The organism is Paenibacillus sp. strain BS8-2, from assembly GCF_054483835.1.
The window spans coordinates 2,812,056-2,869,726 of record NZ_CM137010.1 but is presented as its reverse complement, the minus strand read 5'-3'; the positions used below and the strand labels follow the sequence as shown (position 1 = coordinate 2,869,726).

54 protein-coding genes (2 of these 54 cut by a window edge) are annotated in these 57,671 nt (G+C 50.7%); 12 read left to right on the top strand and 42 right to left on the bottom strand.

The window, feature by feature from the left end; all coding sequences use genetic code 11:
* The 20 genes from ACX1C1_RS12420 to ACX1C1_RS12325 form a co-directional block, all read right to left on the bottom strand.
* Nucleotides 1–359 carry the start of an alpha-amylase family protein gene (locus ACX1C1_RS12420; RefSeq protein ID WP_458957382.1) on the bottom strand. Its footprint begins 1,636 nt before the window's first position, so the window shows 359 of its 1,995 coding nt (coding positions 1–359); its start codon is at nucleotides 357–359; the stop codon falls past the left edge of the window.
* A gap of 343 nt (nucleotides 360–702) precedes the next feature.
* On the bottom strand, nucleotides 703–2,121 hold the full coding sequence (ltrA, locus tag ACX1C1_RS12415) for a group II intron reverse transcriptase/maturase (RefSeq protein ID WP_458955974.1): 1,419 nt from the start codon (nucleotides 2,119–2,121) through the stop codon (nucleotides 703–705).
* 460 nt (nucleotides 2,122–2,581) lie between these two features.
* A complete protein-coding gene (locus tag ACX1C1_RS12410; RefSeq protein ID WP_458957381.1) occupies nucleotides 2,582–2,905 on the bottom strand; it encodes a DUF1048 domain-containing protein in 324 nt (107 codons plus the stop codon).
* A 14-nt stretch (nucleotides 2,906–2,919) separates the two neighbouring features.
* Complete coding sequence (locus ACX1C1_RS12405) at nucleotides 2,920–3,267, bottom strand: DUF1048 domain-containing protein (RefSeq protein ID WP_458957380.1); 348 nt, start codon at nucleotides 3,265–3,267, stop codon at nucleotides 2,920–2,922.
* A complete protein-coding gene (locus ACX1C1_RS12400) occupies nucleotides 3,264–3,572 on the bottom strand; it encodes a PadR family transcriptional regulator (RefSeq protein ID WP_458957670.1) in 309 nt (102 codons plus the stop codon). Before ACX1C1_RS12400 ends, ACX1C1_RS12405 begins: the two co-directional genes overlap by 4 nt.
* Nucleotides 3,573–3,638: 66 nt before the next feature.
* Nucleotides 3,639–4,406, bottom strand: coding sequence for an ABC transporter permease (locus ACX1C1_RS12395; protein WP_458957379.1), 768 nt, complete (start codon nucleotides 4,404–4,406; stop codon nucleotides 3,639–3,641).
* Nucleotide 4,407: 1 nt separating this feature from the next.
* Nucleotides 4,408–5,169 (bottom strand): ABC transporter ATP-binding protein, encoded by a 762-nt coding sequence (locus ACX1C1_RS12390; protein WP_458957378.1) that lies wholly within the window; start codon nucleotides 5,167–5,169, stop codon nucleotides 4,408–4,410.
* 416 nt (nucleotides 5,170–5,585) lie between these two features.
* A complete protein-coding gene (locus ACX1C1_RS12385) occupies nucleotides 5,586–6,569 on the bottom strand; it encodes an ABC transporter ATP-binding protein (protein WP_458957377.1) in 984 nt (327 codons plus the stop codon).
* A gap of 10 nt (nucleotides 6,570–6,579) precedes the next feature.
* Nucleotides 6,580–7,218, bottom strand: a complete 639-nt coding sequence (locus ACX1C1_RS12380) for an ABC transporter permease (protein WP_458957376.1) — start codon at nucleotides 7,216–7,218, stop codon at nucleotides 6,580–6,582.
* The gene (locus ACX1C1_RS12375) at nucleotides 7,200–7,382 is read right to left on the bottom strand and encodes a hypothetical protein (RefSeq protein ID WP_458957375.1); all 183 of its coding nucleotides are present in this window, start codon (nucleotides 7,380–7,382) and stop codon (nucleotides 7,200–7,202) included. The genes ACX1C1_RS12380 and ACX1C1_RS12375 overlap by 19 nt, the downstream gene beginning before the upstream one ends.
* 1 nt (nucleotide 7,383) lies before the next feature.
* Nucleotides 7,384–8,175 carry an ABC transporter permease gene (locus ACX1C1_RS12370; RefSeq protein ID WP_458957374.1) on the bottom strand — a complete coding sequence of 264 codons (792 nt, stop codon included), beginning with the start codon at nucleotides 8,173–8,175 and terminating at the stop codon, nucleotides 7,384–7,386.
* 485 nt (nucleotides 8,176–8,660) lie between these two features.
* Nucleotides 8,661–10,199 carry a glutamine-hydrolyzing GMP synthase gene (gene guaA, locus ACX1C1_RS12365; RefSeq protein WP_458957373.1) on the bottom strand — a complete coding sequence of 513 codons (1,539 nt, stop codon included), beginning with the start codon at nucleotides 10,197–10,199 and terminating at the stop codon, nucleotides 8,661–8,663.
* Between the two features lie 851 nt (nucleotides 10,200–11,050).
* Nucleotides 11,051–13,951, bottom strand: coding sequence for a transglutaminase family protein (locus tag ACX1C1_RS12360; protein ID WP_458957372.1), 2,901 nt, complete (start codon nucleotides 13,949–13,951; stop codon nucleotides 11,051–11,053).
* The gene (locus ACX1C1_RS12355; RefSeq protein WP_458957371.1) at nucleotides 13,941–15,290 is read right to left on the bottom strand and encodes a DUF58 domain-containing protein; all 1,350 of its coding nucleotides are present in this window, start codon (nucleotides 15,288–15,290) and stop codon (nucleotides 13,941–13,943) included. Before ACX1C1_RS12355 ends, ACX1C1_RS12360 begins: the two co-directional genes overlap by 11 nt.
* Nucleotides 15,287–16,342, bottom strand: coding sequence for an AAA family ATPase (locus tag ACX1C1_RS12350; RefSeq protein ID WP_458957370.1), 1,056 nt, complete (start codon nucleotides 16,340–16,342; stop codon nucleotides 15,287–15,289). The genes ACX1C1_RS12355 and ACX1C1_RS12350 overlap by 4 nt, the downstream gene beginning before the upstream one ends.
* Nucleotides 16,343–16,441: 99 nt before the next feature.
* Complete coding sequence (locus ACX1C1_RS12345) at nucleotides 16,442–17,962, bottom strand: polysaccharide deacetylase family protein (protein WP_458957369.1); 1,521 nt, start codon at nucleotides 17,960–17,962, stop codon at nucleotides 16,442–16,444.
* A 330-nt stretch (nucleotides 17,963–18,292) separates the two neighbouring features.
* Nucleotides 18,293–18,775: a thioredoxin-dependent thiol peroxidase gene (gene bcp, locus ACX1C1_RS12340; protein ID WP_458957669.1), complete on the bottom strand. Its 483-nt coding sequence runs from the start codon at nucleotides 18,773–18,775 to the stop codon at nucleotides 18,293–18,295.
* A 54-nt stretch (nucleotides 18,776–18,829) separates the two neighbouring features.
* On the bottom strand, nucleotides 18,830–19,624 hold the full coding sequence (locus tag ACX1C1_RS12335; protein WP_458957668.1) for an ABC transporter permease: 795 nt from the start codon (nucleotides 19,622–19,624) through the stop codon (nucleotides 18,830–18,832).
* Between the two features lie 8 nt (nucleotides 19,625–19,632).
* Entirely contained in the window at nucleotides 19,633–20,427 is a 795-nt protein-coding gene (locus ACX1C1_RS12330; protein ID WP_458957368.1) for an ABC transporter permease, read from the bottom strand.
* Nucleotides 20,424–21,458: an ABC transporter ATP-binding protein gene (locus ACX1C1_RS12325; RefSeq protein ID WP_458957367.1), complete on the bottom strand. Its 1,035-nt coding sequence runs from the start codon at nucleotides 21,456–21,458 to the stop codon at nucleotides 20,424–20,426. The genes ACX1C1_RS12330 and ACX1C1_RS12325 overlap by 4 nt, the downstream gene beginning before the upstream one ends.
* Nucleotides 21,459–21,705: 247 nt before the next feature.
* On the opposite strand from ACX1C1_RS12325, the gene ACX1C1_RS12320 reads away from it, so the two are divergent.
* From ACX1C1_RS12320 to ACX1C1_RS12310, 3 genes are all read left to right on the top strand, one after another.
* A complete protein-coding gene (locus tag ACX1C1_RS12320; protein ID WP_458957366.1) occupies nucleotides 21,706–22,809 on the top strand; it encodes an LCP family protein in 1,104 nt (367 codons plus the stop codon).
* A 118-nt stretch (nucleotides 22,810–22,927) separates the two neighbouring features.
* On the top strand, nucleotides 22,928–24,241 hold the full coding sequence (locus ACX1C1_RS12315; RefSeq protein WP_458957365.1) for a glutamate-1-semialdehyde 2,1-aminomutase: 1,314 nt from the start codon (nucleotides 22,928–22,930) through the stop codon (nucleotides 24,239–24,241).
* A 63-nt stretch (nucleotides 24,242–24,304) separates the two neighbouring features.
* Nucleotides 24,305–24,883, top strand: a complete 579-nt coding sequence (locus ACX1C1_RS12310; RefSeq protein ID WP_458957364.1) for a hypothetical protein — start codon at nucleotides 24,305–24,307, stop codon at nucleotides 24,881–24,883.
* Between the two features lie 63 nt (nucleotides 24,884–24,946).
* Here the strand turns inward: ACX1C1_RS12310 and ACX1C1_RS12305 are convergent, their stop codons facing one another.
* The 8 genes from ACX1C1_RS12305 to ACX1C1_RS12270 form a co-directional block, all read right to left on the bottom strand.
* On the bottom strand, nucleotides 24,947–25,879 hold the full coding sequence (locus tag ACX1C1_RS12305) for a hypothetical protein (protein WP_458957363.1): 933 nt from the start codon (nucleotides 25,877–25,879) through the stop codon (nucleotides 24,947–24,949).
* Between the two features lie 94 nt (nucleotides 25,880–25,973).
* Nucleotides 25,974–27,164 (bottom strand): PQQ-dependent sugar dehydrogenase, encoded by a 1,191-nt coding sequence (locus tag ACX1C1_RS12300; RefSeq protein WP_458957362.1) that lies wholly within the window; start codon nucleotides 27,162–27,164, stop codon nucleotides 25,974–25,976.
* Nucleotides 27,165–27,272: 108 nt separating this feature from the next.
* Nucleotides 27,273–28,127, bottom strand: coding sequence for an inositol monophosphatase family protein (locus ACX1C1_RS12295; RefSeq protein ID WP_458957361.1), 855 nt, complete (start codon nucleotides 28,125–28,127; stop codon nucleotides 27,273–27,275).
* A gap of 584 nt (nucleotides 28,128–28,711) precedes the next feature.
* Nucleotides 28,712–29,530 (bottom strand): sulfite exporter TauE/SafE family protein, encoded by an 819-nt coding sequence (locus ACX1C1_RS12290; RefSeq protein WP_458957360.1) that lies wholly within the window; start codon nucleotides 29,528–29,530, stop codon nucleotides 28,712–28,714.
* 20 nt (nucleotides 29,531–29,550) lie between these two features.
* Nucleotides 29,551–30,570: a UV DNA damage repair endonuclease UvsE gene (gene uvsE / locus ACX1C1_RS12285; protein WP_458957359.1), complete on the bottom strand. Its 1,020-nt coding sequence runs from the start codon at nucleotides 30,568–30,570 to the stop codon at nucleotides 29,551–29,553.
* Nucleotide 30,571: 1 nt separating this feature from the next.
* Nucleotides 30,572–30,889 (bottom strand): hypothetical protein, encoded by a 318-nt coding sequence (locus ACX1C1_RS12280; protein WP_458957358.1) that lies wholly within the window; start codon nucleotides 30,887–30,889, stop codon nucleotides 30,572–30,574.
* Between the two features lie 118 nt (nucleotides 30,890–31,007).
* Nucleotides 31,008–32,195, bottom strand: coding sequence for a D-alanine--D-alanine ligase (locus ACX1C1_RS12275; protein WP_458957357.1), 1,188 nt, complete (start codon nucleotides 32,193–32,195; stop codon nucleotides 31,008–31,010).
* A 69-nt stretch (nucleotides 32,196–32,264) separates the two neighbouring features.
* Nucleotides 32,265–33,503: an amidase domain-containing protein gene (locus tag ACX1C1_RS12270; RefSeq protein WP_458957356.1), complete on the bottom strand. Its 1,239-nt coding sequence runs from the start codon at nucleotides 33,501–33,503 to the stop codon at nucleotides 32,265–32,267.
* Between the two features lie 305 nt (nucleotides 33,504–33,808).
* Between ACX1C1_RS12270 and acnA the strand changes: the two genes are divergently transcribed.
* Entirely contained in the window at nucleotides 33,809–36,523 is a 2,715-nt protein-coding gene (acnA, locus tag ACX1C1_RS12265) for an aconitate hydratase AcnA (protein WP_458957355.1), read from the top strand.
* Between the two features lie 68 nt (nucleotides 36,524–36,591).
* Here the strand turns inward: acnA and ACX1C1_RS12260 are convergent, their stop codons facing one another.
* The gene (locus ACX1C1_RS12260) at nucleotides 36,592–37,335 is read right to left on the bottom strand and encodes an IclR family transcriptional regulator (protein ID WP_458957354.1); all 744 of its coding nucleotides are present in this window, start codon (nucleotides 37,333–37,335) and stop codon (nucleotides 36,592–36,594) included.
* 294 nt (nucleotides 37,336–37,629) lie between these two features.
* Here ACX1C1_RS12260 and ACX1C1_RS12255 point away from each other — a divergent pair, with 294 nt between their 5' ends.
* Nucleotides 37,630–38,682 carry an alpha/beta hydrolase gene (locus ACX1C1_RS12255; RefSeq protein WP_458957353.1) on the top strand — a complete coding sequence of 351 codons (1,053 nt, stop codon included), beginning with the start codon at nucleotides 37,630–37,632 and terminating at the stop codon, nucleotides 38,680–38,682.
* Between the two features lie 107 nt (nucleotides 38,683–38,789).
* Here ACX1C1_RS12255 and folE read toward each other — a convergent pair whose 3' ends face one another.
* From folE to ACX1C1_RS12220, 7 genes are all read right to left on the bottom strand, one after another.
* The gene (gene folE, locus ACX1C1_RS12250) at nucleotides 38,790–39,383 is read right to left on the bottom strand and encodes a GTP cyclohydrolase I FolE (protein WP_458957352.1); all 594 of its coding nucleotides are present in this window, start codon (nucleotides 39,381–39,383) and stop codon (nucleotides 38,790–38,792) included.
* Between the two features lie 33 nt (nucleotides 39,384–39,416).
* Nucleotides 39,417–39,638 (bottom strand): YneF family protein, encoded by a 222-nt coding sequence (locus ACX1C1_RS12245; RefSeq protein WP_458957351.1) that lies wholly within the window; start codon nucleotides 39,636–39,638, stop codon nucleotides 39,417–39,419.
* 118 nt (nucleotides 39,639–39,756) lie between these two features.
* Complete coding sequence (gene queG / locus ACX1C1_RS12240; protein WP_458957350.1) at nucleotides 39,757–40,923, bottom strand: tRNA epoxyqueuosine(34) reductase QueG; 1,167 nt, start codon at nucleotides 40,921–40,923, stop codon at nucleotides 39,757–39,759.
* Nucleotides 40,924–41,358, bottom strand: a complete 435-nt coding sequence (gene rnhA / locus ACX1C1_RS12235; RefSeq protein ID WP_458957349.1) for a ribonuclease HI — start codon at nucleotides 41,356–41,358, stop codon at nucleotides 40,924–40,926.
* Nucleotides 41,359–41,398: 40 nt separating this feature from the next.
* Nucleotides 41,399–41,926: a signal peptidase I gene (lepB, locus tag ACX1C1_RS12230; RefSeq protein ID WP_458957348.1), complete on the bottom strand. Its 528-nt coding sequence runs from the start codon at nucleotides 41,924–41,926 to the stop codon at nucleotides 41,399–41,401.
* A complete protein-coding gene (locus ACX1C1_RS12225) occupies nucleotides 41,923–42,480 on the bottom strand; it encodes a DUF402 domain-containing protein (RefSeq protein WP_458957347.1) in 558 nt (185 codons plus the stop codon). The genes lepB and ACX1C1_RS12225 overlap by 4 nt, the downstream gene beginning before the upstream one ends.
* 167 nt (nucleotides 42,481–42,647) lie before the next feature.
* Nucleotides 42,648–43,070, bottom strand: coding sequence for a GNAT family N-acetyltransferase (locus ACX1C1_RS12220; protein WP_458957346.1), 423 nt, complete (start codon nucleotides 43,068–43,070; stop codon nucleotides 42,648–42,650).
* A gap of 371 nt (nucleotides 43,071–43,441) precedes the next feature.
* On the opposite strand from ACX1C1_RS12220, the gene ACX1C1_RS12215 reads away from it, so the two are divergent.
* On the top strand, nucleotides 43,442–44,053 hold the full coding sequence (locus tag ACX1C1_RS12215) for a superoxide dismutase (protein ID WP_458957345.1): 612 nt from the start codon (nucleotides 43,442–43,444) through the stop codon (nucleotides 44,051–44,053).
* Between the two features lie 82 nt (nucleotides 44,054–44,135).
* Here the strand turns inward: ACX1C1_RS12215 and ACX1C1_RS12210 are convergent, their stop codons facing one another.
* Nucleotides 44,136–47,138, bottom strand: coding sequence for a beta strand repeat-containing protein (locus ACX1C1_RS12210; RefSeq protein WP_458957344.1), 3,003 nt, complete (start codon nucleotides 47,136–47,138; stop codon nucleotides 44,136–44,138).
* A 462-nt stretch (nucleotides 47,139–47,600) separates the two neighbouring features.
* Here ACX1C1_RS12210 and ACX1C1_RS12205 point away from each other — a divergent pair, with 462 nt between their 5' ends.
* Complete coding sequence (locus tag ACX1C1_RS12205) at nucleotides 47,601–47,762, top strand: hypothetical protein (protein ID WP_458957343.1); 162 nt, start codon at nucleotides 47,601–47,603, stop codon at nucleotides 47,760–47,762.
* Nucleotides 47,763–47,935: 173 nt separating this feature from the next.
* A complete protein-coding gene (locus ACX1C1_RS12200) occupies nucleotides 47,936–49,129 on the top strand; it encodes a hypothetical protein (RefSeq protein ID WP_458957342.1) in 1,194 nt (397 codons plus the stop codon).
* Nucleotides 49,130–49,275: 146 nt separating this feature from the next.
* On the opposite strand, the gene ACX1C1_RS12195 is transcribed toward ACX1C1_RS12200, so the two are convergent.
* From ACX1C1_RS12195 to galU, 3 genes are all read right to left on the bottom strand, one after another.
* Nucleotides 49,276–50,391 (bottom strand): S1C family serine protease, encoded by a 1,116-nt coding sequence (locus ACX1C1_RS12195; RefSeq protein WP_458957341.1) that lies wholly within the window; start codon nucleotides 50,389–50,391, stop codon nucleotides 49,276–49,278.
* Nucleotides 50,392–50,402: 11 nt separating this feature from the next.
* On the bottom strand, nucleotides 50,403–51,695 hold the full coding sequence (locus ACX1C1_RS12190; RefSeq protein WP_458957340.1) for an FxLYD domain-containing protein: 1,293 nt from the start codon (nucleotides 51,693–51,695) through the stop codon (nucleotides 50,403–50,405).
* 153 nt (nucleotides 51,696–51,848) lie between these two features.
* A complete protein-coding gene (galU, locus tag ACX1C1_RS12185; RefSeq protein ID WP_458957339.1) occupies nucleotides 51,849–52,730 on the bottom strand; it encodes a UTP--glucose-1-phosphate uridylyltransferase GalU in 882 nt (293 codons plus the stop codon).
* 257 nt (nucleotides 52,731–52,987) lie between these two features.
* Between galU and trxB the strand changes: the two genes are divergently transcribed.
* From trxB to ACX1C1_RS12165, 4 genes are all read left to right on the top strand, one after another.
* Nucleotides 52,988–53,929: a thioredoxin-disulfide reductase gene (gene trxB / locus ACX1C1_RS12180; RefSeq protein ID WP_458957338.1), complete on the top strand. Its 942-nt coding sequence runs from the start codon at nucleotides 52,988–52,990 to the stop codon at nucleotides 53,927–53,929.
* Between the two features lie 127 nt (nucleotides 53,930–54,056).
* Nucleotides 54,057–54,458, top strand: a complete 402-nt coding sequence (gene tnpA / locus ACX1C1_RS12175; RefSeq protein WP_458955617.1) for an IS200/IS605 family transposase — start codon at nucleotides 54,057–54,059, stop codon at nucleotides 54,456–54,458.
* Nucleotides 54,455–55,579, top strand: coding sequence for an RNA-guided endonuclease TnpB family protein (locus ACX1C1_RS12170; protein WP_458955616.1), 1,125 nt, complete (start codon nucleotides 54,455–54,457; stop codon nucleotides 55,577–55,579). Before tnpA ends, ACX1C1_RS12170 begins: the two co-directional genes overlap by 4 nt.
* Nucleotides 55,580–56,248: 669 nt before the next feature.
* Complete coding sequence (locus tag ACX1C1_RS12165; RefSeq protein ID WP_458957337.1) at nucleotides 56,249–56,701, top strand: Dps family protein; 453 nt, start codon at nucleotides 56,249–56,251, stop codon at nucleotides 56,699–56,701.
* 128 nt (nucleotides 56,702–56,829) lie between these two features.
* Here ACX1C1_RS12165 and ACX1C1_RS12160 read toward each other — a convergent pair whose 3' ends face one another.
* Nucleotides 56,830–57,480, bottom strand: coding sequence for a fumarylacetoacetate hydrolase family protein (locus tag ACX1C1_RS12160; protein WP_458957336.1), 651 nt, complete (start codon nucleotides 57,478–57,480; stop codon nucleotides 56,830–56,832).
* 30 nt (nucleotides 57,481–57,510) lie between these two features.
* Nucleotides 57,511–57,671, bottom strand: partial view of an ABC-F family ATP-binding cassette domain-containing protein gene (locus tag ACX1C1_RS12155; RefSeq protein ID WP_458957335.1) — the final stretch only. 1,816 nt of this gene lie beyond the right edge of the window; only the last 161 of its 1,977 coding nucleotides appear in the window; the start codon falls outside the window, past its right edge; its stop codon occupies nucleotides 57,511–57,513.

The following is a 57,671-nucleotide window of genomic DNA, read 5'->3' as shown; positions in this document are numbered from 1 at the left end:
TGCACAATACCGTTGTAATTGACTTCCCGACCATCCTTCGTCCGATAGAACCATTCGGGATTGCGATGAAACAAACTTTCATGCGCTTTGCTGAAGTCGAACCGGGCGATAAACTTGATCCCCGCCGCATGCGCCTTCTCCACGGCTTCACCAAGCAAATCTCGTTTCAAATACGGTGTCACATACTGATCCGCAAGCTTGGTTGGATAGAATGCGAACATTCCTCCAGCGTTCATCATCCATGCATTCGCATCATATTGTTTTAATTCCGCAATCAGCTTGTCTACATCCATATCCGCGTCCACTTCACGCAGATTATTTTGAATCAGACGAAGTTTGTTGGTTGACCACCAATTCATTTCTGTCTCTCCTTTCTTACGCTTCGTGCTTCTCTGCTGCCTACGACATTAGTGTAGACCTGACGGGAACGGGCGGTGTAGAGACATTTCTTGTTGTACCGCATCGGGAAAAATATGACCGATTTCTTCTGCCCGCATTGCCGCAACCGCCTTTGTGTGTATGATCTCGTAATAGCGATGCGGCACAAAGCGCAAAAAATGTCCGGTTTCGGACAATCGTTGCATCGGCCTAATCCATGTGTAAAAGGATGTCCATGCAAGCGATCGGGTAGGAGGCTACTCATTATTTGAGTAGCCGACCTCCCACACCACCGTACGTACCGTTCGGTATACGGCGGTTCCATTAGGACTGCGCAGTAACTTGTCGATAATAATCAGAAAAGAAGAGGAAACCTAGAGCATTTATAGTGGAGTTGTTAAGGGATTTGGAAAGGATAGGGCTGTTGGAGGTTCTCCAATAGCTCTTTCTTGTGTTTGCGTATTCCCATGCCTTCTGTTCGAGGATGCCGAATGATTTCAGTCGATCGAATTTTGTCCTGATTCGCTTCCATTGTTTCCAGTAGATCATGCGAATCCGTCTTCTCATCCATTCATCCGTCGTTTTGAGTAGCGACTTCATATCCGCTATCTTGAAGTAGTTGATCCACCCCATAATATAGCGTTTAAGCTTCATCGCACGGACCTCATTCCCCATTCCGTTGCTTCTCGACGTCAGCTCTTTAATTTTCACTTTCATCTTGGCAATGGCTTTCGGATGTATTCTGACCCTCGCTTGACCTTTATACCGATAGAACGAGAAGCCAAGGAATTTAACCTTTCCCACCTCATCCACGACCGTTTTCTCCCGATTTACTCTAAGGAATAGCTTCCCTTCGATGAAGGGAAGTATGTTCGTTAGAGAGCGCTCGGCGCTTTTCCTGCTTTTGCAGAAGATCAGCAGATCGTCTGCATAGCGCACGAATCGGTGTCCTCTGTTCTCCAGTTCCTTATCCAGTTCGTTCAGCATGATGTTGCTAAGTATTGGACTCAGGTTGCCACCCTGGGGCACGCCGATTTCTGTTTCCTCGAATTTGTGTTTGACTACGACTCCTGCTTTTAAGTATTTGTGGATGAGCGAGATGACTCGTCCATCTTTGATCGTTCTGGACAATACTTCAATTAACTTACTTTGATTTACCGTGTCGAAGTATTTCTCCAAATCCATATCTACTACATACTTGTAGCCCTCGTCGATGTTGGCTTGACTCTTCCGAATGGCATGGTGTGCACTTCGCTTTGGTCGAAATCCATAACTGTTATCCGAGAATTGCTTTTCGTAGATCGGCGTTAGCACCTGGGCAATCGCTTGCTGGATGACTCGGTCCACTACGGTCGGTATGCCTAGATTTCTCTTCTTTCCGTTCTCCTTCGGTATCTCTACCCTGCGAACGGGATTCGGACGATGCGTTCCGTCCAGAATAGACTGCTTGATTTTCTCTCCATTTTCTTTGAGATATTGTAGAAGTGCATCTACTGTCATCCCATCGATTCCATGAGAGCCTTTGTTTGCCTTTACTCGTTTGAACGCTTCGTTCAGGTTTTCGCGGCTCACGATCTTCTCAAGAAGTCTCTTCTCCGACTCGATTGCGTTGGTGTCATCCGTTTCGGCTATCCTCTCAGGAATGTGCACTCCCGCATATCCTTCGTGTTCCGCACTATTCTTCTGCGGCGAGCCTTCCATTGGAAGTTGGCTGCCCTTGGCTCCTGTATTGGTAGCTTTCATTGACGATCACCTCCTAAGATTCAGCCCTTCCCCCCTGCTGTCGACGGCAGGAGGTACTATGGCGTCTGCTGACTTCTCATGATAAATCTTGTTTCAACCGTGATTCGAAGCTAATATCTCTTCACGTCCATGAGACCTCCCACGGTAAGACGATTCACTTTCCTTCCATGCACCCGCACCATCTACACTGGCATGTCCGTGTAGTTCATTGGATTTCGCTTTGTTTGGCAAGCTCATCCCATATCCTGTGCCTTATGATGTTCGTGTTCCTCGGGTCGGAATTTTGCCTCCAGCTTCCTTCAGATTCCACCTCACGGTGGACACCCTTGCTCTTGGCTAGTGGTTGGTGACTACAAACCCCCACAGCGGACTTTCACCGCCTAGTTAATCGCCATGCGTGGCACACCAAAAAAGCCTCCGTCTATACGGAGGCCACCGAAGAGCTTACGAATTCATTCACTTACGATTTCTTACCCTTTTGCTGGAGGGATTCTTGATACACATCTGCATACGTTTTAGAATCCTTGATTAACTCGTCGCAGAAAGCCGCCACATCGTGGCCCGTCACTTCCAGCACCCCTTTATTCACGGCCGCGCCCTCTTCGAATAAATCGACGATCCCTGCAAGCAAACCCGTTCCTTCCGTCAGCTCCACGGGTCCGACCTTAAAGAGATATTTTTGAATTTCTTTATAGACAATCCGATAATCTTGCGGGAGCGCTTTGACTCGCGCCACATGCGCTCGCCACTCTCTTTTGCCTTCGATGATATCTTGTATTCTCATTATGCCCTGCCCTCCTATTTGCCTAATTTTTTGGCAATCGTATGGTTAAGCTGCTTGCGCCACTTGTCGCGGTAAGACTTTGCCCCCGATTCTCCGGCGAGCGCCGCGCAGAAACCTTTCATATCGTCGCCGAGCACCTCTTGGATATGCTGACCTTCGGCCGCCGATTCTTCGAGTAAGCCAAGCACGCCGTCAAAAATCGGCATAAGGTTGCGACCAGAGAAATTCGAGTGCGGGAATAGATTGGCAGCCACTTCTCCCCATGCCGCTTGATAATCCGCCGGCAGCTTTGTGACGCGCGCCTCAAATGCCTTCCATTCTTTCTTCATGTCATTGCCGGTAATTAATTCCCAGAAATTCATTGCTCCCTCTCCCTCAATTCATTCATTTTGGATGATACAAAGTCCCATTTATCCCAAAACTTATGCAGCTCCTTGCGTCCCGATTCATTGAGCGCGAAAAACTTGCGCGGCGGTCCCATGTCAGAGGGTTTTTTGGTGATATCTACCCACTTATTTTTTTCAAGTCGAATCAGGATGGTATACACCGTTCCCTCTACAACATCTGCGAAGCCGATGGCGTTCAACCGCCGCGTAATTTCGTAGCCGTACGTTTCTTTATGGCTTATGATTTCAAGGACACAGCCCTCGAGCACGCCTTTGAGCATTTCCGTCAGGTTTTCCAGTTCACTCACTCCTTGCTTTTCAGCATCGCTAGCTGTTCCACACTAATTCTACATCCGCTTCTTATAAGCCTTCATTGCAAAGAAATATGCCACCAACATAATACCGATACACCAGGCAAGCGCGACCCATATGTCATTGCCCGCCGGCTGATCCGACAGCAGCGCGCGGATGGCTTCCACGATCGACGTAACTGGCTGGTTCTCGGCAAAAACTCGGACGACCATCGGCATCGATTCTGTCGGCACGAACGCCGAGCTGATAAACGGCAGGAAGATAAGCGGATAAGAAAACGCGCTTGCGCCTTCCACCGAGCCCGCGGACAAGCCGGCAATCGCCGCGACCCAGGTCAAAGCCAGCGTAAACAGTACGAGTATGCCGGTCACCGCGAGCCAAGGCAGCACTCCGGCCGACGAGCGAAAGCCCATCATAAGCGCTACGAGAATGATGACGATAATCGAAATGACGTTGGATACCACCGAGGTCAGCACATGGCCCCAAAGAACGACGGAGCGCGAAATCGGCATGGAGTGGAATCGTTCAATGATACCCCGCTGCTTATCCAAAAACAGGCGGTATGCCGTATATGATATCCCGCTTGCAATCGCAATTAACAAAATGCCAGGCAACAAATAGTTCACGTAGTTATCCGTCCCGGTTTCGATAGCCCCGCCAAACACATAGACGAACAGCAGCATCATGGCAATCGGCGTGATGCAAACCGTGATAATGGTGTCCATGCTGCGAGAAATATGGCGCATAGAGCGACCGAGCATAACGCTAAGGTCGTTAAAAAAATGTTTTTTTACCGTTTGCATCTTATACGGCCTCCTTCTTGCCGACAATGGCAAGGAATATTTCTTCTAATGTTGGCTGTTTCTCTACATACTCCACAGTCGCTTGCGGGAACAGCCTTTTGAGCTCCGACAGCGTGCCGCTCGCAATAATCTTACCTTCGTGCAGAATGGCGATGCGGTCAGCCAGCTGCTCTGCTTCCTCCAAATATTGTGTGGTGAGAAATATCGTCGTACCTCCGGCCGCAAGCTCCTTCACCATCTTCCAAACCTCGATACGGGCCTCGGGATCAAGTCCGGTCGTCGGTTCGTCCAGGAAAACGATCTGCGGTTTCCCTACAAGACTCAAGGCGATGTCCAGCCTGCGGCGCATACCGCCCGAATAGGTTGATGCCTTGCGGTCGGCAGCCTCCGTCAGACCAAACCGTTTAAGCAAATCGTCCGCAACCTGACGCGGATTGCTCAGATATCTTAACTTTGCGATCATGATCAGGTTTTCCCGTCCGGTCAAAATCTCATCCACGGCGGCGAATTGACCGGTCAGACTGATCGCTTGCCGCACATGGTCCGGATTCAATACAACGTCGTATCCATCGACTGTGACGGTTCCCTTGTCTGGTTTGAGCAACGTAGTCATAATTTTGACCGCGGTCGTTTTGCCTGCGCCATTGGAGCCTAGCAAGGCAAAAATACTTCCCTTCTCCACCTTGAAGTTAACGTCCTTCAGGACTTGATGCTGTTTGTAGGACTTTTGCAGCCCCGTTACTTGGATCGCGATTTCTTTCATTTAGAATCATTCCCTTCTCTTTGATCATTTGTCCATTTCATCCCTATATGCTACTCAGTATGACTGGTATTAAGTATTACTAACTACCTCTACATAGTATAACGTAGTAGTGGAATTGTCAACACGTTAATTTGCCTAATTGAGAACACAAAAAAGCATGGCTGCCAGATGATAAGCAACCATGCTCATGATGCCAGGAAATACAAAATTAATCGTCGAACAAATAGAGATACACGTCCTCCAGATTAGGTCTGGCCATATATTCGCGCCAATGCTCCGGCCAGCTATCGCCAACCATCCGCACACGGAGTCCATCACTGTCATTCGAGATATTGCTTACCTCGCAATATATTCAATATCCGAAACCACATGCGTTGCGATAATCTGCTCGTTGCTTAAGTCCTCCATAAATTAATTCACATCCTTTTTCTCTCGTAAATGCGCTTAATCAAGTCCTCGACCTGCGGCTCATTAATTTTCAAATCTGTAATCGCATGCGACCTAGTGACGACCGTGATCGCCTCCGCAATCGTTATTGTCGAATCGGCGAGCTGGTACTGCTTGCGATAACCTTCATCTTTGCACAATACTAAACGGGGATCGTCAATCTCGGCGTGCGCCTCCTTAAACTCGATGGTCAGTGAGCGCTCCCCGCTGTATTGATCCTTAAACCGTTCCAACGATCCATCATAGATCTTTTTGCCTTTGTCCAGCAGCATTAATCGATCACAAATATATTCAATATCGTCAACATCGTGCGTCGTAAGAATTACCGTTGTCTGTTTCTCACGATTTAGCTCTCGAATAAATTGACGAATTTTGCTTTTAACTAGCACATCCAATCCTATCGTCGGCTCATCCAGATAGACGATCTCCGGATCGTGGAGCAGCGCTACGGCTAGGTTAGCTTTCATTTTCTGACCGAGACTGAGTTGACGAACCGGCCTGTCGAGAAACTCTTGCATATCCAGCAACTCTACAAAAAAATCCACATTCCGCTTATAGGTGGTAGAGTCGATCCGATACATCTGCTTATATAAATCAAATGTCTCGACCATCGGCAAGTCCCAATAGAGCTGGGAGCGCTGTCCGAAAACCACTCCTATTACTCTGGCGTTCTGCTTTCGTTGCTCGTAAGGAACACGCCCGCAGACTCGTATATGACCGCTTGTCGGCGTCAGGATTCCGCATAACATCTTGATCGTCGTCGATTTCCCAGCACCGTTTGCTCCGATATAGCCGACGAGTTCTCCTTTATTTACCGAAAAACTAACCCCCTCTACTGCCGATTTCACCTCGTATTCGCGAGTAATTAACGATTTGACTGTTCGGAGAAATCCTGTTTGCCGTTTGTACACTTTAAAATGCTTCGAAACGTCCGTTACCTCAATAATAGACATTCTATTCCCCCTAGGAGCCTGTACTCGTGTAATGCTTCAAGCTAAATAACCATAATCGGTAAGCAACTACAATAAGGACAATACCTACTAATGGCGTAAGATAAAGCATAACATCGAAAAACATCGTTTCATTTGGTTTTCCGAGAATGACATGCGCTGGAAAAAAATTGATAAACGCATACGGAAGTACAACTGTTAACAAGATTTGAATTGATTTAGGATAAGCCGAGATCGGATAACGGATAAACCTCCCTAGGTCTGACTGAAACAACTGGCGAATACTGTCAATTTTTACGATCCAGAAAGCAGGTAAATTGGGAAGAATGAAAAGAGCCGCTTGTATTAGCGTCGCACCTATCAATAATAGTGCCATCAAGAACCAATCCCATATACCTAGAGTTACATTCAGTTTATAGAGGCACAAGAGAAATGCACTGAAGGCAACAGTTAAATTACTGACATAATCGATAGTGGCATCCTTGGCAATCAAATACCAGAATGGATTCAACGGCTTCGTCAGTACATCATCAAATTCTCCTGTTAGTATTTTTCTTGAAAGCGTATTAAATGGTGAGAATAAAAAAAAGCCCGCAATTGCCCAGGAAGCCAAGTTCAAACTGTACAACAGCATCACTTCATATTGCCCCAACCTGCTATACCGCCGAACAATCGGATGAGCAACCACAAGAGAAGCAAATCGGTCGAGAACATAATAGCTTTGGCGGCAAATGCTAACAAAAACGCGCCACGATATTCGGCAGCTCCACGAATACGAACTAGAATTAATCTCAAAAAGAAGTGGGCGTATGCCATCTTAACCTCCATTAATATCGATCTTCTGGTTCACTTTGAACCACACTATCTTTTCTGCGATTAGAAGCAGTACCAACCAGCCACATTGAATCGCTAGAATGACCCAGGTCTGTTGTAGTGTTGTCTTCCCCATATAAATTGAGATAGGCTCAAAAATGATGTACTTAAATGGCAAGAAATTTGAAATTCGTAGAATTGCATCTGGATAAAACCATAAAGGGACGAAGGAACCTGCAAATATTCGCATGATCGACTGAAGCACCCAATCAACGAAGAAGGAGCTTTGAAGCCACATTACAGATAGGCCAAGCAAATAACTGATTTGAAAATGGAGTAACGCTCCCAAAACAAGTGATATTAGAAACATACCGTTAAAAGAGTACGAGATCTGTAGGTCGAGCTGCCAAAGAAGTAATGCAGCTAAAAATGCAGGGAGTGCATGAAAAAACAAGCCAAAAGCATTTTCGCCAATCTGATTGGCAAAGAGGTGCCACTTAAAATCGATTGGTTTAATAAAATCGATCGATAAAGAGCCCTCTCGAACTTTTAAGCCAATTTCGTTATGGATGCGAGTTTTCGTCACTGCAATCACTAACGTGCTGATCGCTATGTAAACCAACATCTGGTCGAGTGTAATTCCGTTGACGTGTACCTTGCCAGCATATAGCGCAGTCCATACATGATAAAGAATAAACAACCCGACAAAAGAACTGAAAATAGAGAAATAAGAGTTGGATCGGTAGACCGACAACTGTTTGAAGGATCGTTTCATAAACGCAATGTAAACGATCAAAGAAATCTGACCCCTTTCTATTTGATTCAGCGTTAAACCATAATGAACCAACATGGATTTTTTATAATTATTTTTATACCATAAAGATCCAAGTCGTGTAAAGGCATTTTTGTAAAAAACCGTAAACAGTGGAAAAGCACATCCGATGATCGGTGCTCTTCCTGTAGATCAATGATTAACTGACCTTTTGGGACACAAGAAACTCTCCGGGCTTGATAAGCTTCTTGCACAACTCCAACTTCTTAATGCTGAATCCTTGATAGAGTTCTCGTGAAAGTAATGAATACCCAGCCTAGTACAGTATATTTTTTCCATATGCATCGAAGTTACTGCTTCCGCTTCCTTAACACAAAATTCCTCTATCATGTACTTCATCCAAAGATACTAACTGCCCTTACACCTATCAGTTTCTGATTACAATTTTCCCAAAATAAAAAAAGAGCGTGAAAGTCTTATCCATCTAAGACTTTCACGCTCTTTCAATCTTATTCCCACTCAATTGTTGCAGGTGGTTTCGAAGTTACGTCATACACGATGCGGTTAACGTTGTCGACTTCGTTAACGATACGAACCGAGATTTTCTCGAGCACATCCCAAGGGATACGTGCCCAGTCGGCGGTCATGCCGTCGATTGACGTTACCGCACGGATACCTACTGTGTAGGAGTATGTGCGGGCATCGCCCATAACGCCAACGCTCTTCATGTTCGGAAGGGCGGTGAAGTATTGCCAGATCTCGCGGTCGAGGCCGGCTTTGGCAATCTCGTCACGCAGAATCGCATCAGATTCACGTACGATGTGCAGCTTATCCTCGGTTACTTCGCCAAGGACACGAATCGCAAGTCCTGGACCTGGGAACGGCTGACGCCATACGATCGCTTCTGGCAAGCCGCATTCTTCGCCAACTTTACGAACCTCGTCCTTGAACAATGCTTTAAGCGGCTCAACGAGCTTGAACTTAATGTCCTCAGGCAGTCCACCAACGTTATGATGCGACTTGATCGTCTGTGCCGTAGCCGTGCCGCTCTCCACGATATCCGTGTACAGTGTGCCTTGCGCCAGGAATTCGAAGTCGTCCAGCTTGTCCGACTCTTCTTGGAACACGTAAATAAATTCGTTACCGATAATTTTACGTTTTTGCTCCGGATCGTCAACGCCAGCAAGCTTGCCCATAAAGCGGTCACGCGCATCGATTTTGAGAACTTTCATGTCGAATTTGCCTACGAAAGTTTCCATTACACTTTCTGCTTCGCCCTTGCGCAGCAATCCGTGGTCGATAAACATACATGTAAGCTGATCGCCGATCGCCTTATGCAATAACATGGCTACAACGGACGAATCTACGCCGCCGGACAAAGCGCAAAGCACTTTTTTGTCGCCGACTTGATCACGAATTTCACGAATGGTGTCGTCGATAAAGGACTCCATCGTCCAGTTCCCGTCGCAATCACAGATGTTGTACAGGAAGTTGCGGATCATTTCGTTGCCGAATTCGGAGTGACGAACCTCCGGATGGAATTGAACTGCGTACAGCTTGCGGTCCGCGTTACTCATACCAGCGATTGGCGCATGTTCGGTGCTAGCGTCAACTTGGAAGCCGGCAGGCGGCTCGATAACCAGATCGCTATGGCTCATCCATACCGTTTGTACACGGTCTAGACCCTGCGAGATGTGGCTGCCTTCAACAAATTCAACCTCAGCTTTGCCGTATTCGCGTTTGCCTGCGCGTTCCACTTTGCCGTTCAGTTGGTGGGACATCATTTGCATGCCGTAGCAGATGCCAAAGATTGGCACGTTCAAGTCATAGATCGCTGGATCTACAAGAGGTGAATTTTGTTCGTAAACGCTAGCCGGTCCTCCCGAGAATACGATGCCTTTCGGCGCCAATTCGCGGATCCGTTCTACCGGCGTATTGTATGGCAACAGCTCGCTGTACACGCCTAAATCCCGAATGCGGCGCGCAATCAGCTGATTGTATTGTCCTCCGAAATCGAGAACAACGATAATTTCATTTTGCTTCGTCATGACCGAGCCTCCCTCAATTGATGCAGTAATTATACATAAGCGCGTCAAATAGAGTCAAGGTGTGACAAGCGTCCTCATCCACAATGTGCACCTTTTCACCAAATCGTCATCAGAGGAACAACATGAGGTCAAGGCAGCGCCAAAGCTACATCAGCGGAAAATGAAGTCTGGGCAGCGCCAAAGCTACATCAGCGGAAAATGAAGTCTGGGCAGCGCCATAGCCACATCAGTGAAACATGAGGTCTGGGCAACGTCATCAAGTTTGTCGCGACTACACTTCTCTACTTTCCCTTGTCTCCAGCACCTAGTCTCCAGCTAACTGCTCTTTCGTAATAGCTCGTGGATACTCATTCATCCAACTCACCTCGGACGCGTGATGTATGTAAACATTCACATAGAATCGTCAAACTAACCTTTTAAAAAATCAATGTGTGAAAAATATTACTTCCAATAGCCCAACTCGTTACTCATTCGCATCATTATATGTAAAAATTAACATACGATCACCCAACTAACCTTCCAATACCTCAATGTATGTACATTTTCACATCCAATACCCAACTTCTTACTCCAACTTGTTACTCAAACGCATCATTCTTGTGTTAGTTTTCATCCATCAGCGGAGCGCCCAACTTTATCGATTTAAGATGTTAATGAATTTACTTTAATCGCATAGAGGTTGATGCCTGCCTCCTTTTGTGCCGATATCCAATCCTATTGCTCGGATAGAGTCTTCTCTGTTTCGCTTACCAATATGCAAACATCCTCCACAGAACAATTCCGTGGAGGATGAATAATTGGGCTACGTGACAGTTGAGTACAACAGTGATAGTTACCGTTGGATGCGAGTTTCATGTAGCCTGTGATTTTTGATGTTTTTTCCCCTTCGCCACCGCTCGATGCTTAAGTTGTTTATTTGTCCGAATCTGTTTGAGAAGCAATCTGCATACGTGAGAAAGCTCTTGAGCTTGGGGTGCATGCCGCAGTGTACCAGGCGGTTCATAACGCGCAGCTTCCAGCCAATGGACTACTTGATCAAGTAACATGCGACGATCTTCATCCAGCTTCTCTCCTGCTACTGCTGCAATCTCCCGTAACGTTAAAGCGCCGGCGTCTTGCTCAATACGATTTCCAGATGTACTGCTTATAAGCACTTTCCCCACCACCAGCTCGAGAGCGCGGATAAGATTGCTCCGCTGACGCTCTGCAATAACAAGCTCACTGCTATTAGCGCCTCTCATACTACGCATACCCGGCTCTACCTGCCGTTTAAGCCGCCGCCGCAACAAGTCCATGACGTATCCAACATACTTGCCACTACGATCTGCCTGCATAGACCTTTTCATGCCACTTTGTGCACGCTTTGTGCTTCGTTCAGGCAACACGATGTGACTAGTTCGATCGATGCTGTTGTCATGCTCGTGTGCAGCACTACGGACTGCGTTGCCATGCCGTGCGACACCTCCGGCACCAGCACCGGCATTCGCGCTCGCCCCGCCATCGCCGCGAGCCGCCGCCTGCTGCGCCAGCCGCGCAAGCGCTTCGCTCGCCGCGCCATAGCGCCGCAGCGCGCGCCACAGCCGCAGCCGCCGGCGCTGCCCGGCGGCCAGCGCCGCTGCTGCCGCCGCTAGCGCGGCTCCGCCTGCGGCGGCTGCCGCGCCCGGCGACGCCTCCGCGGCGTCCCAGGCGCTGCGCGCCCCATCCGCGAGCGCATCCGCCGCTCGCCGCACCATCGAGGCGGCCTCCTCAGCCGCCGCCTCGAACCTTGCCAAGCCGGTCGCGCCTCCGGCTAGACCGGCTGGCACAGAGCCGTCCGCGTTCGAAGCCGCTCCCGGATCACCTCCCGGCGCCGCTGCAACCGTTGCGGCGCCGCCATAACCGGGGGTCGGGTCGAACGGAACCCAGCCCGCCCCCTCCATATAAACCTCAACCCATGCGTGCGCGTCCGATCCACGTACTTCGTAGATCCGCTCAGAGGGAACAGCAGCGCCAGCGGTTGTTTCGCCAAGCTCACCCGTGTCGTCCCCGGATGTGAAACCTTTGACCCATCGCGCCGGAATCCCTTGCGAGCGCAGCATCACGACCATCGCTGTCGAAAAGTGTACGCAATACCCCTGCCTCTGCTCGAACAGGAAATGATCAACGAAATCAACATTCGCGGGCGGCACCTCGCTGCCAGCTCTCGTATAGGCGTACGTGCTCTCCAGATACACCTCTACCGCTTTCACGCGATCATACAGATTCGTCATGCCCGCTCCTGCCACTTCCGATGCGAGTGCAGCAACTCGGCCCGGCAACGATTCCGGCAGCTGCAAGAATGGCTTAAGCTCCTCTTCCGTCAACTTCTCGACCTTCGCCGCAGCTTTCTCTTGCACTGAACCTGCGCCGCCATCCGCGTAGACAGCACCTACTCCGCCTAATGCCCTCAACGAATTCGCATCTGTAATGGGCAAAGTACTTCGCACCGAATATCGCGAAAGCTTCGCCGTCTCGGAAGCCGCGTACAACGCATCCGTGTCATCGCTCACCAAAAAACTGCCAAGCTTCCGCCGGGGATCAGCCGCGATCAGCTCCGTTACTTCCCCATCCAGACCCGATGCAAAAATCGGCATCTCCGCTGCCGGATTCTCCCATACCACCGTCTGCTCGACTACTCTTCCTTTCAGACTTTCGCCATCCAGCTGCGCAACTGTAGAAGCACCAGCCTCCTCCCCCTTCACCGGCTTCAGTGTCAGCGGCCTCTCGGCATTGCTCCAGCCTCTGCCATCGTAAATCGATTTCGATTCACCGCGCCAATAGGCCCTTACGGGAGACAAACCTTTGAACAGAATCCGATCATCCGTGCTAATCGGCATACCAAGCTCGCTATCATCGAAGCCATAACCGGTAAGCGCCCTTCCCAGCTGGTCAGTATTCATATGCTTCATCGTTGCAACCGCTTTGCCATTGCCTCCGATAGTGTTGATCCCTTCCTGCAGCCGGTTGGTCATCGCTGTCGTCCAATTCGCCGGGGCGAGCTCGCTTTCTCGATCAACCGTTGCAAGCAACGCTCCTCCTGCGATGACAAACGTAATGAAAGTAGCTCCCGCTATCCAGCTTTTGTCCATGCCGCGCAGACGATTTTCGCTAATATCGAGAACTCTTCGAACACGCGGTATCGTGACGATTGCCGCCAGCAGCAGCCCTTCCACCGTCGTACGTATGAACCCGCCAAGTATATCCATACCCAGCCACACATGCAGGAGTCCCAAATAAACAAGCGTCACTGCCGCGATGCCAAGCGATGCTTGCCTGATCCAGACAAGCGCCTGCAGCGCAGGTGCCAACATCGCCCAGCCAGCGAACAGCATTAGCGTTCGAAGCTCGCCCGACATCGCCCACAGACCGCTGCGCATCATTAACGCAACATTATCTCCAATCAGACCGGGGAGCCCAACAAGCCACTCAATCGAGCTTTGCTCATCACCTTTGTACAGCCACATCAAACACAATACGCAAATCACGGTGTGCACGAGAAAAGACATGATCCACGGCATCCGGAACAGTCCTGCGGCTAGCATACAACCAATAATCGCGAGCAGCGGCATCGGATGATAAATGACTGCCCATTCCCTTGCGCTGGTCCAAGGAAGAAGCCATTCGGATAACAAACCAAACAGCAGGATACTCGTGACTATGCGATAAAAGAAAGAGCCTTCTCCTTGATTCCCTCTTTGAGTCTGCTCGTGAGTTCCTGCTTGATCAGATGACATGAGTCTCAGCCCCTTTCTCGGCCGAAGACCATGCGGCTCCGGATAATGCCAGTGGAATCCAGACTACATGTAATCCTTTTGTTTCCATCGCTTTGGCTTTCTCCCGCATCTCTGATGACAGTTGCTCACCTTCCATGGCTAGATGAAGCGCAACCTGACTCCCTTGCCACTCTGTCTGCGTGGATAAGGACAACCAACGATCGATTGACCGCCAATCGCCGCTATACAATTGGACAGCCTCGCCGCCGCGTACTGTCGCATGGATCAGACCTTCCGCCGCGTCTGCGCCTTCCCGATTTTCGTCAGCGCGAAGCCGAGAGAGCAGTTCAAGCAGCTCCTGATGGCGATCATGACTTGTATCGGAGCCGTTTAGTTCCAGCGTCCAACGATTCGTCGCGACACTTACAACTGCCCCGGCCCGCGATAATCTTCTGGCATCAAGCGCCAGCTTGCCTATACATGCTTCGAAACGGGAGTCTTCATAGCCATAGCCTTCGGCAGCCGTATCCAGCCATAATGTGACGGCTTGCGGCCACTCTGGCGCATATGTCTTCACTCTTATGCCTCTCCCGCGCGCCGCAGCGCGCATATCGAGATGGCGCAAGGAATCTCCCTCTCTGTACGGTCGGCTATCCGGTCCGAGCCCAGGAGCAGCGTGCAGCTTTTGCGGCGCAGAATCGCCATACAATCCACCCCGGTCCCATGCACCAAGCGTTGCGGCAGCATCAGCCGCTTCCCATTTCACTAGTCCTCGATGAATTGACGTTTCTCCCGCGTACGCCGGCGGAGCAGGCCAGACCAGCATCTCACCTTGTACGGCTATTGTTCTGTGGATCGCCGTTAATCCGAGCCAATCTCCGACGGTGATCGTCATATCACGGAATCCATACACGCCTCTTCTCAGCTGGTTCACGGAATACACGACATCTGTCCGGGAAGCCGTTCCCGGCATGGCAACAGCGCTGAAGGCAAGCGCCGATGGCGTCATTAACGTCCCATTCTGGGCTTTCTCACTAATCGACATCCAGACCCAAGGCATCCGCCAGCGCCTCTCGAGCACTACCCTGACTTCTGCTTCCTCGCCAGCCGTTAGAGTATCCGTTGGCAACTGGCGCACAGCTGTTATCCCTCGCGAAGCGATGAGCGGCAGTATGCCACTGAATACCGTAATGCCTAACAATACACTTAAGGCATACCATTCCAGCGCTCCACCGCGCAGAATTACAGCTGCAGTACATCCCGCAAGCGAAACCAGAATGAACCCCCAAGCGATCCATCTCGTCCGGTAACGCAACGCCGAGTGAAATGGATCTTTCTTACCCGCCTTGTTAGCCTTCATCGCCGTCCCCTGCCTCCACCTGCGGCGCTTGCTTCGGACGGCATCGGGATCTGGCGGACCAGCTTGGCAACAAGCTGTCTTGCAGCCTCACCTGCATGCGCTGCGCCCGCTCCGCCCTTAAGCACCAATCTGTGCGCAAGTACCGGCTCAGCTGTCCCAAGCAAATCGTCAGGGATAACGTAGCCTCTTCCTTCGATATATGCCGAAGCTTGTGCCGCCCGCAGCCAATCCCGGAGAGCACGGGGACTAAGCCCTAACAATACTTCCGGCAATCGCCGGCTGGCATTCGCCACTGCGACCATGTACTCTAGCAATGCTGGATGCACATGCGCTTGTCTAGCCTCCGCTTGCATTTGCAGCCATTCCTGTGTCGCGATGACGGGACGTATTCTTTCCGGCTCCACCCGCCTGCCCACCGCATACTGCTCCAGGATCGTCTTTTCGTCCGTGGCGCCTGGATAACCGATCGACAATCGCATCATGAACCGATCCATCTGGGCCTCCGGCAGACGATTCGTGCCTTCGAAGTCTAGTGGATTTTGAGTGGCAATGAGCATAAAGGGCACAGGCAGCCGTCTAGTCTTCCCCTCTACCGTTACTCTTCTTTCTTCCATCGCTTCCAAAAGCGCAGATTGCGTGCGCGGCGACGACCGATTGATCTCATCCGCAAGCACGACATTCGCCATAATGGGACCCGGACGGAACTGCAGCTCTCCCGACTTTCCATCAAGCACAAGTCCTCCTGTTATATCCGCCGGCAGCATATCCGATGTGAATTGGATACGCTTGAACTCGCCGCTTACCGTTCTTGCCATCGCTCCTGCAAGCAATGTTTTGCCAACGCCAGGGATATCCTCCAGCAGCACATGCCCACCGGCCAGCATAGACGTTAACAGATGTTTAATAATAGCTTGTTTGCCCACCAGCACTTGCTGGGCCTTGCTCTGCAGTCTGTGCAGCAGCACCTGCGGCGGCTCCGTCCATGCGTGATGCATACTCGCGCCCTGATGCTCGTTCTCTGGTTCCAAGCCTATGAATTGAGGGGTTATCATCTCACTGTCGCCTCCTGAAAAATAAATCTATCTACTTTTCAGTTTCGCCAGTATCCTCCCCGTTTAGACCTGCTAGATTACACTTATCGCCGCATTCTACTAGGATGCGATCCAAACCTCTCTCTGCTGTTTCGTATATACGTAGCTATCGATTTCAATACCGAACTGTGCAAGCGTGGCTCTCATTGGCACGTCAAGCTGACTTGGATCATCCTGCTCGGACTGCAGATTATCCGCGAGCCAGAACCATTGTCTGCCGTCTAGCGTTACCTCCACAACCTGCTGCTCTTTGTCCAGCTCCGCTGTACCACCCAACCATTCGCTGAGCTTACCTAGCGGTACACGGATGGAATCGTTCACCAGCTTATATTCCGACGGCTGCAGCTCGAGCGTTTTTTCTCCTCGATGAACGACGAGCACCGGCTCTGTCAGTACCACAGCGCTTTCCTGACGATCAAGCTTGGAGGCGAATTGCACAAGCTTCGTTTTGTCTGTTTCGCTAACTGGCCCCCTGCTCCATTTCGATTGTTTAGCTAGCTGGAATTGCATCGGCTCTACCTTGTCATTTAACGTTGCAAAGGTATATCCCAGTTTTTTGTAATAGGCAATAATAGCAGGCAGCGCTTTGACCGTCTCCGCATGACCCGCACTATCGTGCATCAGTACATTTAGTGTATTTGCGATTTTGGAACTATGTATATTGGCGATAATTTCCGCTGCGGGCACACCGACCCGCTTGGAATCGCCGCTGTCTACATTCCAGTCGTGCACCTGATAGCCGGCCTCATTCATCGCGTCGAAATACCCTTTGTCAAAGTTGGAATACGTGCCGCCCGGCGCTCTCACGAGCGTCGTCCTGATGCCAGTCGCCTTGTAGATCGCATCATCCGTCTGCATGACCTGAGCTGCGAAATTACGGAAGCTTCCATACAACTCCTTGTACACATGATTGTACGTATGATTGCCAATAGCATGACCTTCGGATACGAGCTGTCTTACCATCTCAGGCTGGCGCTCCACTTGTTCGCCAAGCAGGAAGAACGTAGCGTTCACATCCTCCTGTTCCAAAATCCGCAGCACCTCCGCCGTATGCTGACTCGGTCCGTCATCGAAGGTCAGATATACGACCTTTTCGGCTGGTTTAGCAGCAAGTCCAGCTGTAGTCGTACCAGCTACGTCTGTACTGCCTGTCCCAGTCCCTGTACCGCTTCCTTCTGTTGCTGCGTTGCCTGCTCCTACTCCTGCTCCTGCTCCTACTCCTGCTCCTGCACCAGTATCGCCCGCTCCTGACGTTATGTTTCCTGTTACGCCTCCTGCTACATCCATATCTATTTCATCTGTTTTTTGGTTTACTTCTGTTGCGACGTCTACTTCGGCTCCTTCTTGATCATCTTGTCCCTTCTCTGCTGCTCTATCATTAACCGCTGCTGTCACACCGGACTTCCCTCCCGGCTTGGAAAGCAGCGACTTAGCCTCATACTGATATGTGATCGTGCGGAAATCGCTGGCATTGCCTGACGCCTCAACCGCTCTGTTATGCCACACCACCTCGCCGCCTAGTTGCATCACGCCAAACCATAGTAATGTCACACACATTGAAGCTTGTACCAGTCGTCTCATCTTGAGTGCCACCTTCCTCTATCAAGGGTACTTACTTATTACCGTTTTGATAGAGTATATGAATCAGCTCTCTATGTAATGCCTGCAATCTATCACCTTCAGCCCCTTCTCCTCCGCCATGCACAAAAGCGCCTCTCGATCCAGAATCGGGAGACGCTTGATTTGGTTCATTTTCTGTTGTGGGCGTGGCCGACACTCCTGCAACCCGATTTTCTCGGGCTCCAGCGCTAGCTTGGATACTCACGCTAGCATCCTGACATGTGCAAGACAGCGAGGTTGGTTGTCAGTTTCTCTGCCTGAATAACTTACTCGCCCTGCCAGCTTTGCCAGCTAGCTCCTCTTCCGCCCTGCAGCCTTCTCGTGCAGCGATTGTGCCGCTTCCAGCACCTCGGCTGCATGCCCCTTCACCTTAACCTTGCGCCATTCCCGCACAAGATTGCCCTTCGCATCGATCAGAAACGTCGAGCGTACAATCCCCATATACTCGCGGCCGTACAGCTTCTTAAGCTGCCACACGCCGTACTGCTCGCACACCTTGTTCCCTTCATCTGCAAGCAGCACATACGGAAGCTCCTTCTTCGCTATAAAATTCAGATGCGACTTGATACCATCCGTGCTGATCCCGAGCACGACCGTATTATGACATTCGAATTCGCTATAACGATCCCGCATATCGCAGGCCTGCTCCGTACAAGCAGGCGTCATATCTTTGGGATAGAAGAACAATACAACTTGCTTCCCCCGCAAGTCCACCAATGACAGCATATCCCCATTTGACGCAGGAAGCTTGAATTTAGGCGCTTTTTTGCCCATTTCTAGTGCCAAGACAAACCCTCTCCTCTCTCCATCGATGAACTAACGATTAGCTTAAGACCCCGCTCCGCGGTACTTCTTCACGCCGTGATTCCAGAAAGCCAGCCCCAGACTGAATACGATCAGCCCCACCACAGGGGTGAGCAAAGCTAACTGCGACAGGTCATCTGCCTTTTTCTCCAGAAAATATGATGCCGGAATTACTCCAACAAACGCAAACGGCAGCAACCAGGTAAGCAAGAAACGAATCGTTTTATTGTAAATATTAACGGGATACCGCCCGTAGTTCTGCAGGTTATAAATTAACGGCACAATACCTGTCGGCGCATCCGAGTAGAACGAAATCGCGCTTAAAGCCGTATAAATACCCGCATAAACCAAGGCCGCTCCCACGACGAGCAACAGCAGCACAAGCATGTCCAGCATCTCGAAAGGCAAGCCCAGCTGCGTCCAGCAAATCGCCATTATGACGGCGCCTACTGCGGAGCCGATCAGCGACGGCGGATCAACGTTCTCAAGCAGCACCTGGAACAAGCTGTGAGCAGGACGCGTCAAGACACGGTCCATCTCTCCTTTGACAATATACCGTTCGCTGAAATTCCAGATGCCGAAGAAGGTGCTGAATAAGCCGTACGGTATCATGAAGAAGCCATACACGAACACGACTTCAGCTTCCGACCACCCGCCGAGCGTCGGCGTATGCTGGAACACGATGAGGATGAAGATCAGATTCACGCCTTGGAACAGCAGGTCCGAGATAACTTCGATCCAGAAGTCGGCACGGTAGGTGAGCCTTGTTTTGGCATAGTTCTTAATGTATTCCCAGAATAAAATCAAATAACGCAGCATGTCCCCTCTTAACCTCCCTGCACGTACAGCCGCTTGCGCGCCGCCCGCCATGTTAACGCGATCGGAACGAGCAGCAGCACGAACCACAACGCCTGAATCCCGAATACACCTGCCGCCTCGGTAAGCGGGGTTCGTCCCGTAAAGACCGAGCTAGGCAAATACGTAATCGCCTGGAACGGAAGCCATTGCATGATCCCCGACAGCCACCCTGGGAAAAACGCGATCGGAATAACAACGCCGGAGAATAAGTCGACCATCACCCGCTTCATCCGGATCATGCCTTCGTTATTTTCCACAAAAAACGCGAACAATCCCGTCAATATATTGATCTGCGAATTGATCAGGAAGCTAAAAAACAACATCACGAGATACACAATCCAAACCGCCGGATCCGTGGGCAGCTTGACCGGGAACAGCAGACATACAATGCCTAGACCCGGGATCATAAACAAGAGGAAACGGAACAATCCTTCTCCGAAACCTTGCATCATTTTGACGAACAAATACGAGTATGGACGGATCAGCTGTACGGCGACGCTGCCGTCACGAATTTCATTCGCAATCTCGCGATCCAGGTTGTTGAAATAAAACGCTCGCGCCATCCACGAGACCGCGATATACGTGGTCATCTGTGGCACGGTGAAACCTGCAAGCGATTCTTGGCTTCCGTAGATCGCTTGCCATAAGAAATAATAGGCGCCGATGTTAATGGCATAAATAACGATACCGCTGTAATAATTAACGCGGTAAGCGAGCATCATGAGGAAACGGATACGAATAAAATCGAGATAAGCGCTCGTCATGAAGACGCGATCTCCTTCTTGGCCGCAGCAGACTCTGCCGATCCCGATTGATAGATCGCACGTACGATTTCGTCCGTGTTTGTTTCGAAGATTTTGATATCGCGGATATCCGCTCCGCCTACCACTCTTGCCATCGCATCCGACACGCTTACCGTGTGGGGTACGAACAGCTTAGCCGTTACATCATTTTCGATCATCCATTCAACCTCGAGTCCTTCGGTTAATGCCTTGAGCCTGCCGATCGGCGTATGACCAGCGAATTGGAACTGAATTTCGCGTCCTTTGCTCCAGCGCGCCTTGAGCTCCTCAAGTCCGCCATCATAAATAATTTGTCCATCGTCCAGCATAATGACGCGTGAGCACAACGCTTCGATATCCTGCAGGTCATGGGTCGTCAGCAGAATCGTCGTGCCCTCTTCCTTGTTCATCTGCATGAGGAAATCGCGAATCTCCGTCTTGACGACGATATCGAGTCCGATGGTCGGCTCATCGAGAAAGAGAATCGACGGATTATGCAACAGCGAGGCTACGAGCTCACAGCGCATCCGCTGGCCGAGACTTAACTTTCTAACGGGCCGATTAAGCAGATCGCCAAGCTCCAGCCGTTCGACTAGTCTATCGAGACGCTTGCGGAAGTCTTGCTCAGACACCCTGTACACTTTGCGAAGAAGCTGGAACGACTCAATGACGCCGATATCCCACCATAATTGAGAGCGTTGACCGAACACGACGCCAATTCCGTTCACGAACTTTTCTCTGTCGCGGAACGGTACATATCCGTTAACTTTAAGCTCTCCCGCCGTTGGCACGAGAATGCCGGTCAACATTTTGATCGTAGTCGACTTCCCTGCCCCATTCTCGCCGATATAGCCGCAGATTTCGCCTTGCGGAATTTGGAACGAAATATCTTTGACCGCCTGAACCTCTCTATATTCACGCTTGAACAAATCCTTGAGCGCGCCCGAGAGACCCTCTCTGTTCTTCTGCACGCGGAAGTCCTTGCGCAAATCTTTGACATCAATAGCCAGCATGACCGTTTTACAGCCCCTCTCACTTCGACATTTCCTGGGAAATAGCGATTATATTGTACCCCAAATGATAAAACTTGCAACTAGATGTCCCAGAGCTTTATAATTTTATGATATGTAATCATACATCAGTTATCATGACGCGTAAACGAAAGGTCAGCCTAGCAATGAAAGTTGACTGTTTTTCGTAGAATGTGTTCATGTTCTGAATCAACTTGTCGTTTTATTCGAAAGGAGACCTTTACACGCAATGCGTACGCGGTCAGAGAAACCAAAGAAAAAGTCACGTTGGAAGTGGCTCATTATTACGATTTCGATCATTGTGGCTGTTGCACTCGCCGGCCTAATCTATTGGGGCGTAGGTGTCTACAGCGCATTAGATAATTTCAGCAAATCGGATGAAGACTCCATATTCACCGAGATTCCGCCGGACAAGACGGTCGAAGTGCCCAAGTGGGAAGGCAAGGAACGTGTCAACATCCTGTTGCTTGGCGGAGATGCTCGCGATGCGGACGAGAATGGCGTAGCACGTTCAGACTCCATCCTCGTAGCATCGTTCGACCCGATTACGAAGAAGGCCCATCTGTTCTCCGTGCTTCGCGACACATACGCAGAGATCGAAGGTCACGGCCGCGGCCGGATTAACTCCGCCATTACGATGGGTGGACCGAGTCTGGCTATGAAAACAATCGGCGATCTGCTGGGGCTCGAAATCCAGTATTATGTGTACACCGATTTCGAAGGCTTCAAATCGTTGATCGACACGATCGGCGGCATCTATTTCGATGTCGAAAAAGATATGCGTTACCGTGACAATGCCGATGGCAACCGTTACGACATCGATCTCAAACAAGGTTATCAATTGCTGGATGGCGACAAAGCGCTCCAATACGTACGCTTCCGCCATGATGCGATGAGCGACTATACGCGGACGGAGCGCCAACGTAACTTCCTTAAAGCCGTTGCCTCCGAGCTGCAATCGACATGGAACCTGATTCGGATGAAAGAAATATTGGAGAGCGTCTCCCCTTATATCGAAACAAACTTGTCCGTCAGCGACATGCTTAAGCTAGGTCAGCTTGGCGTTGAAAGCCACGTAGGCGGCACAGCGCAAATCCCGCCGATGGATCTCGTCAGCGAAGAGCATGTCGGCGGCGCATCCGTTATCGGTATCCGGGATACCGATGCATTGATCGGCTACGTGCAAGAGGTGCTGATAAGCGACGAGACGATTCCGGTACCATCGGAATCTCCTGATGCCGACGGCAGCACCAGCAATGCGGATTCTGAGAGCGGCGGCGGCACTAGCGGCAGCTCAGGTACAAGATCCAGCACCAACTCGCGCACTAACTAACATCCGCGGCTCAACTCAATAATTAACGAGGTGAAATAGAGCACTTATGTGCTCTATTTCCTTGTTCAGGCCGTATAGGGTCAGCTATAACATTCCATTCGAAAGGGGTATTTCACCCATGTCCACGCATCGTCCGACTTCCGAGCAACTATATCAAGAAGCGCTCCAGCATATCGTAGGGGGCGTCAACAGCCCTTCCCGTTCTTTCAAAGCTGTCGGCGGAGGAGCGCCCGTCTTTATGAAACGTGCTTCAGGCGCCTACTTCTGGGATGCCGACGACAACCGTTACATCGATTATTTGGCCGCGTACGGTCCCATTATTACCGGGCACGCGCATCCTCATATAACGGAAGCGATTATCGAATCTGTTCGTAACGGCACGCTGTACGGCACACCGACCGAGCTAGAAATCAAGCTGGCTCGCATGCTCAAGGACGCGATCCCTTCCATGGATAAGGTGCGTTTCGTCAATTCCGGCACCGAGGCGGTCATGACGACGATCCGAGTCGCCAGAGCTTATACCAAACGTAACAAAATCATTAAATTCGCCGGCTGCTACCATGGCCACTCCGACCTCGTGCTTGTTGCGGCAGGCTCCGGTCCCTCCACACTCGGCATACCGGACAGCGCCGGCATCCCGACAAGCATTGCGCATGAGGTCATCACGGTTCCCTTCAATGATTTGCCTGCACTTCAAGAGGCGCTGGAACGTTGGGGAGACGACACCGCAGCCGTTATGGTGGAGCCGATCGTAGGCAACTTCGGCATGGTCATGCCGCATGAGGGTTACCTCGAAGGACTGTGCAAGCTGACTCGACAAGCAGGAGCTTTGGTCATCTACGACGAAGTCATTAGCGCATTCCGTTTCCACTATGGTTCGTCTCAAACGTATCATGTCTTCCCGGACCAAGCGGCTATCGAACCGGATCTTACCGCACTAGGCAAAATCATCGGCGGCGGACTTCCGATCGGCGCCTACGGCGGACGTCGTGAAATTATGGAGCAGGTCGCTCCGCTTGGTCCTGCTTATCAAGCAGGCACAATGGCCGGCAATCCTGCTTCCATCTCTGCGGGCATTGCATGCCTTGAGGTGCTGCAGGAGACCAGCATCTATGACCGCATGGATCGACTTGCCGCCAAGCTGGCTGGTGGATTAATGGACGCCGCACGTACGAATGGCGTTCCACTGACGATCAACCAGATCCGCGGCTCGTTCTCCGCCCACTTCTGCGATCACCCTGTCACGAACTACGACGAAGCGCAGGATACGGACGGCGAGCGATTCGGAGCGTTTTTCCGCCATATGCTGGATCAAGGCATCAACCTGGCGCCGTCCAAATACGAGGCGTGGTTCCTGACAACCGCGCATACAGAAGCCGACATCGACGTCACGATCGAAGCGGCGCGAATTGCAATGGCTCGTCTATCATAGGACAAGCTGGCAGACGAGTGATATTGAAGCATTGAAACGCTAATTGGGAGAGGAGCTGGAGTGATGATGGATCAAGACCTGCAAGCTATCATTAATCGACTGGATGCACGAAGTGAGACCGCGCCGCTATCCCCGGAGCAGCCATGGGATGAGGCGTTGGATGAGGAAATCGTAAAGTACGGGAAAGCTCGGCCGCCTGCTAACAAAGAAGAGATTGCGCTGATGGCAGGACTTCACTTACGCAATGACAGCCTGGATCGCTCTCACTCCTACGCGCAGCAGATCGAGGACGACTCCACCGGAAGCTATTGGCACGCAATCATGCACCGGATGGAGCGAGATTTCTGGAACAGCAAGTACTGGTTCAGACAAGCGGGCCGCCATCCCGTGAAAGAAAATACTCGTAACGCAATCGCCCAATGGCTGTCTGCACAGCCTCAGCTTGATACATTACCCGCGAGCCCGATTGTTAACGCCCTAAAAGGTTTCCGTGATAACATCGGCTGGAACAGCGACGACTTTGTCGACCTCATCGCCGCCCAAGAAGAAGGGCGCGGCTCCGATGACACTGGCGCATTGCTGCAGGAGCTTCAAAGGATCGAGCTGGAGCAATTATTTCTTTATTCGTTAGGCGCAGCTTAGTGTCACAAACAAAGAAACCTTGATGGATGTATCCTTCAAGGTTTCTCAGCATCTGTTGTTAATCTACAAAAATTCAAACGATCGACTCGTAATTCTAACATCAGGGTTCAAGTGCTTTAACTGAAGACCATAGTCTCTTTTCATATTAGAAATATGCAAGGACTCTAGATTTGGGAAGTAATCCTTCAGGATAATTAAATCTACCTCTACATTGCTTAAAATGAATTCTATAATCTTGACTTCTTTTAATCCCGTTATCTCTGTTAGATTAAGTTCCTTGGTACAGCTATTTACAACTAACACTTCAACTCCCCTAAACGTTTGCAACGTACTCAAGTCCAGTTTTTTACAGCTGTCTACTTCCAACTTCTTAATGCTGCTGTTATCTCCCTTGAAACGCTCGAAGTTGCGACAACCTCGTACACTGAGATTCGTCAAACCAGATAGTAACGCCAAATCCCCCAACTCTTTAAACCTACAGCTTTTAAATGCCATAATTTCAACTGGACTTTCTTTCCACTCTGCAAAATCCGGCTCTATGGAGCTATGGAAAATATCAATTTTTCTTAGATTCTTACAACTTGCAACGGCCAAATAATCCTCGAATCGTTCCACATGAAGGTTTATAAATTTTATATTTGCCTTAGAAAGCTGTAATATATCCCTTCGTCGATTACGATGCGTTTGAATTTCAATATATTGACCATTACAGAACCTCTCTATTCCATCAAAAGATTTAATTTGCTGTCCATATACACACAAAATTTTCAAATTCGAAAATGCCTTTAGTACACATAGATCACGCAATGATGAATTGTAATCTATTGTAAGTTCTTCGATTCGATCTGTACCTTCTATCTGATTCAGATGCTCAATAAATGCCTCGGCATTTACTTCTATTTCTGATAGGTTATTGATTCTCAGGCTCTTATAATGCGATGCTATATTAACGATGCTAGTATAATGCGCCTCATCTATCGTTAGCTCTTCTGCCATGGTATTCACCCCTTTTTTTCCAGAATACGACCAAAATTATCGAGATGACTGTTAAAGCGTTTATTTTCAGTTTTTAAATAATAACATTTAGTTCTCACTCCACATAATCCACAATAACAAGCCGATCCTCGGCTTCCGTTGAGAGCCCGCCTCGGCCATCGAGATTGTTAGTGATGAACCACAATTGGTCTCCTACAAGCTTAACGTCACGGATCCTGCCTTCGTCCTTATGAATAACCTCCATCTTCCCAGTAGACGGATCATAGCGATAAATCGCCTCTCCACGAAGCGTAGCGATCACGAGTCTTCCTTGTCCATCGATAACGGTCCCCGATGGAGCTATCGCTGGATCTCCCGTGTGATAGAGCGGCGATGTTAATCCGTCCTTCTTGCCATCGCCGTATACGGTTGGCCACCCGTAATTGCTGCCTGGGACGATGGCATTGATTTCGTCATGCCCGCCAGGATTGCCAGAGGGGCCATGTTCGGTGCTGTACATCACGCCATCTTTCGTCCATGCGAGACCCTGCGGGTTACGATGTCCGAATGAATAAATATACGAATTCGGGAACGGATTATCCGCTGGAACTTGTCCAGCCAGCGTCATTCGTAAGATTTTTCCTGCTAGACTATCCTTGCTCTGTGATTCGCTCCGCTGCTGCGCGTCTCCTGTCGTGGCATACAACATGCCGTCAGGTCCAATCGCCAATCTACCGCCGTTATGGGTCGAGTTTCCGGGAATCTCCTCCAGCAGCGCTTGTTGCTCGACCCAATCCGCCCCTTCCTCCTTGAGCATTACGATACGATTGAGCGTACGTCCGCCATCCTCATAGGTATGGTAGGCATAAGCGAGCTTCGAATCGGCATAATCCGGCGCCAGCACTAATCCCATCAATCCACCTTCACCCGCATGAAGAACCGGTTTCGTTAAGCGTACATCCTGACGCAACTGCTCACCTGTGCGAACTCTGACGATACTCCCCTCCCGCTCCGTGATATACGTAGCTTCGGCGGCAATCGCAATCGACCATGGAATGTGAAGCTTCTCCGCGGCGACGATATAAGGCTCGTCCTCGACGTCGATACCGCCAGGCATTTCATTATTTGCAGGCGTTTGTGTCGGATTGCCCACTTGCGGATCAGTCGGAGTAATCGAAGCCGTCGGAGCTATCGTCCCAGTGGCAGTCTCGCTGCTTCCGTTGTCTTCTCGAGTGTTATCATTACAACCAGTGATCAACGCTGTAGCACAAAGTGCTGCCAACATGATTTTTGCTGATGATTTCATCCAATGTCCCTCCCTATGTATCTTCGTATTCGTATTAACCTCGTATAACGACAAAGAAACAGGGGCAACATCACGCCTTCGCGTTTATGTCGCCCCTTATGTCGTCCATTATTGCGCCGCTTCGGCCTTCGCCAGTGCACTGAGCAATTCCCCATGAAGCAGACCATTCGTAGCCACTACGTTCCTGACGGCAAGCGTATACGGATTGCCAAGCGTGTCCGTCACCTGTCCGCCCGACTCCTGTACGAGCAGAGTGCCTGCTGCAAGATCCCAGCTATTGAGGCCGATTTCCCAGAAGCCGCTTAATCGTCCTGCAGCAACATATGCAAGGTGCAGCGCCGCAGATCCCGCGATTCGTAGATTGCGCACCTCTGGCGCGATACCTTGAATGCCCTTTAGGTTAAGCGGCAATGCATAATGATGATCCGCCGGCAATCCCGTTGCGATCAGACTGCTGCGAAGCGTCGTTTCTTCGGATACTCCCATCTTTTTGCCGTGTACGTATGCACCCTTGCCCTTCTCTGCGACGAACAATTCATCTTTGCAAGGATCATAGATGACACCGACAATGACCTCTCCCTTGTATGCCAGCGCGATGGAAACGCAGAAAAAAGGAAAGCCGTGCACATAGTTCGTCGTTCCGTCTATTGGATCGACGATCCATAGATATTCAGAATCGCTCACCTCTGCAAGCGCTTGCGTAGATGCCTCCGGTCCGGGCTCGACACCTTCTTCGCCCAAGAAGGCGTGATGCGGGAAGTGTGTCCCGATCAGGTTGCGGATCAGTCTCTCTGAGCCCTTGTCCACCTCGGTGACGAGATCGTGAGCCGAATATTTGAGCTCGAGCTTGGAGTAAGTTCCGAGCTTGGTCATGATCCACTCGCCCGCCTTGGCTGCGCAATTAATCGCAACAGCCGTGAAACTTTTGCCCCCGATGACTGAGCTGTTTGCGCCTTCGTTCAATACTATCACTCTCCCATGTGTAAGGTTGTTCAAAAAGTACGCTTCCCATTACGATGTTAACCACTGATGCTTATTCGGCATCGAATCTTGCATGCAACCGAACCTTCCGTTTCTCACGTAGCTCTGCTACGCTCCGATACTCAGTTTCTAGTTTCATACAAGCTTCTCGGTACTGATAACCGTTCTTTTTGAACCCGAATTTATTAAGGTTGTTCAAAAAGTACGCTTCCCATTACGATGTTATACTCTGTTGCTTATTCGGCATCGAATCTTGCATGCAGCCGAACCTTCCGATTCTCGCGTAGCTCTGCTACGCTCCGATTCTCAGTTTCTATCTGCATCCAAGCTTCTCGGTACTGATAACCCTACTTTTTGAACCCGAATTTATTAAGGTTGTTCAAAAAGTACGCTTCCCATTACGATGTTAACCACTGATGCTTATTCGGCATCGAATCTTGCATGCAACCGAACCTTCCGTTTTCGAAATTCTATTATTTTCATCATTCCTGTACAAGTCTTGTTATCTTATTGCAATACGTCGCTAGGCGTGACAGGTTTCGCTCAAATCCACCTCTTGTCCCCTGTCAAAGAGACATAACCCCCTCGATAATCAGCTGCCCGGCAAGCGCCAGCAGCGTAATGCGGAGGAGCCACATTAGCTTGTTACCGCTTAATCGAGACGCGATTGTGGCTCCGATCTTGCCGCCAATCCAAGCGCCAGGAACTAGCGCCGCTACTAGCAGCCAATCAATCTCGCCAAGCGCCACATGCATCCCGCTTCCCAGGATAGCGGAGAGGAAGATGACGAACATCGATGTAGCAGTCGCCACATGAGGTGGGAAGCGATACAGCAGCACCATCATCGGAACAAACAAGGAGCCTCCCCCGATGCCGAACAATCCCGATATCAGTCCCACTCCTAATCCGATAGCTAGCGCAGACCATAGTCCGTAACCGTATGTATGCACCTGTCCGCTCGTATCTATGATGGAGCGCTGAATCGGCCACTCCTTCGCAAACGGTTTCATATATTCTCGTCCGATCAATAGCGCCGCCAAGAACAGCATCAGTGTACCGAACATGAGCTGGAAGGAACCTGCCTTCATCAGCCCGGTAATTGCCGCACCCGCAATCGATGCCGGACCGCTCGTTACAAAAAACAAGAGACCGCTGCGGAAATCGACGATCCCCTTTTTCTTGTAGCTGATGGTTGATGCCAGCGCTGTAACAATGAGTACAGTAAGCGAGATGCCTACCGCCGTCGCATGATCAATCGGTTCCCCAATGAGCATGGGAGCAAACAACAGCAGCCCCGGTACAATAATGATCCCTCCGCCAAGCCCTACAAGACTACCGAATGTTGCAGCCACCAGGCCAAGCAGCATTAACAAAATCCACTCCATTACGCTTGTCCACCCTATCTTTACTGTTCGATCTCCACCATACCGTCATCTAACACTTTGATGCCCGCGTCTTTCTGCTCCAACTCCTTCAGATCTTCCATGAGCCGAAAGAGCGCTGCATCTTTTTGTTTTGCCTCCAGCATACAATCGATCGCGCCAGTCGTTCTAGCCGCCCGTCGCAGGAACGCAACCAACGGTTCTGCCTCGACATAATCGGCATGCCCTCTTGGATCCGTTAAACTCTTGGGGCTTGAGGCATGTATTTTGGGCGGCAGATCGCTTTCTGCCTTCAGCCCTAGCCGATCACGCTCGATACGCCATGTGTCCGCAATACGAGGCCATAATCCTTCCAACAGCTCGTCCTCCGGGATATCGCCAGGGTTGACCGAGTGATGGTGAATATCAAGCACCATGGGTACGCGGACAGCCTCGGCCGCCGCTATCGTTTCCTTCACGTTGAACGTCTTGTCGTCATTCTCCAGCGTAATCCGATGCCGTAACCTATCGTCCAATTCCCCGAACTGGCGAACGAATCGCTCTGCCGAACTTGTCTTATCTCCATATGCCCCGCCCATATGGATATTGTTTTTGCTTCTTTCGTCCAGTCCCATCGCTTCCAGCATTCGCACATGATTATCGATATCCTTGATCGAATTCGCTAAGACTTCGGGACGAGGTGTGCTGAACACGCAGAAGTGATCGGGATGGAACGATACTCGCATCTCATGTTTCTTGACATAGTCTCCAACCTCGCGGAAGGCGTCCTGCAACGCAAGGAAGGGATCCCAGTCGGCAAGCGCTTCGTGAGTAGCCAGCGGAATTAACTTGGATGAAAAGCGGTACATTCGAATATCGTGCGCGCGGCAATGCTTTAATATGCGCAGTGTGTTCCCCAGATTCTCCTCCGCCAGCCTCTCTAGCCGTCTTATCGCGGCCTCACGATCCTCGAGCTTGGAGAAGTTAGAATAGGTTTGCGTCCGGGATGGCGACGCTTGCTGAACGACAAGGCTCATCGCGACGAATCCGAATCGTACGATCATATTACTTTCGCTCCCCGAAGAACATTTCGTAGGCCAGCGCGGTTTGTACGCGCGCTTCTTCCTCTGTCAACTTGCGCACGAGCTCCATCTCTACCTGTGTCACTTCTTCGCCCTGGAAATTAATTTCCGCGATGGATGCCAGGATACGTACGATCGCAATCGCTTCATTGCCTGGCGTATAAGCGATAACCTTCTGACCAGTCGGGAAAACGCGGAATCCGTTTTTCACCATCTTTCCCTTGCCGTACTCCAGTAATTCATACAGCTCTTGCTCCGACTTGAATTTGCATACCGAATTAAACTCTGTTCCGAATCCCATGCATGTTCCTCCCGCGTATGTAAATGATTTGTTTGATATCTTCGCCTTCCATACATACAGACAGACAACCGGGACGTCTCGAGTACGAGTACGCCCCGGCTGTAGTCGAATGCTGACGCTATTGGATCGTCTCGCCCGTAAAGTCAATGCATTGCTTCGCTGCATGACGCTCCACAGCCAGATCAATCAAAGTCGCGAGCAATTCCTTGTATGGCAAGCCCGACTCGCGCCACATCAGCGGATACATACTGAATGGCGTGAAGCCAGGAAGCGTGTTAACTTCGTTAATAAACAGCTTGTTGTCTTCCTTCCGCAGGAAGAAGTCTACGCGCGACAGCCCGGAGCCATCAATCGCGAGGAACGCTCGAACCGCCAGCTCTCGCACTTGATCCGCGATACCGTCAGGCAGCGAAGCAGGAATGACCATCGTTGATTTGCCGTCGATATATTTTGCCTTATAATCGTAGAATTCATTAGAAGGAGCGATCTCGCCCGGTACAGATGCCTTAGGCTCGTCATTGCCGAGTACGCTAACCTCGATCTCACGCGCATCCACGAACTCCTCTACAATGACTTTGCGGTCGAACCGCAAGGCATAATTCACAGCTGCAACCAACTCTTCGCGATTTCTCGCTTTGGACACGCCTACACTAGAGCCCAGATTCGCAGGTTTGACGAAACATGGATAACCCAGTGACACTTCGCATTCCATAATGAAGTACGAGGCGTCCTTCTCCCACTGTGTCCGGTTGAAATAACGGAACACGCATTGCGGGAGCCCTTCCTGCGCGAATACCTTCTTCATCGTTATCTTGTCCATGCCCACAGCAGAAGCCAGAACACCGGCGCCTACGTATGGAATGTTAGCCATCTCGAATAAACCTTGGATCGTGCCGTCTTCCCCGAATGTTCCATGAAGCAGCGGGAACATCACATCAATCTGCGACTCCGGTCTTCCTGCCGATTGGTCAGTCGCCAATTCGGATTTGCCGCTGATCAAAGCTTTAGGCTGCTCATCGACCCGTATTCCCTTCGAGTATGCGGCATCGAGTGTATCAAAGAGCGGCGCCAAGGAATCTGCCGAGCCGGAATCTGCGGATGCAAACCGGAGCCATTCTGCCGACTCCGGCGGAGCCAGCAGAACGGGACCGCTTTTCCATTCACCCTGCTTAGTAATATAAAAAGGTTTAATTTCGAATTGTCCGTAATCAAATTCGCGCATTACGGCGAATGCGGTCTGAAGAGATACTTCGTGCTCTCCTGATTTCCCCCCGTATACAAGACCTACTCTTACTTTGCTCCCCATGGCAAATCCTCCGGTATGTTTATATTTCTGTCATCATTTCGTTTATCCCGATCTGGTCGAATTCCAAACTCAAACCCAATCCGAAATATGAAAAAAACGATATTGCGTCGCGGGCGTCCATGCGTAGGAATCTCGATAATCCCAATATCGGTGCCGACTTGCAACCGTATTAGCATTCACTAGCGGCTGACCGGCGGAGTCGAATGCAGTAACAATGGTACTGTGTTGGAACCGTCCATCCCCATTCCAATCGTAGGTAATGACATCTCCCAGCTGCAGCTCGTTAGCCGATTGAACCGTCACGGCGCGGAGTCCGCTCTTCCTGGCGGCAGAAAGGAATACATTCAATGAATTGGAGACCGCCCAGCTGTAGCTCCACCATTCTTGCCCTTTGTTGCGGCCTTTGTACCACCAACCGCTGCCCCTTCTACCAGTATAGTCCATCGCAGCATTGCCTGCAAAGATGCATTGGGATACGTAATTGGTGCAATTCACTTCGAACAGCTCATACGTTGGATTCCCTGCATTCCACCATCGATCCGCATATGCGGCAGCCAAATCCCTCCTGTAACGAATACCTGCAGATCGGAGTTTGAAACCCGGCATTAGGTCATAATTTAAGTATGGCATCGACGGAGCAATCGTGGTCGCAGCATCTGGAGAAAGCTCTCCATCCTCCTGCCATTCGAGGACAGATGCCCCATATTTGGGTCGACGCTCTGCGATGACGGGTTCGATCTGTTGCACCTGCCAGTCGCCGTCTTCGAGTCTGAGCCAGAGCCGCTCCAGCTCGTAGCGTTCTTCTGAGTACGTTAAGCCGCCTTGTTTCATTTTGCGTTTGATATGCAGCTTCAGCAGGATGGACACTTCGCCCGCTGATTCGTTGACTCTGATCAACTCAGCTTTCGTCTCGCTTCCGGCTGGAATTACGCCGCGAAGCAGATCACGCTCGCGGAGACGATCCATGCGCCGGGTAAATCGCTCGTTATGCACCGAATCCAGCACATAATCAAATAACACTCGAGCATGCTGGTCTGTCTCTGCTTGGTTAAAGAGACGGATATAACGTTGTATCGCCGATTTCCAGTCCTTCAAAGACGAGGATTGGTCGCGGGCAATACCAGAAGATTGCAGCAATGCGCTCAATTTCTGCTCTTGCTTTCTTGCTTTCTCGACCGGCATGCCTCTTCGCTCGGTAGAGGCTTCTGGCCGCGCCCGCTTCTCCAGAGCGGAAGCCGTCACCGCCTGTTTGGCGGGGCGTTTCTGTCTATCGCTAGCTGCTCCGGTCCGGTTGATTGACTTGGACATCGCGATCCCTCCTGGCTTGCATCAGACTTATTGAAGTCTTGCACCGAACTCGCACGTTAGACAGCTGCCTCCCTGTCCCGCCGTCCGCGCATGGAATGACTGGTACATTATATGAAGCGAACTGTTTATTCATGTAAATTGTTCCGGATGGCCGTCAGTCGTCATTCTGCTTATGCAGCAAGGTAAAAGGTCATAATTGGACTTTACGTATACCCCTTTTTAAAGCTATACTATAGACATAAGGTTTTTGAAATTGTGTTTCACAGAGTGGAACAACTACTACATTTAAGAAGAGGAGAATAGCGATGTCACAACAAAATCAATATTCTGTTCGCACGACGCTCGAATCGGGCGGCAAGTCGTACGCTTACTACCGTCTCGGCGGTCTCGAAGAACAAGGCCTGGGTGAAATCTCCAAGCTTCCGTTCTCCATCAAAGTTTTGCTTGAGGCAGCTGTTCGTCAGTTCGACGGACGCGGCATTACACCTGAACATGTGAAACAATTGGCTACTTGGGCAAGCGGCCGCGAAGACAAAGAAATTCCTTTCATCCCTGCACGTATCGTCCTTCAGGACTTCACTGGCGTTCCGGTTGTCGTTGACCTAGCGGCAATGCGCGACACCGTTAAGAAAGCTGGCGGCGATCCGAAGCAGATCAACCCGCTTGTTCCTGTTGACCTTGTTATCGACCACTCCATCATGGTTGATGCTTTCGGCAACCCTGAAGCGCTTGAGTACAACACAAAAGTAGAGTTCGAACGCAACGAAGAACGTTACCGTTTCCTTCGCTGGGCACAAACAGCATTCGATAACTTCCGTGCCGTTCCTCCAGGAACAGGTATCGTTCACCAAGTTAACCTTGAATACCTTGCATCCGTAGCAGCAACCAAAACAATCGACGGAGAAACAGTTGTTTATCCGGATTCCTTGGTCGGCACGGATTCCCATACAACCATGATCAACGGTCTTGGCGTTGTAGCTTGGGGCGTAGGCGGTATCGAGGCTGAAGCTGGTATGCTTGGCCAACCGCTGTACTTCGTAATGCCTGAAGTTATCGGCTTCAAGCTGACTGGCAGCCTGGCAGAAGGCTCCACAGCTACTGACCTTGCGCTTACCGTTACCCAAATCCTTCGCAAAAAAGGCGTTGTAGGCAAATTCGTTGAGTTCTTCGGCCCTGGTCTGTCCAACATCAGCCTTGCTGACCGTGCAACAGTTGCCAACATGGCTCCAGAATACGGCGCAACAGTCGGTTTCTTCCCTGTCGACAGCGAAACGCTTGACTTCATGCGTCAAACTGGCCGCAAAGAAGAGCAAATCGAGCTTGTTGAAGCTTATTACAAAGCTCAAGACATGTTCCGCACAGACGAAACGCCAGACCCTGTGTTTACAGACGTAATTGAGCTGGACTTGTCCACAATCGTTCCTTCCCTTGCAGGTCCTAAGCGTCCGCAAGACCGCGTAGAACTTACGTCGATGAAGGAATCGTTCAACAATATCATCCGCACACCGATCGACAAAGGCGGCTATGGTCTGTCCGATGAGAAGATCACGCAAGAGGTTACGGTTCAACACGCAGAAGGCGTACAGTCCAAGATGGGAACAGGCGCGGTTGTAATCGCGGCGATCACTTCCTGTACGAACACTTCTAACCCAAGCGTAATGTTAGCTGCTGGCCTCGTTGCCAAGAAAGCTGTTGCGCGCGGTCTGACTAAACCAGCTTATGTTAAGAGCTCATTGACTCCAGGTTCCCTGGTTGTAACCGAGTACCTTAAGAAAGCTGACTTATTGGTTTCACTCGAAGCGCTTGGTTTCCACGTTGCTGGCTACGGCTGCGCAACTTGTATCGGTAACTCCGGTCCGCTTCCTGATGAAGTAAGCAAAGCGATTGCTGATAACGATATGACGGTAGCTGCAGTATTGTCAGGTAACCGTAACTTCGAAGGACGCGTCCATGCACAAGTTAAAGCTAACTACCTTGCTTCGCCACCACTCGTTGTTGCATATGCGCTTGCTGGTACAGTGAACATCGACCTGGCTAACGAGCCAATCGGTCATGACCAAGATGGTCAACCTGTATTCCTGAAAGACATCTGGCCAACAAACGCCGAGATTAAGGAAGCAGTCGCTTCATCGCTGAATCCACAAATGTTCAACGACAAATACGAGAACGTATTTACGCAGAATGAGCGTTGGAACGCAATCGACGTACCACAAGGCGAGAGCTATGAATGGGATGCGAAATCGACTTACATCCAGAATCCTCCGTTCTTCGAGAACCTGGGCTCTGATCTGTCCGACATCGCGAATATCCCTTCGGCAAGCGTGCTTGCACTTATGGGCGATTCCGTTACGACGGACCATATCTCCCCTGCGGGCAACATTACAGTTAACAGCCCAGGCGGTAAATATTTGATCGACAACGGTGTAGAACGTAAGGACTTCAACTCCTACGGCTCCCGTCGTGGTAACCACGAAGTCATGATGCGCGGTACATTCGCTAACATCCGTATTCGTAACCAAGTGGCTCCTGGTACAGAGGGCGGCGTAACGACTTACCTTCCTACTGGCGAAGTGATGTCGATCTATGATGCGTCGATGAAATATCAAGCCGAAGGCAAAAACCTGGTTGTTATCGCTGGCAAAGAATACGGAACAGGAAGCTCGCGTGACTGGGCTGCCAAAGGTACGTACTTGCTGGGCGTTAAAGCCGTTATCGCTGAAAGCTTCGAGCGTATCCACCGTTCCAACCTTGTTGGTATGGGCGTTCTCCCGCTTCAATTCCAAGAAGGCCAAAGCTGGCAGACGCTTGGTATTACTGGACGCGAAACGTTCGATATCTCTGGCTTGTCCAACGACGTTAAGCCTGGTGAGAAAGTAACAGTTGCAGCTACACGCGAAGACGGCACGTCCTTCGAATTCCAAGCGATCGTACGCCTGGACTCCCTCGTAGACGTTGACTACTACCGCAACGGAGGCATCCTCCAAACGGTTCTTCGCCAAATGATTGCTAACATGGGATAAAATAGAAGAAAAAACAGCCTCATCGCGATTTCGCGATGAGGCTGTTTCATTTCGATATTGGATAAAAGCTACTTACTCATCGTCCCCATACGCTTGGCGGACTCCATCATAATTGGTGCATATTCACGCATCGTCTTGAGCGTCATGCGGCTCGATGGCCCAGACACGGATAATGCAGCGAACAACTTGCCCGAACGATCGAAGATCGGCGCGGACAACGCGGCAGCACCAGCTTCCCGCTCCTCAAAGCTTGTGGCATAACCTTGCGAAGCAACCTCCAGCAATGTCTTCGCATAGAGCTTCATATCAATGGAATCTGGCCACTCTGGCGATTCCGTAATGCTATTCCGTACGGACTCATCCGAATAGGCGATCAGCACCTTGCTGGACGCACCCGCATAAAGCGGCAGACGTACGCCAACCGGCGCAACTCGGCGCACAGGCTGATTGCTCTGAACGGCTTGTATACGAATCCTCTCCGAGCCGTCCCTTACATAAATGCTGACGGTCTCCCCCAATTGATCACGTAAGCGCACCATCTCCGGCAGCCAGATCGTAGCTTGATCGTCTGAGCCCGACAGATTGGCCGACAGCTCCCATACTCGAAGACCTAAGTGATAACGGTCCGTCGAACGGTCACGTTCTATAAACCCCTTCTCCTCCAATGTAGCGAGCATACGGTGTACGGTACTCTTATGCAGGCCGACATGCTCGGCGATCTCCGTCATTGCCCAGTCGGTTCTATGCGTGAAGCACAATAATATGTCTAGCGCCCGATCCACCGCGCGAACCGTCGTTTTCCCATCCTCCATGAACACGCATCTCCTTCGTTAGGTTTACATGTATATTTAGAATACTAAAGTTTCAACGAATGAAACAAGTTTTCAATTTGAATGAAATCCATTCTCAATAAGTATACAATAAGTGCTCCGAAAACGTAAAGACAAATGAAAGGTTACAATAAGATTACAAGCGGTTTACAATGCGTCGACACCGATTGACAGGCCGACCCCATGGAACTACGATTAAAGTACTATATGAATAGTAGCGCTTACAAAGTTTATTCGTTATCGATTTTGATAGATTCGACGAAGGAGGGCATGAAGATGGACTTGACCCTTGGAACCCCGCAGCCGCTTGAGAGCGTCGGTCTGACCGCCGTTCCGCAAGCCTTGCCCCTTCCTCCTTTCACCAGATCTCATGCAGCCGCTCAGAGGCGCAAACATAGATGGATCGCGACAATCGCGGCAACCGTTGCGATGTTCTTTATCGCCATTGTTATTTTCCATGGATATGTGGCATGGATGCTTGCTTATCCCTATGTTGCTCCCTTAACTTCCAATCCAAAGGATGCAATCGGCGCAGATTATGAGGAGGTTGTTTTTCCTAGCCATAGCGGCAACACAACCGTAAGCGGATGGTATGTTCCGGCTTCCGATGAAGAGGGATCATCTACGCCATCGACACGGACTGTTGTCTTTAGTCACGGATATGGCGCTAACCGCGAGGAAAGCTGGGTACCGATGTATGATTTGACGAAGCTTCTACATGATCTTCGTTACAATGTCCTCTTATTCGATTACGGTTATGCATCCGAGCAATACAAAGCGCCGGCAACTGGCGGCCGCGAAGAATCGCAGCAGCTATTGGCTTCTATCAATTATGCCCGTTCCCGCGGTGCCGAAGATATCGTTGTATGGGGCTTCTCCATGGGGGCAGGCACTGCACTCCAGACGGCCCTCATCACAGACGAGATCGATGCCATGATTCTTGACAGCTTGTTTGTACCAAGCTCGGAGGCTTTGTTTGATAATCTCAACCAATTTGTGGAGCTGCCGCGTTTTCCTTCTCTACCTTTGATCGAGTCCATGATTCCGCTCTGGACCGGCACGGACTTTGGTTCAATCCCTGCCAAGCAAGTCGTCCAGCATCAATACGACATGCCCATCTACATTATCCATGGGACAAAGGATGTTAAGGCATCCTACGAGACGGCCGAAGCAATCGCCGCTAACCAAAGCAATGCAATATCACGTTCGTGGATCGTCGAGGAAGGTCAACATGAAATGATTTTCCGCAAACATCCCACCGAATATATCGGCCGAGCCGCACTGTTCTTGAGCCAAGTAGATACAGTCGTTGCGATGGGCGACCAATAGGATCCTCACCTCATCATATGAGAAAGAGAGCAAGGCAGCCTGCTGACGATCGATCATATCGCAGCATGTATGCCTTGCTCTCTTTGTTCCAGACCATTCTAACAAGCTTATTGCTTGAGAAGTGCCAGAAATTCCGTTCGAAGCGGAGGACTTGTCCGGAATTCACCACGTACCGCGGACGTTACTGTCTTGCTGCCTGGCTTCTTAACTCCTCTTGCGCACATGCACAGATGCTCACCTTCGACGACAACCATTACGCCATGCGGAGACAGCTCCTGCTCCAGGATGTCAGCGATCTGTGTTGTAATACGTTCTTGAACTTGCAATCGGCGTGTAATCGCTTCAACGAGACGCGCCAGCTTGCTTAGTCCCGCAATCTTGCCGCTAGGAATATAACCAATGTGCGCCTTCCCGAAGAACGGCGCCATGTGATGTTCGCATTGGCTGTAATAGATAATATCTCTGACGATTACGAGCTCCTCGTGCTGCTCATCAAACGTCACGCCTAGCACCTCGCGCGGGTCAACCTCGTATCCGGCGAATATTTCCTCGTACATCCGCGTCACACGAGCCGGTGTATCAAGCAGTCCTTCCCGCTCGACATCCTCACCGACCAACTTCAAAATTTCTTTCACATGATGTTCGATTTGCTCACGGTTGCTTCCTACCTTTGAATTGACGTAATCCTTACGTCCCGCCATTCGCTACCGCTCCTTCCGTTTCTTGCTTTGCCCTTACTTGCGAGGCATCTTTTGATTTTTCATCATATTTTGGGCGCGTGACATCTGTTGTTTGTTCAGATTGTATCCCATCTGCTTCGCCATCTTCTGGATCATCTCGGGATCGTTCTGCATCCGCTCGATTTGTCTACGAAGATAAAATACACCAACGATAAAACCGCCGACAGCACCGACGATCAAAGTCACAATCGGAATTACGATATTGTACCATTCCATGCAAACCACCTGCACCTTTCCATAATCTATCCAAATTGCTAGCCTAACATCCCTGTATCATAGCATGTACCTGCTGGCTTCGCAACGGATTCACAACCTTATATATCTCACTGTACTTTCATTCAAATACCGCTGTATCCGCGCGCTCACGAAGCACCTTTATTGCTTCTTGAATCGCTGAACCTGCTTCCTCATCCTCTTCGGATAAACTCGATTGTACCAGGGCTTCGAGGGCAAGCTCGCCGCCAATTCTGCTCAGCGACCATGCTGCCGTCCCTCTAAGTACGGGCCTAGGATCCTCCTGTAGAACACGAACAAGATCCGGAACGGCACTGACTTCCTTAAAGTTTCCAAGCGCGATAACCGCATTGCGTTGAATCGGTTTGCGCCCCCGCCAAGCCGAGGAGGTATGCCCGTACCTTGCTTTAAACTCCTTGTTGCCCATAGTTAACAATGGAATCAGGAGCGGTTTTGCGAGATCGGCATCAGGCTGAAACTCCGGTTGATTTGTCCAATTTTTGCCCCTGTTCTCAGGACAAACAATTTGGCAAGTATCGCAGCCATACAATCGATTGCCGATTTTGCGCATCATTTCATCGGATACCATGCCTTTGGTCTGCGTCACAAAAGAAATACACCGCTGAGCATCCAGCTGCCCTGGCGCCACAATTGCTCCTGTCGGACATGCGTCTATACACTTCGTACAGCTGCCGCAGCCCTCCGTTACTGGCTCGTCCGGCGGGAGCGGGAGATTCGTGATCATCTCGCCAAGATACATCCATGATCCTAGCTCAGGGGATATGATAGAACAATTTTTGGCGCTCCAGCCGATACCTGCTCGCTCTGCAACAGCACGATCCGATAACGCCCCCGTATCGACCATACTCTCCACGCGCAAATCCGGCACTCGCTCACGCAGCCAGCCTTCTAGCTTAGAGAGACGATCGCGCAGCACCTTGTGATAATCGTCGCCCCATGCGGATCGGGACATAATCCCCCTTCTCGCGCCTGGCTCCGACTTAGGCGGATCAATAAGCTTGGACGGATAAGCGACGGCGATTGCAACAATACTTTGCGGCTTGTCAAATAACAGCGATGGAGTCGTCCGCAGCTCCAAATCCGGTTCTTCGAAGCCTGATTCGTAGCCTAACTCACGATGGCGGATCAACCTTTGTTTGAGCGTTACGAACGGATCGGGCGAAGCAACGCCAATAGCATCAATTCCAAGGCTTCTCGCAGCTTCCTTCATCTCTTCCTTCAGCGTTTGCCACTTATCCACCATCATCTATAACCGCCTGATCGCTTCACGGGCAAGCTCGTCGCACCGATTGTTCCATTCATTGTCGCTATGGCCCTTTACCTTCACATATTCAACTTTATGTTTGTTCATAAGCGCCCACAACTGTTTCCATAAATCCTGATTTTCGACAGGATCCTTTTTGCTGTTTTTCCACCCGTTACGAAGCCAACCATGTATCCAGCCCTTCTGGAAACAATTCACAACATATGCAGAGTCGCTATATACCTGAACCGTGCATGGCTCCTTGAGCAGGCTTAATCCTTCGATGACCGCTTGGATCTCCATCCGATTGTTGGTTGTGTCCTTCTCTCCGCCGGATATCTCCTTCTTGTGCGTACCATAAAACAATACAGCGCCCCAGCCCCCAGGACCGGGATTGCCCGAACATGCCCCATCTGTATAGATCATAACATCCTTCATATTATCACCTCATTCTTTAGACAATGTGATTCCCGCAGGGCTATAATAACCCCAGTTGCTTGACTGGCCATACAATCGCATCGGCTCGGCCTACGATCCGCTCTCTTGGCACAGCATGGAACATACGGCTGTCGAGGCTCGCCCGTTCATGTCTGTTATCACCCATCACGAAATAGTGAAGTTCTCCGATCTGCACCGGTCCGTAATTGATATCGTGAATGGGCGTATCTGTATAAGACTCGTCCACCAACTCGCCATTAATGTAGAGTTTCTGTCCCGATATCTCGATTCGGTCGCCTGGCATACCGACAATCCGTTTCACAAGCAGCCGATCCTTATCGCCTTCGCCGAACGGGTCCTGCACTACGACGACATCTCCCCTGCCCGGCTCTCCGAGCAGATAAGAAAATTTGTTGACGAATAACCACTCGTTCTCCTGGAGCGTTGGTTCCATGGATTGTCCTTCGACAAGGGATATTTGAAACACCCAATAATGAAGAATAAATATCATTCCGATTGATAGGATTAATGTCTTAGTCCAATCCTTGACATTCTTGCGACTGATCATTCTTCTGTTTCTCCGAATTGCGATAACCAGTTCTCATAATAACGAATAACTGCTTCATCGCGGAAAGGCTCCTGTTGATGCTCGATTCGCGCTAACAACGCGTTTAGTCCATGCCGTACCTTTTCTTCTACCTGACGAGGATAATGATACAATAGTTTGTGTTGTTCGTATTCGTCCTGGTCCACGATATACCGGCTGCCATCCGCCGTCCGGATGACGTCCAGATCATAATCGATGTACGTCAGCACGCCACCTTGTAAGTACGGAGGTGAAGCAATGTTACAGTAATAACGAACTCCGCTTGCCTCCAAGAGCGCAACAACATTAAACCATTCGCCAGGTATAAAGAAGGAAACAGCCGGGACTCTGCTAATCCATCGCTTCCCATCCGACTCTTGGATCGGTGTCTGTCGGTTAATAAGTACAATCATCGACTCTTCGCGATGCTCGCTCTCCAGTCGATCCTCCGGCACAAGCCAGTTCTGCTGCCACAGCCGGTGGATATGACCATTGTGCTTAAAGCTCTTGATTACGCATTGTTCATATATGCCCATGCTGTCATGCTCCTTGCTGAAGGTAGTGCAACAAATCCGTTAACCGGATTGTTGAACGGATATTATTCACTTCATTATATAGTAATAAGAAAAGCATATCCGAGCGCCAATTGCAACGGCGATGCAGATATGCTCCTAAACGAACATCCTTGCGGATTGATCTCTATTTAACCGGTGACAATACTAAGCTTCTGGAACGAACGGAAGAAATCCGACGTCTCATAGCCCATCGATTCATACAATGGCAATACCGGCTCATTGTGCTCGTCGGCAGTAATGAGAATCTTGCTGACACCGCGTTGCTCGAATCGCATGCGCAATGACGCAACAAGCGCCTTGCCGATGCCAATTCGCTGATGAGCAGGTGAAACTGCAATACGATAATAATAGCCTTTGTTGTTATCGATTGTACCAATAATGATGCCGACAACCTCTGAATCCTTGACAGCGACGAGTACCAGCTCGCTATCCCATGACAATTGGCGAGCAAATGCTTCCATCGTTTGCTCATAACATTCCTCGGTCAGTACTTCCTCAAGCAATGCAGTAAGTGGTTTGTAATCGGATAGCTGGAAGGAACGGACGTTCATACCTTAACACCTTCTATACCTTGTCATAGTCGAGTACTTGTCTATCATACGACGAATATCGATGAAATCCTACTAAAATATTTGAAATTCTTTAAAAAAACTATATAAATCGCCCATTTTCTCTTGAAAACGCTTAATATTAAGCGCTTACAATAATTTTTACTTATAAATTCGTATATTTTGAATAGAAACATGTGTATTTCGCATAATGTTCATGGTCATGTGACACGCTATTTGAGGTTGAAGCAAATCTTTTTCCCCCTTCCTATACTCCTGGTTCGGTGACTTTATCAACAACGATGTTGATTTATTCATTCCGATAGGGGATAATGGAATTGATTACACTACATATTACTAGGAGGACCTTATCAATGGCACATCAACTTCCTGCTTTGCCTTACCCGCACAATGCGCTTGAGCCGCATATTGACGCAACAACAATGGAAATCCATCACGGACGTCACCATAACGCTTATGTAACGAACCTTAATGCTGCACTGGAGTCCGCTCCTGAGCTGCAAGAAAAGTCGATCGAAGCGTTGATCGCTGATCTGGCGAGCGTTCCTGAAGCGATCCGCACAGCGGTTCGTAACAATGGCGGTGGACATGCTAACCATAGCCTGTTCTGGGAAACTATCGCTCCTAACGCTGGCGGAGCTCCAACTGGCGCTCTTGCAGCAGCAATCGAAAGCGAACTGGGCGGCTTTGACACATTCAAAGCTGACTTCGCTAAAGCAGCTACTACACGTTTCGGCAGCGGCTGGGCATTCTTGGCTGTAGCTAACGGCAAACTTAAAGTATACAGCTTGCCTAACCAAGACAGCCCAATCATGGAAGGCGAAACGCCAATCCTTGGTCTTGACGTTTGGGAGCATGCTTACTACCTGAACTACCAAAACAAACGTCCTGACTACATCGCGGCGTTCTGGAACGTAGTGAACTGGGACGAAGTTGGCAAACGTTACGAAGCTGCAGTTAAGTAATTTTGTATGGAAACAAAAACGTCAACCTACCGTACGAACGGTGGTTGACGTTTTTTTTGCGTCTAAGGAAAGGTTGATAGCATTACCTTGCAAGTAACCAAGGCGATAACTGCAAGCTCACATCACTCGTATCCAGCACATCTCCAACAGTAAAGCCAGTCAAGTTTTGTGTGCGGAAGTTAATTGGCGGAGCATCGATCGTCGTTCCAATACCCGTCGTTCTCCCCGCTATTTGTGATGCGTTGACTTGATTGTAGACTGCCAGGTGATAAAGCGTATGAGCTGTAATTATCACTGGAGCAGTCAACGCCAAAGTGAACAAGCCTGGCGTGATAGTTGTTACAAGCGGAGTTACCGCTATGACCTCAGATGTGGAATTGCCTGTTGGCTGCAGTAGGGCCATTTGGAAATCGCCAGTCCCTGCTCCAATCTGTGCGATATATGCAGACATCTCTCTAATTGTCATCTCTCGACTGCTGTATACGAGTGCTCCAGTGGCTTGGTTGTTGCCGGCACCCGCGTTGAAATCAATCAACGTATCGTTATCTCCTAGCTTAACGGTCTCCAGTGCATCTGCCCCGCCTATTACAGCTCCTGTGGGACCAGTTGCACCTGTCGCACCGTCGGCACCTGTCGGTCCTGTCGGTCCAGTTGCTCCATCGGCTCCCGTTGCTCCGGTCGCACCGTCGACTCCGTCTGTTCCGTCAGCTCCTGTAGGCCCTGTAGGTCCGGTTGCACCATCAGCTCCTGTTGCTCCGGTCGCTCCGTCTGTTCCGTCAGCTCCCGTCGGGCCAGTTGCTCCCGTTGCTCCATCTGCACCGGTCGCACCAGTCTCTCCGTCAGCTCCATCGGCTCCGTCAGCTCCCGTTGGGCCAGTAGCTCCCGTTGCTCCATCGGCTCCGGTGGCTCCGGTCGCACCGTCGACTCCATCGGCTCCATCGGCTCCCGTTGGGCCAGTGGCTCCCGTTGCTCCATCAGCTCCTGTTGCTCCGGTCGCACCGTCGACTCCATCGGCTCCGTCAGCTCCCGTTGGGCCAGTAGCTCCCGTTGCTCCATCGGCTCCGTCAGCTCCCGTTGGGCCAGTAGCTCCGGTTGCACCGTCAACTCCATCGGTTCCGTCAGCTCCCGTCGGGCCAGTGGCTCCGGTTGCACCGTCTACTCCATCGGCTCCGTCAGCTCCCGTCGGGCCAGTGGCTCCGGTTGCACCGTCTACTCCATCGGCTCCGTCAGCTCCCGTCGGGCCAGTGGCTCCGGTTGCACCGTCGACTCCGTCTGTTCCGTCAGCTCCCGTCGGTCCTGTGGCTCCCGTTGCTCCATCTGCACCAGTCGCTCCGTCAGCTCCCGTCGGGCCAGTGGCTCCGGTTGCACCGTCGGCTCCTGTCGGGCCAGTGGCTCCGGTTGCACCGTCAACTCCATCGGCTCCGTCAGCTCCCGTTGGGCCAGTAGCTCCCGTTGCTCCATCGGCTCCTGTTGCTCCGGTCGCACCATCAACTCCATCGGCTCCGTCAGCCCCCGTTGGGCCAGTAGCTCCCGTTGCTCCATCAGCTCCTGTCGCACCAGTCGCCCCATCAGCCCCTGACGCTCCTGTCGCTCCATCTGCACCAGTCGCTCCTGTCGCTCCATCTGCACCAGTCGCTCCGGTCTCTCCCGTTGGACCCGTTGCTCCATCAGTTCCAGTCGGTCCCGTTACTCCAGTAGCTCCAGTGGCTCCCGTTGCTCCATCGGCTCCTGTCGCACCAGTCGCCCCATCAGCTCCGGTCGCACCACTCGCCCCATCAGCTCCGGTCGCACCACTCGCCCCATCAGCTCCTGACTCTCCTGTCGCTCCATCTGCACCAGTCGCTCCGGTCTCTCCCGTTGGACCCGTTGCTCCATCTGCCCCTGTTGCTCCATCTGCACCGGTCGTTCCGGTCGCTCCGTCCGCACCGGTCGCTCCCGTAGGACCCGTTGCTCCATCTGCCCCTGTTGCTCCATCGGCTCCTGTCGCACCAGTCGCTCCATCTGCACCGGTCGCCCCAGTCGCTCCATCTGCACCGGTCGCCCCGGTCGCTCCGTCCGCCCCGGTCTCTCCCGTTGGACCCGTTACTCCATCTGCCCCCGTTGCTCCATCGGCTCCTGTCGCACCCGTCGCTCCATCAGCTCCTGTCGCACCCGTCGCTCCATCAGCTCCTGTCGCACCCGTCGCTCCATCAGCTCCTGTCGCACCCGTCGCTCCATCAGCTCCTGTCGCACCCGTCGCTCCATCAGCTCCTGTCGCACCCGTCGCTCCGTCCGCCCCGGTCGCTCCCGTTGGACCCGTTACTCCATCTGCCCCTGTTGCTCCATCGGCTCCTGTCGCACCAGTCGCCCCATCAGCCCCTGACGCTCCTGTCGCTCCGGTCGCTCCGTCCGCACCGGTCGCTCCCGTAGGACCCGTTGCTCCATCTGCCCCCGTTGCTCCATCGGCTCCTGTCGCACCCGTCGCTCCGTCCGCCCCGGTCGCTCCCGTTGGACCTATTGCTCCATCTGCCCCTGTTGCTCCATCGGCTCCTGTCGCACCAGTCGCTCCATCTGCACCGGTCGTTCCGGTCGCTCCGTCCGCCCCGGTCGCTCCCGCAGGACCTGTTGCTCCATCTGCCCCTGTTGCTCCATCGGCTCCTGTCGCACCAGTCGCTCCATCAGCTCCTGTCGCACCCGTCGCTCCGTCCGCCCCGGTCGCTCCCGTTGGACCCGTTACTCCATCTGCCCCTGTTGCTCCATCAGCCCCTGACGCTCCGGTCGCTCCGTCCGCCCCGGTCGCTCCCGTTGGACCTGTTGCTCCATCTGCCCCTGTTGCTCCATCGGCTCCTGTTGCTCCATCTGCCCCTGTTGCTCCATCGGCTCCTGTTGCTCCATCGGCTCCTGTTGCTCCATCGGCTCCTGCCGGTCCCATCGAACCTGTCGCGCCAGTTGCTCCGTCGACTCCTGTTGATCCCGTTACACCAGTTGCCCCTGTTGTGCCAGTTGCTCCGTTGGCTCCTGTTGATCCCGTTACACCAGTTGCTCCAGTTGTGCCAATTGCACCAGTTGTTCCTGTTGCACCTGTTGCACCTCTTGCACCATCCATCCCGGTCGCGCCAGTTGCACCTCTAGGGCCGATCGTTCCTTGAGATCCCTTTTTTCCTCGCGGTCCTCTTTCGCCTTCTGCACCAGTACTCCCAGTAGCTCCTGTGGCTCCAGTAGCACCGGTCGCACCTCGTTTGCAAATAATCCTTTTCGGCTTGCATCTACAACATTTCTCACGATTATTGCAAACTTTACAACACAATTCTCGGTGTTTTTTACAGCGTGCAGACAGCTTTATTTTTCTTTTCTTCATAGATGTGCAATTCCACCTCCTACAGCTATCGTCATAAAATATGCTGTGGGATACCTCCTTGCTTGTTCAACCGTTCATAAAGATTAAAATAGGCTCTTTCGATTACGTTTCAACTTCAACGAAACGGTTTAATGATGATCAAGCAGCTGAACATCATACCGACAATCAGTTTTGCACCAGGCTGCAAAAAATGGAAAGAGGTGCTTTCGAATGAGTACAACGAATACTTCTTACCGGACAGGCGAATATGCGGAGCGTGCAGGAGATTATATTTGCGAAGCAGGACGGAGAATCACATTAAATCAAGGTGATAAATTCCCTTACTGTCCAGTAACCGGAATTGATACCAACTGGTATTATGCCGAGTCCTGATCCAATGACGTTTCATCACAATTGTAATCCTACGAATATAACGTCGCAGAAAACCCGGGCAACCGGGTTTTCTTGCGTCCTAAGGAGATTACCTCTTACGCACGAATTGGGCAGTTGTGCATATGATGCATGAAGATATATGCCCACATCGCTTGTGGGAATGGAGGGTATCCATGACAGACAAGAGCTTGACTCTCACCGATAACAAAGAACAAACCAATCAACAAGTCATTCGTTACGCAGTGAACCAAGGTTGCGGCTGTGGAGGCAGCACACGATCCAGCGAACGTTCTCTATTGCCTTTCTTGTTGCCCGGACTTGGCTTGGGCGGCGGTCCTTGGGGACCCGGTCACGGACCTGGCGGTCCAGGACACGGACCTTGGGGACCCGGCGGCGGGCCTTGGGGACCCGGCGGCGGTCCTTGGGGACCCGGTCACGGACCTGGCGGTCCAGGACACGGACCTTGGGGGCCCGGCGGTGGTCCTTGGGGGCCTGGCGGCGGGCCTTGGGGGCCCGGCGGCGGGCCTTGGGGACCCGGCGGCGGGCCTTGGGGACCCGGCGGCGGGCCTTGGGGACCCGGCGGCGGTCCTTGGGGACCCGGTCACGGACCTGGCGGGCCAGGACACGGACCTGGCGGGCCAGGGCATGGACCTGGTGGGCCAGGGCATGGACATGGCGGGCCAGGGCATGGACCTGGTGGGCCAGGGCATGGACATGGCGGGCCAGGGCACGGGCCGGGGCCTCGCCCCGAGCTCACCTCTAGCGAGGACAGCCAACGTCCACCACATGGTTCCGGCTCCGGACACGGCTCCGGACACGGCTCTGGTCACGGCTCCGGACACGGCTCCGGTCACGGACCCGGACATGGACCCGGACATGGACCCGGACACGGACCCGGTCATGGACCCGGTCATGGACCCGGTCATGGACCCGGTCATGGACCCGGTCATGGACCCGGCCCATGGTATGGACCTGGCTGGCACGGACCTGGTTATTGGGGTGCTTCACCTATTCCAATTCCACTCCCTATCCCGGTACCTGTCCCAGGTCCAGGCCCGACACCAGCGCCGGGCCCCGCACCGCAAGCTTTCGTAACGGTTGTCATTAATGGAGGAACCTCGTTCCCTCAATTGACGAATAGCTTTACGATCCCTTACAGGCAGGGCTTGACGGTTGGTGGCGCGCTTGCCTCCACAGGCTCCATCGGCTTCTCACCCGCAGGTCAGATCGTAAGTGTCGGCGGCGTGCCGGTTAGCGGCAACGTCGGCTACCAGATCAAGCTGAACGGCAGAGTCGTACCTTCTTCGCAGCTCAACTTCCCTATCCAGCCTTCGGATACAGTTGCTTTAGAGCTATATATGATGTAGCTATCCGAGCATCGTCAGCACCTTGCGTTTACATGCAACCGCTCTGCTCGGTGCACCATCGTTCAACAATACTAAAGAAAAAGAATGGCGGCACTTGGGATAACTCCCTCATGCCGCCATTCTTATGCATTCAAGCAGATTGTCATCTACTTGCGGATTACTTTTCCTTTGCCGGATATAAGCTTAAGCTGATCATTCTCGTATCCAACCTTGTAAGTGACTTGATATTTACTCAGTACGTTCTTTCCGTCCTTACGTTCGTCAACAGATAGTACAGCTGTCACAGTTGCCTCATCGTCCTCCGGCGAGGACACATGCATATCGTCAATGACAACATTGCGGGTCGTCAGATATCCCTCGCGATACTTAACGTAGCTTGTCCCTTCCTGCCACGTTCTGCCCAGCAACGAATAGGCGTACACATAGTCCCGGTTATTAAGACTGTCGTAATAATGGGTCACGAGATATTCGGCCATTCTGTCGATGGATGTTTCTTCATGCTCGCCGTCAGATGATTCGGTTACGGACAGGTTCGGCAACATGTCCATGGGATTACTGGACCAGCCCTCGGCCATCGACAGCACATTGGATATCGGGATGCTGAATCCGATTGCGCCATCATCAAGTCCCGCTGAATTAATGCCCAGCACCGCTCCTGTTACAATATCTACAAGCGGACCTCCGCTATTGCCCTTGGCAATGGGAGCCGAAATTTGATAGAGATCCTTATACGAATAAGGCTCGATTTGAAAACTTCGCCCCACGCCGCTGATGATACCTGTCGTTACAGTGTTATGGAAACCAAGCGGACTTCCAACCGCCATGACATCGTCGCCGACTTCGCCTCTCTCATATCGAACCATAGACAAAGGTTCTTCTCCCGCAAGCTCCTTCACCCGTACGACCGCTACATCCGTTTCTGTGCTGATTCCGATTACTTCGCCTTCTAGATCACGCGCGTCCGCCGTCTTGACCCGCACATGTCTAACGCCTTCTACGACATGCGCGTTGGTGATGAGGTCGCCTTGCAGATTGTACAGGAATCCTGAGCCCTGCATCCCCGTTTCGGTTTCGATCATGACAACCAGCTTCTGCGTTTCAAAAATAATATCCTTAAGCGATTTCTTCACTTCTCCCACGGCGAGAAGCGGAGCACCGTTTAATTGCTTCGGCACTTGTTCGCTCACCGCATAACCCGCGGCCGCGCCTCCGCTGATAATAATTAGAGAGCCTAGCAGCGCAATCCGCCATTTCTTATGCATGACACCGCTCCTTAATCCAAATACCATGTCTTATCGTCAACCGTTACGTCAACTAGCTCATCATAAATCCCACTCACCGTCGCCGAGAATGCCATCTCTTCGCCCGGCTCGATATAATCGGGAACTGCCATAACCGTGCCGCTTGCCAGCACCTCGCCTCTATCATTCCGCACAGAATACGTGATCTTGACGTCGTAGATCGCCCGCGTAGCTTTGCTCCTGAGCGTGCCATTAAGGGTGAGGATCCCCATTCCGTCCACTACTTTATCGACAGCAAGCAGTTCTACAGCATCCGTCTGATTGATCAGATCTTCTTCCGCCGCCGTTTCCATTGCTTGTTCAATTCGTTGCTGCTCTTCAAGCTCGTACGTTTCTTTATCGGATTTGATGCGCTCCTTCAGTGCAAGCAGTTCCGCGTCCTCCTTGGCCCAGGTCAACGCTTTGTTGCATACGAACAACGCTCCGGTATAGTTTCGTCGGCTCAGCAAATACTCCACATCCGTAGTGGTGATTGTCCGAATACCAGCAATAATTCGAAGACGAAGCGTTTCCGCTTCATGACCCATCATGCCGTTGACCACATTCAGCATGTCGCCGTGTTCTTCGACCGTTGTGAGAGAATCTAATTCGTGCGAAAGCTCAGCTAACGTCAACTCTACGGAATAACCTTCCGCTTTTTCCTTCAGCTTCTCGTATAACGGTTCCTTGCGCCCGTTCAATTCGGACTTTAGATGATCAAGCTCGCTTTGAGCTGTTGTCGTATCCCCGTTCGTCAGCCTCTCATCAATTTCATTAGAGAGCCTTTCAAGCTCCGCCGCATGTAGAACGGCCTCCTGATCCTCTGCAATAGCGCGAAAATCCGGTCTTGCACGAATCGCTTTCTCAAGCAGCACATTGGCTTCCTCATAATGTCCCGCCAGAGCAGCAGCTTTGGCTTCCACCTGCAACTTGAGGACTTGTTCATTTATATTCGTCTCATATCGGAAATACATGAATAAACTAGCCGCCACAATGACCGTCACACTGCCAAGACTCCCGAACACGGCCCATCCTGTTTGCCGGTTGCTTATACGCGTCCTGTTGACCGCTTCTTGTTCTTGACCCGAGACTTGCCCATCGACAACGATAATACTTCGTTCTATATGGAGCGCAGCAGCGCTTTCGTTCACACCTGGCCATGCAGCGTCTAGCTTCTGTGTATTTGCTTTTATCGCAATGGCATGCAAACGTCTACCGCATTGACTGCAGAACACAGCATCCTCTGCATAACTTCTAACGCAATAATGGCAATACAAGTAAGTCAACTCCTACCCTCTATCTCTCTATTCTATCTCAAACAGTAAATAATCACCATTTCAAAATAATGTAAGGCTGCACAGAATGCTCGTCCTCTTGGTCTATTAACAATAAAAAACCTCCAAAGCCGCTTCGATTGCGGCTATCGGAGGAATTCGCCATTATGGTTTTAGAGTCAGGCCTAGCCTTTCCAACATATACTTGCGTACGTCATCCGACAAATCTGAGCGATCCAATGCAAAATCGATTGTCGCTTGCACGAAACCAAGCTTATCGCCTACGTCATGTCGCCGTCCGTCAAACCGGAAAGCCATGAGTGACATCAATCGGTTAAGCTCTTGCAAGCTGTCCGTCAATTGAATTTCTCCCGCCTTGCCTGGCGCAGCGGACTCCAGTAGGCTGAAGATAGCGGGATGCAGCACATAACGGCCGACAACCGCATAATTGGACGGCGCCTGACCTGGTGCCGGCTTCTCGATAATATTTTTGACACGGGATACTGAACTCGTACCCTCTATATCAACGATCCCATATTTGTGCGTCTGATCCCAAGGCACTTCCATGACAGCAACAACGGAGGATTGCTCTTGCTCATAAATATCGATCATTTGTTTCAGACACGGCGGCTCCGAAGTTAGAATATCGTCACCAAGCAGCACCGCGAACGGCTCATCGGCTATGAATCGACGGGCGCATAACACTGCGTGACCAAGTCCGAGCGGTTCCTTCTGCCTGACATAATATATGTCCGCTAACTGCGAGATTTCCTTTACCACGGCTAACATCGTCTCGTTATTGCGTGCCTCAAGCTCGGCCTCAAGCTCAAAGGATTTGTCAAAATGATCTTCAATCGCCCGTTTATGACGGCCGCTAATAATGACGATACTTTCGATGCCTGAGCGAACAGCTTCTTCCACAATATATTGAATGGCAGGTTTATCGATCAGCGGAAGCATCTCCTTGGGCTGTGCTTTCGTCGCCGGCAGAAACCTAGTGCCTAGCCCTCCCGCAGGAATGACTGCTTTCCTAATTGGATTCCTCATTCGGTAGTCTCTGCTCCTCTCGTTATAAACGGCCGATGTTGCAATCGGCGTTTCCCTTTATTTCCATCATACAGTTAATTGGTGCTTTTCGCCAACAGGGACAATCTATTCTTCACAAAAACAGGCTCTCGTCCCTCCCCTACATGAAGGTTAGATGAACTGTATTGACTTCCGTTACAGTTTGTAATAGCTTTAAGATATTGGATTTATCATGATTGGAATAACGGATTATAACCGTATACAGGAGGTACAATTACATGTACAAAACCATTATTATCGGAACCGGTCCAGCCGGACTCACGTCTGCTATTTATCTGGCACGCGCCAATATGGAACCGCTCGTGATCGAAGGATGGCAGCCGGGCGGTCAATTGACGACGACAACAGAAGTCGAGAACTTCCCTGGTTTCCCCGACGGTATACTCGGGAGCGAGTTAATGGACAATATGCGCAAACAAGCTCAGAAGTTTGGCGCCACATTCAAGATGGGCTCCGTTAAGAGTGTTGACTTCAGCAAACGTCCGTACACGCTTGAGGTCGAAGGGCTCGGCCAATTGCAAGCAGAGTCGATCATCATCTCGACAGGCGCTTCGGCCAAATATCTCGGCATCCCTGGCGAGCAAGACAACATCGGACGCGGCGTAAGTACTTGTGCGACTTGCGACGGATTTTTCTTCCGCGGCAAAAAGCTGATCGTAATCGGCGGTGGAGATTCTGCGATGGAGGAAGCGAGCTTCCTGACCCGTTTCGCAACTGAAGTTCGCGTCGTCAATCGTCGCGAGGAACTCCGCGCTTCGAAGATCATGCAAGATCGTGCCCGCTCCAATGAGAAGGTAGCTTGGAGTCTGAATCGTACGCCACTCGAGGTCGTTGCAGGCGAGAACGGCTTACAGGGATTGCGTGTTCGCAATAACGAGACCGGCGAAGAAGAGTTGTTGGAGGCGGACGGCGTATTTGTTGCAATCGGCCACACGCCGAATACGGGCTTTCTTGGCGGACAGATCGAGACGGACGCTCAAGGTTATATTCTCGTTAAGCCAGGTACAACAGAGACGAACATTGCCGGCGTCTTTGCTTGCGGCGACGTACAAGATACAACGTATCGCCAAGCCATCACCGCAGCCGGCAGCGGCTGTATGGCCGCACTGGACTGCGAACGTTATTTGGAAACACTCGCTCACGAAGAGGCTCTTGTTTAACCTCATACGGCAAGAAGTCTCCTATCCTCTATAGGTGGGAGATGAATTGCCGTCTTCGAAGCGTTGCTTACAAAATACACGCCGTCATGATACAATCAGTAGTATAGTTGTAAATGGCGGTGATACTGTGGAATTAGACAATAATAATCATTCAGTATTCTTGATGTACTATCACCTTGTTTTAGTTATCAAATATCGTCGAAAAGTGATTGATGATCAAATATCGAATCGTCTCAAGGAGATATTCGAATATATTGCACCGAAGTACAATATTGCATTACAGGAATGGAATCACGACAAAGACCATGTTCATATTTTGTTCAAGGCACAGCCAAACAGTGAGTTATCTAAATTTATCAATACCTATAAAAGCGCATCATCACGTCTGGTCAAAAAAGAACATTCCATCATTAGAAAATCACTATGGAAAGAATATTTCTGGTCGAGAAGTTTTTGTCTGCTAACAACAGGCGGAGCACCCATTGAAGTGGTCAGACGTTATATCGAAAGCCAAGGTGAGAAGATATGAACAAAGCATTCAAATATCGGATCTATCCGAATGCCGAGCAAGAAATTCTCATCAATAAAACGTTTGGTTGTGTGCGATTTATCTATAATCAAATGCTTGCGAATCGAAAAGAAGTTTACGAGTCATTCAAAGACGATAAAGAAGCAATGAAGAAACAGAAATATAGGCTTCCAGCCGACTTCAAGAAAGATTTTGTTTGGCTCAAAGAAGTAGACAGTTTGGCGCTGGCGAATGCACAATTGAATCTGCAAACGGCTTATAAGAATTTCTTCCGAGACCCGTCTGTGGGTTTTCCGAAGTTCAAGAATAAGCATCACGATAAGAAATCCTATACTACGAACAATCAATGCGGCACGATTCGGCTCATAGACAGCAAAACCATCCGACTGCCTAAACTGAAAGATGTGAAGATTAAGCTTCACCGTCAGTTGCCAAAGGAAGCCATCATAAAGTCTGCAACGCTAAGTAAAACGGCAACGGGTAAATATTTCGTCTCCATATTGATCCAATACGAAGCACGAATAAATCTAGTAGAGCCAACCCCTGAAACGGTAGTAGGTTTGGATTATTCATCTCGTTCATTGTTTGTCGATAGTCAGGAAAACAGTGCTGACTATCCAAAATTCTACCGAAAAGCAGAAGAAAGACTGAGAAAAGCTGCGCGCAAGCTGTCTAAACGCAAAAAAGGCGGTAAAAACCGTGAAAAGCAACGCCTTAAAGTAGCCAAGCTCCATGAAAAAGTAGCGAACCAGCGCAAAGACTTCTTGCATAAGCGCTCCAGGCAGATAGCCAATGCCTGCTCAGCCGTTGCCATAGAAGACTTACATATGCGTGGAATGGCGCAAGGACTCCGTCTGGGAAAATCTACGAATGACAATGGATTCGGGATGCTAAAGACCTTTTTGGGGTATAAGCTTGCGGAGCAAGGAAAACAACTTGTTGTGATTGACAAATGGTTTCCATCCAGCAAACGGTGCAGATATTGCCAAAACGATAACAAGGAACTTACATTGGCAGATCGAACTTGGGTATGCCAGCACTGTGGCACAGCATTAGACAGAGACGTAAACGCGGCAATCAACATCAAAAATGAAGGTTGCCGGAAGCTGGGTATAGCCTAATCGGCACGAATCAGAACCGTGGGGCAAACGGGGATAGCTTGGTCATGATGCTGGCATTAGCTGGTATGTCCCAAGAAGCCCCCACCTCTAAGCGTTAGCGCAGGTGGTGGGAGTATGTCACTCTGTAATATCCCAATAAAAAATAGACTAGTCTGCTCATAGAAATTTTTGTATAATAATTTTTGTTGAGAGTTCCAAATATATAGCGGGTTAATCCGCGCATTCTTATGAACGCTGTTCCTCCACTGCTATGCGGCAGGAGTGGACAATGATAAGAAGAAGGTACACCTTCGGCTTTATGCTGAAGGTGTACTTTTTTTATACGCGGAATGGCAGCTTGAGCATCCGACCATCAACCTTGTGCGCCTGTGTGCGTGCTAAGAAGATTAACTCTGGTGCTCGCAGTGCTTTACATATCATCATTATTATATTATAATAATTATCAATAAGGATTTGATCTAATTATTTATTTTTGTATAGAACACCATTTCTCATCTTTTATCATGAGCTTGCATATTGGCATAATCGTTCAGACATACTAAACGTCGACTGTCAATCTTTACATCATTTCATGTAGTCGATTGTTATGTGACTGTTTCGATTAAAGCTCCGCGGTTTACTTATTAACAATAATCAACTTCAACTTCTACTTTGAAAGGATGAACAACTATGACTACCCAAACGACGAAAACCGTTCAACAACATCTGAATCGCCAAATCGCTAACTGGAGCGTTCTGTATATTAAGCTTCACAACTACCACTGGTATGTTAAAGGCTCACAGTTCTTTACGCTGCATGAGAAATTCCAGCAATTCTATGAGGAGGCAGCTCTTCACGTTGACGAAATCGCGGAACGTCTGCTTGCGGTGAAGGGCAAGCCCATCGCTTCTATGAGCGCATACTTGGAAGAATCCACAATCAAAGAAGCGACTAACAATGAAACGGCGGAGCAAATGGTCGAGCAATTGATCAAAGACTTCTCGTCCATAATCGATGAGTTGAAGGAAGGTATGGAGGAAGCGCAGAAGGCCGGAGACGAAACAACTGCCGATATGCTGCTGGCTATCCATACAACCCTCGAAAAACATGTCTGGATGCTGAACGCGTTTATCGGGAAGTAACAGCACGAAGTATTGTCCGATTGGTTTTCTTTCCTATATTTCGACAAAACAGAAGATCGCCAACCTCCTGTCTCGCAGGTGGTTGGCGATCTTCTTAATACTTTTTTTCATATATATAATCTTAAGACTTAAGATTTGAGCGATACCTTACATTCTCCTAATTTCTCCTCGCCCCAGAACGCCTGAAGCGTATCTCCATCTCGGAGTGCGGCCACACCAGCCGGCGTACCTGTAAAGATCAAGTCCCCAGGACCAAGACCATAGTTGCTTTCGATATGACGTACAAGCTCCGTTACGCCAAAGATCATATCCTTCGCTTGACCGCTTTGAGCAACCTCTTCGCCGCGCAGCAGCGTAAACTTCTGTTCCGTTAGCTTCTCTTCACCTGGGTAGGCGATCCAGCGTCCCAGCGGCGCGGAAGCTTTGAAGCCCTTGGCAGCAAGCCAAGGATGTCCTTTGGCCTTAAGCGTGGACTGCACATCGCGCAGCGTAAGATCCAATCCCAGCGTTATCGCGTCGAAACATTCGTCAGCGGGAGCTCCTGGTACATAACCTTCGCCCACTCGGAGCACGATCTCCAGCTCAAAGTGTACTTCGCCTGCGCCGCCTGGAAGCTCAATCGTACCACCTTCCATAGCCGTGACCGAATGACTAGGCTTCGTAAAGACCATAGGCGAGCTAGGTACCTCGTTTCCAAGCTCCAGCGCGTGCAATTTATAGTTACGGCCAATGCAATAGATGTTTTTGACTTCTTTCGTTCCTGTTGATTCTGCCCCCATGCGAGAGACCTCCTTATAGATGCAAAGTCATTACCCTTTTTTCTGTGCGGCGATTTCCTCAGCCAGAAGGTTCAGCTCGGTCCATCGCTCCATAAGCGCTTCGAGCTTCTCTTCCAGCTGCTGCTGCTTAGCCGCAAGCTCTTGAAGTTTAGCGGAGTCGCTGCTTGCTGCTTCCATCGCTTGAGCTACGT

What these genes read in the sequence shown, in the direction of transcription:
- ltrA (WP_458955974.1), bottom strand. Translation starts at nt 2,121, where the DNA reads ATGAAAGCTACCAATACAGGAGCCAAGGGCAGCCAACTTCCAATGGAA.
- ACX1C1_RS12410 (WP_458957381.1), bottom strand. Translation starts at nt 2,905, where the DNA reads ATGAGAATACAAGATATCATCGAAGGCAAAAGAGAGTGGCGAGCGCAT.
- ACX1C1_RS12405 (WP_458957380.1), bottom strand. Translation starts at nt 3,267, where the DNA reads ATGAATTTCTGGGAATTAATTACCGGCAATGACATGAAGAAAGAATGG.
- ACX1C1_RS12400 (WP_458957670.1), bottom strand. Translation starts at nt 3,572, where the DNA reads ATGCTCAAAGGCGTGCTCGAGGGCTGTGTCCTTGAAATCATAAGCCAT.
- ACX1C1_RS12395 (WP_458957379.1), bottom strand. Translation starts at nt 4,406, where the DNA reads ATGCAAACGGTAAAAAAACATTTTTTTAACGACCTTAGCGTTATGCTC.
- ACX1C1_RS12390 (WP_458957378.1), bottom strand. Translation starts at nt 5,169, where the DNA reads ATGAAAGAAATCGCGATCCAAGTAACGGGGCTGCAAAAGTCCTACAAA.
- ACX1C1_RS12385 (WP_458957377.1), bottom strand. Translation starts at nt 6,569, where the DNA reads ATGTCTATTATTGAGGTAACGGACGTTTCGAAGCATTTTAAAGTGTAC.
- ACX1C1_RS12375 (WP_458957375.1), bottom strand. Translation starts at nt 7,382, where the DNA reads ATGGCATACGCCCACTTCTTTTTGAGATTAATTCTAGTTCGTATTCGT.
- guaA (WP_458957373.1), bottom strand. Translation starts at nt 10,199, where the DNA reads ATGACGAAGCAAAATGAAATTATCGTTGTTCTCGATTTCGGAGGACAA.
- ACX1C1_RS12360 (WP_458957372.1), bottom strand. Translation starts at nt 13,951, where the DNA reads ATGTCATCTGATCAAGCAGGAACTCACGAGCAGACTCAAAGAGGGAAT.
- ACX1C1_RS12355 (WP_458957371.1), bottom strand. Translation starts at nt 15,290, where the DNA reads ATGAAGGCTAACAAGGCGGGTAAGAAAGATCCATTTCACTCGGCGTTG.
- ACX1C1_RS12350 (WP_458957370.1), bottom strand. Translation starts at nt 16,342, where the DNA reads ATGATAACCCCTCAATTCATAGGCTTGGAACCAGAGAACGAGCATCAG.
- ACX1C1_RS12345 (WP_458957369.1), bottom strand. Translation starts at nt 17,962, where the DNA reads ATGAGACGACTGGTACAAGCTTCAATGTGTGTGACATTACTATGGTTT.
- bcp (WP_458957669.1), bottom strand. Translation starts at nt 18,775, where the DNA reads ATGGGCAAAAAAGCGCCTAAATTCAAGCTTCCTGCGTCAAATGGGGAT.
- ACX1C1_RS12335 (WP_458957668.1), bottom strand. Translation starts at nt 19,624, where the DNA reads ATGCTGCGTTATTTGATTTTATTCTGGGAATACATTAAGAACTATGCC.
- ACX1C1_RS12330 (WP_458957368.1), bottom strand. Translation starts at nt 20,427, where the DNA reads ATGACGAGCGCTTATCTCGATTTTATTCGTATCCGTTTCCTCATGATG.
- ACX1C1_RS12325 (WP_458957367.1), bottom strand. Translation starts at nt 21,458, where the DNA reads ATGCTGGCTATTGATGTCAAAGATTTGCGCAAGGACTTCCGCGTGCAG.
- ACX1C1_RS12320 (WP_458957366.1), top strand. Translation starts at nt 21,706, where the DNA reads ATGCGTACGCGGTCAGAGAAACCAAAGAAAAAGTCACGTTGGAAGTGG.
- ACX1C1_RS12315 (WP_458957365.1), top strand. Translation starts at nt 22,928, where the DNA reads ATGTCCACGCATCGTCCGACTTCCGAGCAACTATATCAAGAAGCGCTC.
- ACX1C1_RS12310 (WP_458957364.1), top strand. Translation starts at nt 24,305, where the DNA reads ATGATGGATCAAGACCTGCAAGCTATCATTAATCGACTGGATGCACGA.
- ACX1C1_RS12305 (WP_458957363.1), bottom strand. Translation starts at nt 25,879, where the DNA reads ATGGCAGAAGAGCTAACGATAGATGAGGCGCATTATACTAGCATCGTT.
- ACX1C1_RS12300 (WP_458957362.1), bottom strand. Translation starts at nt 27,164, where the DNA reads ATGAAATCATCAGCAAAAATCATGTTGGCAGCACTTTGTGCTACAGCG.
- ACX1C1_RS12290 (WP_458957360.1), bottom strand. Translation starts at nt 29,530, where the DNA reads ATGGAGTGGATTTTGTTAATGCTGCTTGGCCTGGTGGCTGCAACATTC.
- uvsE (WP_458957359.1), bottom strand. Translation starts at nt 30,570, where the DNA reads ATGATCGTACGATTCGGATTCGTCGCGATGAGCCTTGTCGTTCAGCAA.
- ACX1C1_RS12280 (WP_458957358.1), bottom strand. Translation starts at nt 30,889, where the DNA reads ATGGGATTCGGAACAGAGTTTAATTCGGTATGCAAATTCAAGTCGGAG.
- ACX1C1_RS12275 (WP_458957357.1), bottom strand. Translation starts at nt 32,195, where the DNA reads ATGGGGAGCAAAGTAAGAGTAGGTCTTGTATACGGGGGGAAATCAGGA.
- ACX1C1_RS12270 (WP_458957356.1), bottom strand. Translation starts at nt 33,503, where the DNA reads ATGTCCAAGTCAATCAACCGGACCGGAGCAGCTAGCGATAGACAGAAA.
- acnA (WP_458957355.1), top strand. Translation starts at nt 33,809, where the DNA reads ATGTCACAACAAAATCAATATTCTGTTCGCACGACGCTCGAATCGGGC.
- ACX1C1_RS12260 (WP_458957354.1), bottom strand. Translation starts at nt 37,335, where the DNA reads ATGGAGGATGGGAAAACGACGGTTCGCGCGGTGGATCGGGCGCTAGAC.
- ACX1C1_RS12255 (WP_458957353.1), top strand. Translation starts at nt 37,630, where the DNA reads ATGGACTTGACCCTTGGAACCCCGCAGCCGCTTGAGAGCGTCGGTCTG.
- folE (WP_458957352.1), bottom strand. Translation starts at nt 39,383, where the DNA reads ATGGCGGGACGTAAGGATTACGTCAATTCAAAGGTAGGAAGCAACCGT.
- ACX1C1_RS12245 (WP_458957351.1), bottom strand. Translation starts at nt 39,638, where the DNA reads ATGGAATGGTACAATATCGTAATTCCGATTGTGACTTTGATCGTCGGT.
- queG (WP_458957350.1), bottom strand. Translation starts at nt 40,923, where the DNA reads ATGATGGTGGATAAGTGGCAAACGCTGAAGGAAGAGATGAAGGAAGCT.
- rnhA (WP_458957349.1), bottom strand. Translation starts at nt 41,358, where the DNA reads ATGAAGGATGTTATGATCTATACAGATGGGGCATGTTCGGGCAATCCC.
- lepB (WP_458957348.1), bottom strand. Translation starts at nt 41,926, where the DNA reads ATGATCAGTCGCAAGAATGTCAAGGATTGGACTAAGACATTAATCCTA.
- ACX1C1_RS12225 (WP_458957347.1), bottom strand. Translation starts at nt 42,480, where the DNA reads ATGGGCATATATGAACAATGCGTAATCAAGAGCTTTAAGCACAATGGT.
- ACX1C1_RS12220 (WP_458957346.1), bottom strand. Translation starts at nt 43,070, where the DNA reads ATGAACGTCCGTTCCTTCCAGCTATCCGATTACAAACCACTTACTGCA.
- ACX1C1_RS12215 (WP_458957345.1), top strand. Translation starts at nt 43,442, where the DNA reads ATGGCACATCAACTTCCTGCTTTGCCTTACCCGCACAATGCGCTTGAG.
- ACX1C1_RS12210 (WP_458957344.1), bottom strand. Translation starts at nt 47,138, where the DNA reads ATGGATGGTGCAAGAGGTGCAACAGGTGCAACAGGAACAACTGGTGCA.
- ACX1C1_RS12205 (WP_458957343.1), top strand. Translation starts at nt 47,601, where the DNA reads ATGAGTACAACGAATACTTCTTACCGGACAGGCGAATATGCGGAGCGT.
- ACX1C1_RS12200 (WP_458957342.1), top strand. Translation starts at nt 47,936, where the DNA reads ATGACAGACAAGAGCTTGACTCTCACCGATAACAAAGAACAAACCAAT.
- ACX1C1_RS12195 (WP_458957341.1), bottom strand. Translation starts at nt 50,391, where the DNA reads ATGCATAAGAAATGGCGGATTGCGCTGCTAGGCTCTCTAATTATTATC.
- galU (WP_458957339.1), bottom strand. Translation starts at nt 52,730, where the DNA reads ATGAGGAATCCAATTAGGAAAGCAGTCATTCCTGCGGGAGGGCTAGGC.
- trxB (WP_458957338.1), top strand. Translation starts at nt 52,988, where the DNA reads ATGTACAAAACCATTATTATCGGAACCGGTCCAGCCGGACTCACGTCT.
- ACX1C1_RS12170 (WP_458955616.1), top strand. Translation starts at nt 54,455, where the DNA reads ATGAACAAAGCATTCAAATATCGGATCTATCCGAATGCCGAGCAAGAA.
- ACX1C1_RS12165 (WP_458957337.1), top strand. Translation starts at nt 56,249, where the DNA reads ATGACTACCCAAACGACGAAAACCGTTCAACAACATCTGAATCGCCAA.
- ACX1C1_RS12160 (WP_458957336.1), bottom strand. Translation starts at nt 57,480, where the DNA reads ATGGGGGCAGAATCAACAGGAACGAAAGAAGTCAAAAACATCTATTGC.